The organism is Streptomyces sp. NPDC023527 (genome assembly GCF_055560115.1).
Genome location: NZ_JBVHJJ010000004.1, coordinates 170,224 through 227,246 on the forward strand (window position 1 = coordinate 170,224; position 57,023 = coordinate 227,246).

The 57,023-nt window shown below is 71.2% G+C and carries 50 protein-coding genes (2 of these 50 only partly in view); 23 read left to right on the forward strand and 27 right to left on the reverse strand.

The window, feature by feature from the left end; genetic code table 11:
• On the reverse strand, positions 1-63 hold the 5' end (the start) of the coding sequence (locus tag ACZ303_RS09955) for a hypothetical protein (protein WP_467337449.1). 129 nt of this gene lie to the left of the window's left edge; the window shows 63 of its 192 coding nt (coding positions 1-63); its start codon is at positions 61-63; the stop codon falls past the left edge of the window.
• A 529-nt stretch (positions 64-592) separates the two neighbouring features.
• Here ACZ303_RS09955 and ACZ303_RS09960 point away from each other — a divergent pair.
• The 8 genes from ACZ303_RS09960 (at position 593) to ACZ303_RS09995 (ending at position 10,705) form a co-directional block, all read left to right on the forward strand.
• Positions 593-4,123 (forward strand): sensor histidine kinase, encoded by a 3,531-nt coding sequence (locus ACZ303_RS09960; protein ID WP_467336986.1) that lies wholly within the window; start codon positions 593-595, stop codon positions 4,121-4,123.
• A 9-nt stretch (positions 4,124-4,132) separates the two neighbouring features.
• Positions 4,133-4,546, forward strand: a complete 414-nt coding sequence (locus tag ACZ303_RS09965; RefSeq protein WP_170116805.1) for a roadblock/LC7 domain-containing protein — start codon at positions 4,133-4,135, stop codon at positions 4,544-4,546.
• Positions 4,547-4,649: 103 nt separating this feature from the next.
• Complete coding sequence (locus ACZ303_RS09970) at positions 4,650-5,060, forward strand: DUF742 domain-containing protein (protein ID WP_467336988.1); 411 nt, start codon at positions 4,650-4,652, stop codon at positions 5,058-5,060.
• Positions 5,041-5,622, forward strand: a complete 582-nt coding sequence (locus ACZ303_RS09975) for a GTP-binding protein (protein ID WP_467336990.1) — start codon at positions 5,041-5,043, stop codon at positions 5,620-5,622. Before ACZ303_RS09970 ends, ACZ303_RS09975 begins: the two co-directional genes overlap by 20 nt.
• Before the next feature lie 329 nt (positions 5,623-5,951).
• Entirely contained in the window at positions 5,952-9,095 is a 3,144-nt protein-coding gene (locus ACZ303_RS09980; RefSeq protein ID WP_467336992.1) for a sensor histidine kinase, read from the forward strand.
• A 10-nt stretch (positions 9,096-9,105) separates the two neighbouring features.
• Positions 9,106-9,519 (forward strand): roadblock/LC7 domain-containing protein, encoded by a 414-nt coding sequence (locus tag ACZ303_RS09985; RefSeq protein WP_467337452.1) that lies wholly within the window; start codon positions 9,106-9,108, stop codon positions 9,517-9,519.
• 84 nt (positions 9,520-9,603) lie between these two features.
• Complete coding sequence (locus ACZ303_RS09990) at positions 9,604-10,143, forward strand: DUF742 domain-containing protein (RefSeq protein WP_467336994.1); 540 nt, start codon at positions 9,604-9,606, stop codon at positions 10,141-10,143.
• Positions 10,124-10,705 (forward strand): GTP-binding protein, encoded by a 582-nt coding sequence (locus tag ACZ303_RS09995; protein WP_467336996.1) that lies wholly within the window; start codon positions 10,124-10,126, stop codon positions 10,703-10,705. Before ACZ303_RS09990 ends, ACZ303_RS09995 begins: the two co-directional genes overlap by 20 nt.
• 164 nt (positions 10,706-10,869) lie before the next feature.
• Here ACZ303_RS09995 and ACZ303_RS10000 read toward each other — a convergent pair whose 3' ends face one another.
• The 3 genes from ACZ303_RS10000 to ACZ303_RS10010 all read right to left on the reverse strand — a co-directional run bounded on the left by ACZ303_RS10000 (position 10,870) and on the right by ACZ303_RS10010 (position 15,244).
• The gene (locus tag ACZ303_RS10000) at positions 10,870-11,067 is read right to left on the reverse strand and encodes an acyl-CoA carboxylase subunit epsilon (RefSeq protein WP_467336998.1); all 198 of its coding nucleotides are present in this window, start codon (positions 11,065-11,067) and stop codon (positions 10,870-10,872) included.
• Positions 11,068-11,078: 11 nt separating this feature from the next.
• On the reverse strand, positions 11,079-12,662 hold the full coding sequence (locus ACZ303_RS10005) for an acyl-CoA carboxylase subunit beta (RefSeq protein WP_467337000.1): 1,584 nt from the start codon (positions 12,660-12,662) through the stop codon (positions 11,079-11,081).
• A 218-nt stretch (positions 12,663-12,880) separates the two neighbouring features.
• The gene (locus ACZ303_RS10010) at positions 12,881-15,244 is read right to left on the reverse strand and encodes a polysaccharide lyase 8 family protein (RefSeq protein ID WP_467337002.1); all 2,364 of its coding nucleotides are present in this window, start codon (positions 15,242-15,244) and stop codon (positions 12,881-12,883) included.
• Between the two features lie 252 nt (positions 15,245-15,496).
• Between ACZ303_RS10010 and ACZ303_RS10015 the strand changes: the two genes are divergently transcribed.
• Positions 15,497-16,123 (forward strand): YceI family protein, encoded by a 627-nt coding sequence (locus ACZ303_RS10015; protein ID WP_467337004.1) that lies wholly within the window; start codon positions 15,497-15,499, stop codon positions 16,121-16,123.
• 66 nt (positions 16,124-16,189) lie between these two features.
• On the opposite strand, the gene ACZ303_RS10020 is transcribed toward ACZ303_RS10015, so the two are convergent.
• Positions 16,190-17,767 carry an FAD-dependent monooxygenase gene (locus ACZ303_RS10020; RefSeq protein ID WP_467337006.1) on the reverse strand — a complete coding sequence of 526 codons (1,578 nt, stop codon included), beginning with the start codon at positions 17,765-17,767 and terminating at the stop codon, positions 16,190-16,192.
• Positions 17,768-17,871: 104 nt separating this feature from the next.
• On the opposite strand from ACZ303_RS10020, the gene ACZ303_RS10025 reads away from it, so the two are divergent.
• The gene (locus tag ACZ303_RS10025; protein ID WP_467337008.1) at positions 17,872-18,507 is read left to right on the forward strand and encodes a TetR/AcrR family transcriptional regulator; all 636 of its coding nucleotides are present in this window, start codon (positions 17,872-17,874) and stop codon (positions 18,505-18,507) included.
• 12 nt (positions 18,508-18,519) lie between these two features.
• Here ACZ303_RS10025 and cimA read toward each other — a convergent pair whose 3' ends face one another.
• The 4 genes from cimA to ACZ303_RS10045 form a co-directional block, all read right to left on the reverse strand.
• Complete coding sequence (gene cimA, locus ACZ303_RS10030) at positions 18,520-20,136, reverse strand: citramalate synthase (RefSeq protein WP_467337010.1); 1,617 nt, start codon at positions 20,134-20,136, stop codon at positions 18,520-18,522.
• Positions 20,137-20,446: 310 nt separating this feature from the next.
• Positions 20,447-21,829: an MFS transporter gene (locus ACZ303_RS10035; protein WP_467337012.1), complete on the reverse strand. Its 1,383-nt coding sequence runs from the start codon at positions 21,827-21,829 to the stop codon at positions 20,447-20,449.
• Between the two features lie 176 nt (positions 21,830-22,005).
• Positions 22,006-23,109 (reverse strand): branched-chain amino acid aminotransferase, encoded by a 1,104-nt coding sequence (locus ACZ303_RS10040; RefSeq protein WP_467337014.1) that lies wholly within the window; start codon positions 23,107-23,109, stop codon positions 22,006-22,008.
• Positions 23,110-23,300: 191 nt separating this feature from the next.
• A complete protein-coding gene (locus ACZ303_RS10045) occupies positions 23,301-24,362 on the reverse strand; it encodes a 3-isopropylmalate dehydrogenase (protein WP_467337016.1) in 1,062 nt (353 codons plus the stop codon).
• Positions 24,363-24,491: 129 nt separating this feature from the next.
• Between ACZ303_RS10045 and ACZ303_RS10050 the strand changes: the two genes are divergently transcribed.
• Complete coding sequence (locus ACZ303_RS10050; protein ID WP_467337018.1) at positions 24,492-26,081, forward strand: purple acid phosphatase family protein; 1,590 nt, start codon at positions 24,492-24,494, stop codon at positions 26,079-26,081.
• A 37-nt stretch (positions 26,082-26,118) separates the two neighbouring features.
• Here the strand turns inward: ACZ303_RS10050 and ACZ303_RS10055 are convergent, their stop codons facing one another.
• Positions 26,119-26,274 (reverse strand): hypothetical protein, encoded by a 156-nt coding sequence (locus tag ACZ303_RS10055; RefSeq protein WP_467337020.1) that lies wholly within the window; start codon positions 26,272-26,274, stop codon positions 26,119-26,121.
• 351 nt (positions 26,275-26,625) lie between these two features.
• On the opposite strand from ACZ303_RS10055, the gene ACZ303_RS10060 reads away from it, so the two are divergent.
• Positions 26,626-27,471, forward strand: coding sequence for a phosphatidate cytidylyltransferase (locus tag ACZ303_RS10060; protein ID WP_467337022.1), 846 nt, complete (start codon positions 26,626-26,628; stop codon positions 27,469-27,471).
• 186 nt (positions 27,472-27,657) lie between these two features.
• Positions 27,658-28,017: an SH3 domain-containing protein gene (locus tag ACZ303_RS10065; RefSeq protein ID WP_467337024.1), complete on the forward strand. Its 360-nt coding sequence runs from the start codon at positions 27,658-27,660 to the stop codon at positions 28,015-28,017.
• A 91-nt stretch (positions 28,018-28,108) separates the two neighbouring features.
• On the opposite strand, the gene pruA is transcribed toward ACZ303_RS10065, so the two are convergent.
• Positions 28,109-29,740: an L-glutamate gamma-semialdehyde dehydrogenase gene (pruA, locus tag ACZ303_RS10070; protein ID WP_467337026.1), complete on the reverse strand. Its 1,632-nt coding sequence runs from the start codon at positions 29,738-29,740 to the stop codon at positions 28,109-28,111.
• Between the two features lie 51 nt (positions 29,741-29,791).
• Positions 29,792-30,718, reverse strand: coding sequence for a proline dehydrogenase family protein (locus ACZ303_RS10075; protein ID WP_467337028.1), 927 nt, complete (start codon positions 30,716-30,718; stop codon positions 29,792-29,794).
• Positions 30,719-30,945: 227 nt separating this feature from the next.
• Between ACZ303_RS10075 and ACZ303_RS10080 the strand changes: the two genes are divergently transcribed.
• Entirely contained in the window at positions 30,946-32,181 is a 1,236-nt protein-coding gene (locus ACZ303_RS10080) for a helix-turn-helix domain-containing protein (protein WP_467337029.1), read from the forward strand.
• A 600-nt stretch (positions 32,182-32,781) separates the two neighbouring features.
• Complete coding sequence (locus ACZ303_RS10085) at positions 32,782-33,681, forward strand: acyl-CoA thioesterase (RefSeq protein ID WP_467337031.1); 900 nt, start codon at positions 32,782-32,784, stop codon at positions 33,679-33,681.
• A gap of 66 nt (positions 33,682-33,747) precedes the next feature.
• Here the strand turns inward: ACZ303_RS10085 and fabG are convergent, their stop codons facing one another.
• The 4 genes from fabG to ACZ303_RS10105 form a co-directional block, all read right to left on the reverse strand.
• A complete protein-coding gene (gene fabG / locus ACZ303_RS10090; protein WP_467337033.1) occupies positions 33,748-34,509 on the reverse strand; it encodes a 3-oxoacyl-ACP reductase FabG in 762 nt (253 codons plus the stop codon).
• On the reverse strand, positions 34,499-35,953 hold the full coding sequence (locus ACZ303_RS10095) for a coproporphyrinogen-III oxidase family protein (protein WP_467337035.1): 1,455 nt from the start codon (positions 35,951-35,953) through the stop codon (positions 34,499-34,501). The genes fabG and ACZ303_RS10095 overlap by 11 nt, the downstream gene beginning before the upstream one ends.
• A gap of 55 nt (positions 35,954-36,008) precedes the next feature.
• Positions 36,009-39,956: a type I polyketide synthase gene (locus ACZ303_RS10100; protein ID WP_467337037.1), complete on the reverse strand. Its 3,948-nt coding sequence runs from the start codon at positions 39,954-39,956 to the stop codon at positions 36,009-36,011.
• Between the two features lie 480 nt (positions 39,957-40,436).
• The gene (locus ACZ303_RS10105; protein ID WP_467337039.1) at positions 40,437-41,684 is read right to left on the reverse strand and encodes an outer membrane protein assembly factor BamB family protein; all 1,248 of its coding nucleotides are present in this window, start codon (positions 41,682-41,684) and stop codon (positions 40,437-40,439) included.
• A 101-nt stretch (positions 41,685-41,785) separates the two neighbouring features.
• Between ACZ303_RS10105 and ACZ303_RS10110 the strand changes: the two genes are divergently transcribed.
• Positions 41,786-42,190, forward strand: coding sequence for a hypothetical protein (locus ACZ303_RS10110; protein ID WP_467337041.1), 405 nt, complete (start codon positions 41,786-41,788; stop codon positions 42,188-42,190).
• On the opposite strand, the gene ACZ303_RS10115 is transcribed toward ACZ303_RS10110, so the two are convergent.
• The 3 genes from ACZ303_RS10115 to ACZ303_RS10125 all read right to left on the reverse strand — a co-directional run bounded on the left by ACZ303_RS10115 (position 42,171) and on the right by ACZ303_RS10125 (position 44,431).
• On the reverse strand, positions 42,171-42,365 hold the full coding sequence (locus ACZ303_RS10115; RefSeq protein ID WP_467337454.1) for a ferredoxin: 195 nt from the start codon (positions 42,363-42,365) through the stop codon (positions 42,171-42,173). The two genes, ACZ303_RS10110 and ACZ303_RS10115, sit on opposite strands and share 20 nt — an antisense overlap.
• Positions 42,366-42,403: 38 nt before the next feature.
• On the reverse strand, positions 42,404-43,627 hold the full coding sequence (locus ACZ303_RS10120) for a cytochrome P450 (protein ID WP_467337043.1): 1,224 nt from the start codon (positions 43,625-43,627) through the stop codon (positions 42,404-42,406).
• A 198-nt stretch (positions 43,628-43,825) separates the two neighbouring features.
• Positions 43,826-44,431, reverse strand: a complete 606-nt coding sequence (locus ACZ303_RS10125; RefSeq protein ID WP_467337045.1) for a TetR/AcrR family transcriptional regulator — start codon at positions 44,429-44,431, stop codon at positions 43,826-43,828.
• 160 nt (positions 44,432-44,591) lie between these two features.
• On the opposite strand from ACZ303_RS10125, the gene ACZ303_RS10130 reads away from it, so the two are divergent.
• Entirely contained in the window at positions 44,592-46,166 is a 1,575-nt protein-coding gene (locus ACZ303_RS10130; protein ID WP_467337047.1) for an MFS transporter, read from the forward strand.
• Between the two features lie 56 nt (positions 46,167-46,222).
• Here the strand turns inward: ACZ303_RS10130 and ACZ303_RS10135 are convergent, their stop codons facing one another.
• From ACZ303_RS10135 to ACZ303_RS10155, 5 genes are all read right to left on the reverse strand, one after another.
• Positions 46,223-47,167 carry a TetR/AcrR family transcriptional regulator C-terminal domain-containing protein gene (locus ACZ303_RS10135; protein WP_467337049.1) on the reverse strand — a complete coding sequence of 315 codons (945 nt, stop codon included), beginning with the start codon at positions 47,165-47,167 and terminating at the stop codon, positions 46,223-46,225.
• A 108-nt stretch (positions 47,168-47,275) separates the two neighbouring features.
• Entirely contained in the window at positions 47,276-47,677 is a 402-nt protein-coding gene (locus tag ACZ303_RS10140) for a VOC family protein (protein WP_467337050.1), read from the reverse strand.
• Between the two features lie 250 nt (positions 47,678-47,927).
• Positions 47,928-48,815 (reverse strand): WbqC family protein, encoded by an 888-nt coding sequence (locus tag ACZ303_RS10145; protein ID WP_467337052.1) that lies wholly within the window; start codon positions 48,813-48,815, stop codon positions 47,928-47,930.
• Positions 48,757-49,428, reverse strand: a complete 672-nt coding sequence (locus ACZ303_RS10150) for a YdcF family protein (protein WP_467337054.1) — start codon at positions 49,426-49,428, stop codon at positions 48,757-48,759. Before ACZ303_RS10150 ends, ACZ303_RS10145 begins: the two co-directional genes overlap by 59 nt.
• 16 nt (positions 49,429-49,444) lie before the next feature.
• Positions 49,445-50,539: a helix-turn-helix domain-containing protein gene (locus ACZ303_RS10155; protein ID WP_467337055.1), complete on the reverse strand. Its 1,095-nt coding sequence runs from the start codon at positions 50,537-50,539 to the stop codon at positions 49,445-49,447.
• 193 nt (positions 50,540-50,732) lie between these two features.
• On the opposite strand from ACZ303_RS10155, the gene ACZ303_RS10160 reads away from it, so the two are divergent.
• The 5 genes from ACZ303_RS10160 to ACZ303_RS10180 all read left to right on the forward strand — a co-directional run bounded on the left by ACZ303_RS10160 (position 50,733) and on the right by ACZ303_RS10180 (position 53,323).
• Positions 50,733-51,167 carry a hypothetical protein gene (locus tag ACZ303_RS10160; RefSeq protein ID WP_467337057.1) on the forward strand — a complete coding sequence of 145 codons (435 nt, stop codon included), beginning with the start codon at positions 50,733-50,735 and terminating at the stop codon, positions 51,165-51,167.
• Complete coding sequence (locus ACZ303_RS10165; RefSeq protein ID WP_467337059.1) at positions 51,164-51,355, forward strand: hypothetical protein; 192 nt, start codon at positions 51,164-51,166, stop codon at positions 51,353-51,355. The genes ACZ303_RS10160 and ACZ303_RS10165 overlap by 4 nt, the downstream gene beginning before the upstream one ends.
• Positions 51,356-51,404: 49 nt before the next feature.
• Positions 51,405-52,526, forward strand: coding sequence for an adenosylhomocysteinase (locus tag ACZ303_RS10170; RefSeq protein WP_467337061.1), 1,122 nt, complete (start codon positions 51,405-51,407; stop codon positions 52,524-52,526).
• A 5-nt stretch (positions 52,527-52,531) separates the two neighbouring features.
• The gene (locus ACZ303_RS10175; RefSeq protein ID WP_467337063.1) at positions 52,532-53,074 is read left to right on the forward strand and encodes an NUDIX hydrolase; all 543 of its coding nucleotides are present in this window, start codon (positions 52,532-52,534) and stop codon (positions 53,072-53,074) included.
• 96 nt (positions 53,075-53,170) lie between these two features.
• On the forward strand, positions 53,171-53,323 hold the full coding sequence (locus ACZ303_RS10180; protein WP_467337065.1) for a hypothetical protein: 153 nt from the start codon (positions 53,171-53,173) through the stop codon (positions 53,321-53,323).
• Between the two features lie 33 nt (positions 53,324-53,356).
• Here ACZ303_RS10180 and ACZ303_RS10185 read toward each other — a convergent pair whose 3' ends face one another.
• Positions 53,357-54,688 carry an MFS transporter gene (locus ACZ303_RS10185; protein WP_467337067.1) on the reverse strand — a complete coding sequence of 444 codons (1,332 nt, stop codon included), beginning with the start codon at positions 54,686-54,688 and terminating at the stop codon, positions 53,357-53,359.
• 170 nt (positions 54,689-54,858) lie between these two features.
• Between ACZ303_RS10185 and ACZ303_RS10190 the strand changes: the two genes are divergently transcribed.
• Positions 54,859-55,218: a hypothetical protein gene (locus ACZ303_RS10190; protein ID WP_467337069.1), complete on the forward strand. Its 360-nt coding sequence runs from the start codon at positions 54,859-54,861 to the stop codon at positions 55,216-55,218.
• Here the strand turns inward: ACZ303_RS10190 and ACZ303_RS10195 are convergent.
• A complete protein-coding gene (locus ACZ303_RS10195) occupies positions 55,211-56,449 on the reverse strand; it encodes a GDSL-type esterase/lipase family protein (RefSeq protein ID WP_467337071.1) in 1,239 nt (412 codons plus the stop codon). The two genes, ACZ303_RS10190 and ACZ303_RS10195, sit on opposite strands and share 8 nt — an antisense overlap.
• Before the next feature lie 178 nt (positions 56,450-56,627).
• On the reverse strand, positions 56,628-57,023 hold the end of the coding sequence (serA, locus tag ACZ303_RS10200; RefSeq protein WP_467337073.1) for a phosphoglycerate dehydrogenase. 1,209 nt of this gene lie beyond the right edge of the window; the window shows 396 of its 1,605 coding nt (coding positions 1,210-1,605); the start codon falls outside the window, past its right edge — the gene reads right to left on this strand; its stop codon occupies positions 56,628-56,630.

Below are 57,023 nucleotides of genomic sequence, written 5' to 3' on the forward strand. Positions count from 1 at the left end.
CGTCTCGGCGTCCTCGAGGTGCGCGAGCGTCGTGCGGCGCGGGTTGGCGGTCTTGCGGACCACCTTGGCCTTGGGCTTCGCCGTCTTCGTCGTCTTCGTCGTCTGCACTTGCTGCCTCGCGGTGTCGTGGTGCGCGGTGTCGTTCTCGCGTCCTGTGTAAAGGACCAGGCTAGGCGCGCCTATCCCCAGCCGTCCGCGAGAGAAGTCATCAGTCGCTTGTGAGTTTGCTCACGAGTGGTGCGAAAAAAGCCGCATAGCGGACGGGTGTCGCGCCGCCGCGAAACGGACATCGCAGGACTGAAGCAGACGTTCCGCTCCTGATCATGGCGACTGGGACACGGGCCGGGTGCGGGGGACCCCGGGGCAACTCGTACGCTGATGCCCCAAATAAAGGCTCTGGTCCTCTACGCCCCGTGACCGTTTCCGGCACTGAGCGTCACCCCGTCCCCAGGGGTGTGCACCGGCCTTGTTGGAGATCCGGCACTGTGCTGGAATTCCACGGACCGCCAGGGGGCAACCGCGGTCCCCCCACGACTCGACACCGTCCCGCCGCTCAACCGGAGGGACGCCTGGTCCAGAGGTTGCGACGCTAGTGCAGGGACGTTTCAAGAGGGATGGCAGCGCTGCGGCGGAGCCGGAGCCGCGCGGTGCGACCGACCGCGGCACGTCCGCCGACGCGCCGACCGGCGGCGAGCCCGCCGAACGGTCGAAGTCCAAGTCCAAGGCGAAGACAAAGGGGCCGAACGGGCCGGGCTCACGAATAGCCCTGCGCAACTGGCGCATCTCCACCCGACTCGTCTCCCTGCTGGCTCTGCCCGTCGTCGCCGCGACGTCCCTCGGTGGTCTGCGTATCGCCAGCTCGCTCGAGAACGTCGATCAGCTCGACCACATGAAGCTGCTCACGGAGATGACGAGCAAGGCCACCCTGCTCGCGAGCGCGCTCCAGGAGGAGCGCGACAAGACCGCGGGGCCGCTGTCCGCCCAGAACAAGTCCGACGACCGGATCGTCTCCACCCAGCAGCGGTCCGACCGTGCCATCAAGGACTTCACCGAGGCCACCAAGGACGTCAAGCCGACCGACCAGACGATGGTCGGTGTGCAGACCACCCTGGTCGACATCACCCGGCAGCTGCGGAAGATCCAGGACGTCCGCAAGAGCGCGTACACCGACGCCGACTACATCGCGCGGACCGTCAACAACTACGACGGCCTCATCAACTCCCTGCTGTCGCTCTCGCAGGACATGGCCCAGGCCACCAGCAACAGCGAGATGATCACCAGCACCCGCGCGCTGGCCACGTTCTCCTCCGCCAAGGAGTACGCGTCCATCCAGCGCGCCGTGATCACCGCGGCGCTGGCCGCCAAGGGCGGCAGCCACCTGTCGGTCAACGACCAGCAGTACGGCAAGGAGGCGCTGGACGCGGAGAAGGAGGCGCTCAAGCGCTTCACCGCGATCCGGGCCGCCGACTCCGAGCAGCTGCTGCTGTCCCTCAACGGCGGCATCACCGACATCGCCTCGGCGGACACCTTCGCCGACCGCGTCTTCACCAAGCCCGACGGGCTCAAGAGCGGCGAGACGCTGACCTGGCTGGACTGGTCCGACCAGGCCACGCTCAAGATCAACGAGATGTCGAAGATCGAGCAGACGCTGCTCACCCAGATGGACCAGAAGGCGCTGGAGCTGCGCGACGACGCGCAGCAGGAGGCCATCCTCAACGGTGTCCTGATCATCCTGGTCCTCGGCATCTCGCTCGTCGGCGCCTTCGTCGTGGCCCGCTCCATGGTCCGCTCGCTGCGCCGGCTGCAGGACACCGCGCAGAGGGTCGCCCAGGAGCGCCTGCCCGAGCTCGTCAAGCAGCTCTCCGAGACCGACCCGCAGGACGTCGACACGTCCGTGGAGTCCGTCGGCGTGCACAGCACGGACGAGATCGGCAAGGTGGCCGCGGCCTTCGACGACGTGCACCGCGAGGCCGTCCGCCTCGCCGCCGAGCAGGCGTTGCTGCGAGGCAACGTCAACGCGATGTTCACCAACCTCTCGCGCCGCAGCCAGGGCCTCATCCAGCGTCAGCTCTCGCTCATCTCCGAGCTGGAGAGCCGCGAGGCCGACCCGGACCAGCTGTCCTCGCTGTTCAAGCTGGACCACCTCGCGACCCGTATGCGCCGTAACGGTGAGAACCTCCTCGTCCTCGCGGGTGAGGAGCCCGGCCGCCGGTGGACCCGGCCCGTGCCGCTCGTCGACGTGCTGCGTGCCGCCGCGTCCGAGGTGGAGCAGTACGAGCGCATCGAGCTCAGCGGTGTGCCGCCGACCGAGGTCGCCGGCCGCGTGGTCAACGACCTCGTGCACCTCCTCGCCGAGCTGCTGGAGAACGCGACGTCGTTCTCCTCGCCCCAGACCAAGGTCAAGGTCACCGGTCACGCGCTGCCCGACGGGCGCGTGCTGGTCGAGATCCACGACACGGGTATCGGCCTGTCGCCCGAGGACCTCGCGGCGATCAACGAACGTCTCGCGAGCCCGCCGACCGTGGACGTCTCGGTCTCGCGCCGCATGGGTCTGTTCGTGGTCGGCCGCCTGTCCCTGCGACACGGCATCCGCATCCAGCTCCGGCCGTCCGACTCGGGCGGTACGACCGCGCTCGTCATGCTGCCGGTCGACGTCGCCCAGGGCGGCAAGCGGCCGATGCCCGGTGCCACGGGTGCGCCCGCGATGGGTGCCGGCATGCCGCAGGGCGGCGCTCCCGCCGCCCCCGGTGGCAACGGCGGCCTCACTGGCGCCGCGCCGCGCCGCCAGGTGCCCGGCCCCGGTCCGCGCCCCGCGCTGCCGGGCCGTCCCGGCACGACGGACAGCGGTCTGCCGACGCGCCCGGCCCCGGCCCCCCGGTCCGGCCCGGGTGCGCCCTCGCCGTCCGGCAGCCTCTTCGACGCGTCCCCGCGCGGCGGTACGGGCTCCGACGGCCGTCCCGCGCTGCCCGCCCGCGGCAACGGCGGTCCCGCCGTCCCGCCGCCGGCGAACGAGGGCGGCGTGCGCCGCCCGAAGATGCCCAAGCGCCGTGGCAGCGCCCCCGACTCCGCCGCTCCCTCCGCCTCCCCCGCCGAGCTGCCGGGCCGCCCCGCGCCGAGCTGGGGCAACCAGCAGCCTCCGGCGGCCCCGAAGGCCCCGGCCGACGACTGGCCGATGCCCGGCAACGGCGGGCGCGCCGCGCAGGACACCCCGCGCGGCCACGAGGACTCCGAGAACACCGGCCGCTTCGCGCGCCCGTCCGCCCCGCAGGGCGGCGCCGGCGACACGTCCGAGTTCCCGGCCCTCCCGTCGCCGGAGCCGCGGAACAGCACGTCGGGTGAGTACGCCCGCCCCGACGGCCCCGGTCACACGGGCCAGTTCGAGCGTCCCGGCAGCACCTCCGGCGAGTACGCCCGCCCCGACGGCCCGGGTAACACCGGCCAGTTCGAGCGCCCGGGCAGCACGTCGGGTGAGTACGCCCGCCCCGACGGCCCCGGTCACACCGGCCAGTTCGAGCGTCCCGGCAGCACCTCCGGCGAGTACGCCCGCCCCGACGGCCCCGGCAACACCGGCCAGTTCGAGCTGCCCGCCGGTGCGGACGCCGGGGGCCAGCTGCCGCCGGCCGGTGCCGGTGACGGGCGGACGCCGCTCTTCGAGGAGCTGGAGTCCAACTGGTTCCGGGGTCCGGCCGAGGACCAGCCCGGGGCGCCGGAGCAGCCGGGCGCCTTCCCCCAGCGACTGCCGCGGCGCGAGTCGCGCGAGTCGCTCCAGGACTCTCAGGGCCCGCTGAACCCGCAGGCCGCCCCGGCCTCGCGGGCCACGCAGGACAACTGGCGGGACTCCCCCAACGACGAGCGCTGGCGCAAGGCCGAGCAGGTCCGCGAGCCGGCCGCGGGCGGCAAGACCGCCTCGGGTCTGCCGCGGCGCGTGCCGCGTGCGAACCTCGTCGAGGGCACCGCCGAGCAGCAGAACAACCTGACCGGTCCGGCGGTCTCGCGTGCGCCCGATGACGTACGCGGCCGACTGACCAACCTTCGCCGGGGTATCCAGCAGGGACGTCAGGCGGGCAACGCCTCGACCACCGGCAACCATGACCTTGGCCCCACTTACCAGCAGGAGCGTTAGTTGAGTCCGATGAGCCAGGCGGCGCAGAATCTGAACTGGTTGATCACCAACTTCGTGGCGAACACCCCGGGGGTGTCCCACACCGTGGTGGTCTCCGCCGACGGACTCCTTCTGGCGATGTCCGAAGGCTTTCCGCGCGACCGTGCCGACCAGCTGGCGGCGGTCGCCTCCGGCCTGACCTCCCTGACGGCGGGTGCTTCCCGGATCTTCGAGGGCGGCGCCGTCAACCAGACCGTGGTGGAGATGGAGCGCGGCTTCCTCTTCATCATGTCCGTCTCCGACGGATCCTCGCTGGCCGTGCTGGCGCACCCCGAGTGCGACATCGGCCTCGTGGGCTACGAGATGGCCCTCCTGGTCGACCGCGCGGGCACCGTACTGACCCCTGATCTCCGCGCGGAACTCCAGGGCAGCCTGCTGAACTGACCTACGCACACCGCAAATACCGTCCGACCGTACGGCCGAAAACCCCCCACCGGCCACCGCTCGACGGCATTATTGCCATCCTGCTGTCCCGTCCGGAGGATTCATGACCCCGCCCGCCTCGCCCGGCCCGTACGGCGCTTCTCATCACGCGTCGTACGGGAGTGAAGGCGCCGACCAGCCGCTGGTCCGCCCCTACGCCATGACGGGTGGCCGCACCCGGCCGCGCTACCAGCTCGCCATCGAGGCGCTGGTGAGCTCCACGGCCGACCCGGCGCACCTCCAGGGGCTGCTTCCCGAGCACCAGCGCATCTGCCACCTGTGCCGGGAGGTCAAGTCGGTCGCTGAGGTCTCGGCGCTGCTCAACATGCCCCTGGGCGTGGCGCGCATCCTCGTCGCGGACCTGGCGGAGGCCGGCATGGTGGCGATCCACCAGCCGGGCGGCAGCGGCGAGTCCGGCGGGACGCCGGATGTGACACTGCTCGAAAGGGTGCTCAGTGGACTTCGGAAGCTCTAGCGGAGGCGGTGGCCGTTCCACCACGTCCGCGAAGATCGTGGTGGCCGGCGGGTTCGGCGTGGGCAAGACCACGTTCGTCGGCGCGGTCTCGGAGATCAGTCCGCTGCGCACCGAAGCCGTGATGACGTCCGCGTCGGCCGGGATCGACGATCTGAGCCACGTTCAGGACAAGACCACGACGACCGTGGCGATGGATTTCGGCCGCATCACGCTCGATGACGATCTGATCCTGTACCTCTTCGGTACGCCGGGTCAGGACCGCTTCTGGTTCATGTGGGACGACCTGGTCCGCGGCGCCATCGGCGCCATCGTCCTGGTCGACACCCGTCGGCTCGCGGACTGCTTCCCGGCCGTCGACTACTTCGAGAACAGCGGCCTGCCGTTCGTCATCGCGCTCAACGGCTTCAACGGACAGCAGCCCTACGGGCCGGAAGAGGTCCGTGAGGCGCTGCAGATCGGCCCCGACACGCCGATCATCACGACGGACGCCCGGCACCGGGGCGAAACCAAGAGCGCGCTGATCACGCTGGTGGAGCACGCTCTGATGGCGCGCCTCAAATAACGTCTCGCTCTTACGCCAGTCGTTACAAATGGTTGTGGCATTGAACACGGCGCAGCGCGGAGTTCATAACGTTTCGACAAGAGAATCGACCGGACGCGACCACCCCTTGCGTTCGGTCGACTTCGCTGTGCGCACATTCCGCCCGCCATTTGCCGCCGCTCGCTCTTAATGCCCGTTTTATGTCGGGCAAATCGCTTCACTCGTCGGCCGTGCGCACTGTTTGGATTGCGCACGCATGACGTGCTGGAATTCCAGGAACTGAGCAGTAACGGCCCAGTTCGAAAAACGGCACACAACGCAGGTGCCGACGCCGAGAGGTTGTTGGTCGAGTGACGCGCAGAAAGACGGGCGCCGCACAGCAGGCGCGGGACGAGCGGGGAAACTTCACCCCGCCGTCGCGCACAGCGGTGCCGCCTTCCGACGTGCCCGAAACGCCCGCCCCGCCCGCCGGCCGCGGCGGACGGTTCTCGCCGCGCAACTGGCGGGTGCCCGTCAGACTGAACGCGATCCTGATGATCCCGGTGCTCGTGGCCCTGGTCTTCGGCGGTCTGGACGTCAAGGGCTCCGTCGACACCTGGACCGAGGCGAAGGACGCCGCGAACACGGCGCGGCTGGTCCGCGCCGCGGCCACCTACGCCCACGCCGTGATCGACGAGCGCGACCTCAGCGCCGAGCCGATGCTGAACGGCAACCGCGAGGACCCGGTCGTCAAGAAGGCCCAGGACACGACGGACGCCGCTCGCGACGCCTTCGACAAGGCCGTCAAGAGCGCCCCCGACACCGCGAGCCTGCGCCGCCGCCTGCAGCTCTTCCGCGAGGCGGAGCAGACGCTGCCGAAGCTGCGCAAGGCCGCCTACACGCCCGCTCTGGACACGGTGAAGACCGAGGACGGCTACGGCGCCATCCAGCGTCCGCTGATGGCCTTCGCCAACGAGCTGGGCCTGGGCACCGGCAGCAACTCCTACGGCCGCATGGTCTACGCGATCCAGCTGGCCAAGGCCGCCGAGTCCCTGCAGCGCGCCATCGGCACCCACCTGCTGGTGAAGCCCGCCACGAGCCCCAAGGAGCGCGAGGCGCAGGTCACCGCGTTCTCCTCGTACAACTTCCTGGAGTACATCGCCCGCGGTGAGTACGACGCGGCCGGCGGCGAGGACGACATCAGCCGTCTGAACGACGTCATGGCCACGAAGGCGAAGATCTCCGAGCAGGACAAGATCTTCGCGGCCATCGCGAGCGGCAGGACGCCCAAGCAGCTGGAGGCCGCGGGCATCACGTCGTCGGCGTGGTTCACCGCCGCCACGGCGAAGTTCGACGCCTACCGCGACGTCGAGAAGGAACTCACCGACAAGGCCGTGAGCGAGGCCGAGGCGATCTCGTCCGACGCCCAGCAGACCGCCTTCGTCAACTCCGGCATCATGATCTTCGCCCTCCTCGTCGCGTTCTTCGTGGCCGGGATGATGGCGCGCTCGATGAGCCGCAACATGCGTCACCTGCGGCGCGCCGCCTTCGACGTCGCCGAGCAGCGGCTGCCGGCCCTGGTCGACCAGCTCTCGCGCACCGACCCCGGTCGCGTCGACACCCGTATCCAGCCGATCCCGATCACCACCCGGGACGAGATCGGTGAGGTCGCCCGCGCCTTCGACCAGGTGCACCGGGAGGCCGTCCGGCTCGCCGCCGAGCAGGCGCTGCTGCGGGGCAACGTCAACGCGATCTTCACCAACCTCTCGCGCCGCAACCAGTCCCTGATCGAGGGCCAGCTGACCCTGATCACGGAGCTGGAGGAGAACGAGGCCGACCCGGACCAGCTGGAGAACCTCTTCCGCCTGGACCACCTGGCCACCCGTATGCGCCGCAACGGCGAGAACCTCCTGGTCCTCGCCGGCGAGGAGCCCGGCCGCCGCTGGGACCAGCCGGTCCCGCTGGTGGACGTGTTGCGCGCCGCCTCCTCCGAGGTGGAGGCGTACGAGCGCATCGAGCTGTCCGGCGTCCCGGACGCCGAGATCCACGGCCTGGCCGTGACCGACCTCGTGCACCTCCTCGCGGAGCTGCTGGAGAACGCCACCACGTTCTCCTCCCCGCACACCAAGGTCCGCGTCACCGCGACCCGGCTGCCCGACGGCCGCGTCATGGTCGAGATCCACGACAAGGGCATCGGCCTGACGGCCGAGGACTTCGCGGACATCAACCACCGCCTGGCCAACCCGCCGAGCGTGGACGTGGCGATCGCCCAGCGCATGGGCCTGTTCGTGGTCGGCCGGCTGGCGACCCGGCACGGTATCCGGGTCCAGCTCCGCCCGTCGGGCGAGCAGGCCGGCACCACCTCGCTGGTCATGCTGCCGGACGCGATCACGCACGGTGGCGGCGGCGAGGACGAGCAGTCCCCCGACGACTTCACGGTCTCGCGGATGGTGCCCGAGCAGCAGGCCGCCCCGATACCCCGGCTGCGCACGGCCGCCGAGCTCGGTTTCGACGACTCCCGCTACGAGGCCCGCCAGGAGAACTCCGGCGTGCCCTCGCTGGACCCGGTCGGCCGTTCGCGACTGCGTGAGGAGCGGCGTGCCGCTCTGGAGGCGCAGCAGGGCGCCGACAACCGTCCGCTGTTCCGCGACGAGGTACCCCAGCAGCAGCCCTACGAGCAGCAGCAGTACGACCAGCAGCCGTACGAGCACCGGCCCGACCAGGACACCGGCCAGCACGCCGGACCGCATGCGGGTCAGCACACCGGCCAGCACGCCGTCCCCCAGCAGGAGCAGGGGTCGTACGAGCCGCAGCAGTCGCACACCCATGCGGACGCGAGCTATCCGCAGCAGGGCTATGCGGAATCGGGCTATCCGGAACAGCGCCAGTCGTTCGACGGATTCAACGGCCCGGCCCAGCAGGGTGGCTGGCAGGATTCCGGTCCGTACCGGAACGCCGACCAGCAGGGTTACGGAGCGGAATCGGAATCCCGGCCGTCCGCTGACACGGCACAGCCGGACCGCGTAGAGTTCGACCGTCCGGGCCCCTCTTCGAGCGGCTCCCACTCGCTGACCGGGTCCGGTCTGCCGCGCCGCGCGACGCAGTGGCAGCAGTCCGAGTCAGTCGAGGAGGCCGCGGGGGCCGGCGAACCGGAGCAGCCCCAGCAGGACGTCACCCAGCAGCCGCAGGAGGGCGAACAGCCCGACTGGCGATCGGCGAACGACGAGCGCTGGCACCGCGCCGAGCAGCTCCGTGAGCCGAAAGCCGGCGGAGTGACCCCCTCCGGTCTACCGCGCCGAGTGCCCAAGGCCAATCTGATCGAGGGCACGGCAGCGCAGACCCCCCAGGGCGGCCCCCAGATCTCCCGCGCACCGGAAGACGTCCGCGGCAGGCTGAGCAACCTCCGCCGCGGCGTCCAGCAGGGGCGCAGCGCGGGCGGCGACACCGCCGCGCAAGAGCACGACCAGCACGACCAGGGCTTCGGCCCCGGCGGTACCTACGATCAGGAGCGTTAGTGTGAGCCCGATGAGCCAGGCGGCGCAGAACCTGAACTGGTTGATCACCAGTTTCGTGGACAACACCCCAGGGGTGTCCCACACCGTCGTGGTCTCCGCCGACGGACTCCTTCTGGCGATGTCCGAAGGGTTCCCGAGGGACCGCGCCGACCAGCTGGCGGCGGTCGCCTCCGGCCTGACCTCCCTGACGGCGGGTGCTTCCCGGATCTTCGAGGGCGGCGCCGTCAACCAGACCGTGGTGGAGATGGAGCGCGGCTTCCTCTTCATCATGTCCGTCTCCGACGGATCCTCGCTGGCCGTGCTGGCGCACCCCGAGTGCGACATCGGCCTCGTGGGCTACGAGATGGCTCTCCTGGTCGATCGGGCGGGCACCGTATTGACCCCCGATCTGCGCGCGGAACTGCAGGGGAGCCTTCTCAACTAGCAAAGAGGCAGTGCGTTTCGCGCCATCGCGCCATAGGGTGCGGTGGCGCGACCAGCAGCAGACAGGCAAGTTGGAGGAGGAGACGTGGCAACGCCCCCAGGCGGTTACCCGTACGGAAATGATCAGCAGGCGCAACCGCCGTTGAACCGCTTCAACTTCCCCTCCGCGCCAAGCCACCGGGCACCCGCGGAGCCACCGCGGCAGCCGCACGTCCCGGCGCAGCCGCCCCAGCAGCATCGGCGCGCGCAGGGTTCGCCCTCCGGGGGCCGGTCCGGGGGCAAGCACAATCCGCTGGTCCGCCCCTACGCGATGACCGGTGGCCGTACCCGGCCGCGGTACCAGCTCGCCATCGAGGCACTGGTGCACACCACGGCCCAGCCGTCCCAGCTCCAAGGGCAGTTGCCGGAACACCAGCGCATCTGCCATCTGTGCCGTGAGATCAAGTCGGTCGCCGAGATCTCGGCACTTCTCTCCATCCCCCTCGGCGTCGCCCGAATCCTCGTCGCCGATTTGGCGGAGGCCGGGCTCGTCGCCATCCATCAGCCCGGCGGCGACGAGTCCGCCGGCGGCCAGCCTGACGTGACACTGCTCGAAAGGGTGCTCAGTGGACTTCGGAACCTCTAGCGGCGAGGCAGTCCGCTCCACCACCTCCGCGAAGATCGTGGTGGCGGGTGGATTCGGCGTGGGCAAGACCACGTTCGTCGGTGCGGTCTCGGAGATCAACCCGCTGCGCACCGAAGCCGTGATGACTTCCGCGTCGGCCGGGATCGACGATCTCACGCACGCGCCGGACAAGACCACGACGACCGTGGCCATGGACTTCGGCCGTATCACCCTGGACCAGGACCTGATCCTGTACCTCTTCGGTACGCCGGGTCAGGACCGCTTCTGGTTCATGTGGGACGACCTGGTCCGCGGTGCCATCGGCGCCGTCGTCCTGGTGGACACGCGCCGCCTCGCCGACTGCTTCCCGGCGGTCGACTACTTCGAGAACAGCGGTCTGCCGTTCGTCATCGCCCTCAACGGCTTCGACGGGCACCAGCCGTACACCCCGGAGGAGGTCCGCGAGGCGCTCCAGATCGGCCCGGACGCCCCGATCATCATCACGGACGCACGCCATCGCGGTGAGGCCAAGAGCGCTCTGATCACGCTGGTCGAACATGCCCTCATGGCGCGCCTTCGGTGAGCCGTCGGCCGAGCCGACGCAAAAAGGTCCCCACACTCACGAGGAGTGCGGGGACCTTCTGCGTGGTGCGGCGGGCCCGATGAGCCGGCGTCAGCCCTGCCGGCTGTGCGGGCTCGACAGCGCTGGCCCGGGGGGCGACCCCCGGACCCTCGGCCGGAGGCGCGTCAGCCCTGCCAGCTGTGCGGGGCTCGGAAGCCGGGCGTGCGCTCCAGGCGACGCCAGCCGGCCGCGGTGCGGCGCGGGCGGGTCGGCGCCGGGTGGTTGCCGACGGCGGCGGCACGGGCGAGCAGGACCGCGGTGACGGCGGCGACCTCCTCCGCGTCGGCGGTGCCCTTCTCGACGCGTACGAGCGTGTTCTCCATGCGTGACTCCCTTACTGGGGCGGGTTGCCGTGCTTGCGGGAGGGCAGATCGGCATGCTTGGTGGCGAGCATGGCCAGCGACTTGATCAGCACCGACCGGGTCTCGACCGGGTCGATCACGTCGTCCACCAGTCCGCGCTCGGCGGCGTAGTACGGGTGCATCAGCTCGGCCTTGTACTCCTTGACCATCCGCGCCCGCATCGCCTCGGGGTCGTCCGCCTCGGCGATCTGCTTGCGGAAGATCACGTTGGCGGCGCCCTCGGCGCCCATCACCGCGATCTCGTTGGTCGGCCAGGCGTAGGTGAGGTCCGCGCCGATGGACTGCGAGTCCATGACGATGTACGCGCCGCCGTACGCCTTGCGCAGGATCACCGAGATCCGCGGCACGGTGGCGTTGCAGTAGGCGTAGAGCAGCTTCGCGCCGTGGCGGATGATCCCACCGTGCTCCTGGTCGACGCCGGGAAGGAAGCCGGGTACGTCCAGAAGGGTGATGATCGGGATGTTGAAGGCATCGCACATCTGGATGAAACGGGCGGCCTTCTCGCTCGCCTCGATGTCCAGCACCCCGGCGAGGGACTGCGGCTGGTTGGCGACGATGCCGACGACCTGGCCATCGAGCCGGGACAGCGCACAGATGATGTTGGTGGCCCAGCGCTCGTGGACCTCCAGGTAGTCGCCGTCGTCGACGAGCTCCTCGATGACCTTGCGCATGTCGTACGGGCGGTTGCCGTCGGCCGGCACCAGGTCCAGGAGCGCCTCGCCGACGCGGTCGGCCGGGTCCTCGCTCGCCACGCGGGGCGGGTTCTCGCGGTTGTTCTGCGGGAGGAGCGAGAGGAGGTAGCGGACCTCTTCGAGGCAGGTCTCCTCGTCGTCGTACGCGAAGTGCGCGACGCCCGAGGTCTCGGCGTGCACGTCCGCGCCACCGAGGCCGTTCTGGGTGATCTCCTCACCGGTGACGGCGCGGACGACGTCGGGGCCGGTGATGAACATCTGCGAGGTCTCGCGGACCATGAAGACGAAGTCGGTCAGCGCGGGGCTGTAGGCGGCGCCGCCGGCGCAGGGGCCGAGCATCACGGAGATCTGCGGGATGACGCCGGACGCCTTGGTGTTGCGCTGGAAGATGCCGCCGTAACCGGCGAGCGCGGAGACGCCCTCCTGGATACGGGCACCGGCACCGTCGTTGAGGGACACCAGCGGCGCCCCCGCCGAGATGGCCATGTCCATGATCTTGTGGATCTTGGTGGCGTGGGCCTCGCCCAGCGCGCCGCCGAAGATCCGGAAGTCGTGGGCGTAGACGAAGACCGTACGGCCGTGGACGGTGCCCCAGCCGGTGATCACACCATCGGTGTAGGGCTTCTTGCTCTCCAGGCCGAATCCGGTGGCACGGTGCCGCCGCAGCGGCTCCACCTCGGAGAACGACCCTTCGTCGAGGAGCAGGTCGATTCGTTCCCGGGCTGTCAGCTTCCCCTTGGCCTTCTGGGCCTGGGTCGCCCGCTCGCTCGGACCACGCCGAACCTGCTCGCGGATGGCGTGCAGCTCGGCGACGCGCCCACGGACGTCACTCGCCTCTACGGGCGCACCTTCGAGATTGCTCATGCATAGACGGTACGTGGCGAGGGGGCCCGAACCTCATGTCGGTTCCATACAACGTCATGTGCGATTTGGTGGGCAGGCGACACAGAAGCGCACAGTCGGCTCCGACCCGGTCACCCCCGATCGGGGGTGACCGCTGTGAATACCCCACAAAAGTCTTCGCCACGAGCCGTAGGCTGGGGAGCTTGACGGCGCCAGAGGTACGGCGACGTCACCGCTGGTCACCACAGGGTGACCCTACAGTGATGTGCAGTGCCCGCCGTTCCCGGTGCGATGCGCAGCCGCAGGGCGTCGCCTGTGGAGAGCACCCGCACCGAGGAGTCTTGTGCGGTTACCCGGCGTACTGGACGGGACCACGTGAGGTCCAGGGGTACGCCGGTGCGCGAGGGCTCGGAGAGGTGGAGGGTCGCGGTGCGACCGCGCACCCGGATGAGCACGGCGGAGGGTGCCGTGACGGCGAGCGCCCCCACTGCGCCGGGCGCCCAGAACGCGGCCGCGGTGAGGCCGAGCGTGGGCAGGCAAATGGCTTGGGCGTCGCGGGAGTTGGCGAGAAGCGTGAGCCAATGCGGGTCCGCGGCGCGGGCGGCGAGGGCGCGCGGGCCGGCGCCGGGCATCAGGAGGTGGGCGTAGGAGGCGTTCGTCGGGTCGGTGCCGTGGGGGTGGCAGAGGGTCAGATAGCGACGGGTGAGGCGATCGGGGCTGCCGCCGGTGTTGATGTCCCGCCAGGAGCCGGTGCGGGCCTCGCGCAGGGCGGTCAGTGGGGCGCCGCCGGGCAGGACATAGCCGCCGTGCCCTTCGAGGTGGACCCAGTGGACGCGCTCGTACGCACGTGACCAGCCGGTGTCGCGCGGCTGCTGCTCGCCGTCGACGGTGAGCAGCGGTGTGCCGCGCTCACCGAGATTGCGGGTGTCGACGACGGTTTCGACGGGGGTGCCGTCGCGGGCGGTGATGCCCGCGCCGAGGCAGACGACCGTATCGGCCGCGCAGAACCAGGACTTGCGCGCCTCCAGGGTGGAGCCGAGCCCCTTGAGGTGCTGTCCGATGACCGCGAACTCCCCGTCGGTGACGCCGCCGACCCAGCGCACGGCGGGTCTGGGCTCGCCCCAGCCACCGCCCTCGTTGTCGGCGAGCCGCTTGGCGGAGACGGTGGTTCCGGGCAGCCGGTAGGGGTCGGCGGTGGGCCAGAAGCCGTCCGTGTACTGGTCCTGGCCGGTCGGCCCGGCCCACCAGGAGAGCATGCCGGCTCCGGTGTGCCAGCCGCGCGGGTTCTCGCCGTTGCCGTTCTCATAGTGGGTGATGCGGTCGGAGGCCATGGCGATGTTGGCGACCCAGCCGGGGCGGCGGTGCACGGCGCGGTCCATGGCGGCGAAGAGCCGGTGGCCCACGGGCGCGGGGGCGGCGGGGCCGCGGGTGTCGAGGACGGCGGCGAGGCGGGCGAGTTCGGCGACGCCGAACTGCGGATCGGTGCGCAGCGGGGCACCGGTGTCCCGCTCGGCCCACCCTTTGATCAGCGCGTGCCAGCGGGCCCGTTCGGCGGCGCTCGCGCTCTCACCGAGCAGGGCGATGGCGGCGATGACCGCGTGCCCGCGCTGGTGGTCGCTCTGCGGCAGCCGCCGGGGGTCGGCGCTCTGCACACCGCGGCTGATGGCCCGGCCGGAGACGCTGTCCATCATCAGGCCGTTGTGGATGAGCGGCGCGTAGGCGTTCTCGACGCTGTCGTGGATGATCTGTCGCGCGGGGTCGGTGACCTCCCAGTCCGAGCCGCGCAGCAGGGCGAAGAGCCGGCCGAGTCCGTCGAGCAGCACCTGGCCGTACGTACCGGAGTAGGCGACCCAGGTGTGCTGGACGAACGAGCCGTCGGCGTAGAGGCCGTCACCCCGGGTGACATGGGGGAAGACCGGCGAGAGGGCGTCGCGGGCCAGGGCCGCTCTCGCCGGGTCGGCGCCGAGGACGGCGCGCAGGGCGACGACGCGGCAGAGGTCGACGCGGTTGGCGCCGGTGCTGGTGCCGGTGTAGTCGCGAAGGACGGTGTCGGGGACGAAGTGGCCGACGGCGTCGAGGTTCGCGGCCCGGCGCGCGGGGCCGGTGTCGTCGTGGAGCAGGGTGAGGGTGTCGAGGAGCAGCCGGGGGCTGCCGATCTGCCACTCCCACCAGTTGCCGTAGCGGGTGGTGCCGGGGTGGTAGACGCGCTCGTGGAGGTGGTCGAGCCCGGCGAGGATGTCGGCGGCGAGCCTGGTGTCGCCGGTGAGGCCGGTGCCGGGCTGGGCGTGGGCCTGGGCCATGGTGTGCAGGCGGGCGTAGCTCCGGGTGATGCCGGCGGGCGGGTCGAAGGGCGCGTCGGGCCACAGCGACATGGGGGCGGGCCGCATGGCGGCGCGGTGCGTGCGGGCGAGCTCGCCGGTCCGGCGCAGCACCGAGGCGTAGGGCTCGGCGGACGCGTCGAAGCCGGTCCCGAGCATGAGCTCCCGCCAGCGCCGGCGGAGCGGGAGGAAGGGGCCCGCCTCCCGGGCCGGACGGAAGGCGACGGCGCCCGCGGCGGAGATGGCGAGGAAGCCACGGCGGGTCCAGTCGGAGGCAGAGGGCACGGCGGTTCCTTCCCGGGCGGACGGGTCCGCGAGCACGGCGGGGCGCGGGAGGCACGGTCGCACCGTCCCACAGAAGGCGCAATGGCCATGACGCGACCGCTTCCGGGCCCCGCTGTCCCATCCGCCCCCCAGCCCTCAGTCCATCGCGGAATTCCCCCACCTCTAGATGTTGAAAGTTGAACCAGATCGCGCTACCGTCATTCTCGTTGAACCTTCAACTTCAACGCCACCCCCTCTCACGCAGGAGCAGTCATGGGCCTCTTCACCCGCAAGCACAGCAGCACCCCGACCACCACGGCCACCACCGCCACGCCGGTTGTGGACCCGGCACTGGCCGCCCTGACCGGCGCCTACACCGTCGACCCCGCCCACAGCAGCATCGGCTTCACCGTGCGCCACGCCATGGTGACCAACGTGCGCGGCTCCTTCGCCGACCACGAGGGCACCCTCCACCTCGACGGCGCCGACCCCTCCCGCTCCACCGCCTCCCTCGACGTCCGGATCGCCGGCGTGGACACCGGCATGAAGGACCGCGACGCCCACCTGCGCGGCGAGGATTTCTTCGACGCCGAGCGGTTCCCGCTGATGACCTTCCGCTCCACCACCGCCGAACAGCTCGGCGGCGACCGCTACCGCATCACCGGTGACCTCACCATCAAGGACGTCACCCGCCCCCTCTCCATCGACCTGGAGTTCAACGGCTCGGCCACCGACGTCTACGGCAACGAGCGCGTCGGCTTCGAGGGCGGCGCCGAGATCCTGCGCTCCGACTGGGGCCTGACCTGGAACGCGGCCCTGGAGGCCGGTGGTGTGATGGTCAGCGACAAGGTGAAGCTGACCTTCGACATCTCCGCCGTCAAGTCCCCGGCCCAGTCCTGACCCCCTCTCGAACGCCTCACGGATGCCGCCCGGAAGCCCGCCGATCCCCCTGTGGCAGTGCCCTGATCAGCGACCGAGCCCCCGCAGACGGTCGAGGACGTCCCGCGCCCGCCCCTCGTCCACGGTCAGCGCGACATGGTTGTCCGGCCGTACGAGCACCAGCGCGCCGTCCTCGACCCCGTAGGCCGCACGGGCATGGCCCTGGGGGTCGGACAGGCCCTCGCCACCGCCGTCGACGAGGCACGTCCGGACGAGGTCTCCGCACCCGGCCGCCACCTCGGCCAGCCCCGCCGCGCTGCCGGCACCGAAGCCCAGCAGGGTGAAGTGCGGCCCGGCGAAGACCTCGAAGAGGCGGACCGCCCGGCCCGTCAGCACGTCCCGGCACGGAGCGTCGGGAGCCCGGTCCCCCGCCCGCAGACCGCCCCCGAGTCCGCTCACCCCCTCGCCCTCGCGCCCGTCCGCGTCCCCGCCCCCGTCGGCGCGACCGCCCCAGGACAGTGACGACCAGCGATAGCCGACGCCGAGCGTGGTGATGTCGTCGGTGACGACCGCCTCCGTGCCCACACCCGCCTTCGCCACCGCCTCGCGCACCACCCGCAGCCGCTCGCCGGTCAGCTTCAGCGTCCAGGCCGCGACGGGCAGCCGCTCCTCCTCATAGGTGGCCAGCAGCGCCGGACCCGCCGCTCCGCGCGCGACGAGCGCGAGCTTCCACCCGAGGTTGAAGGCGTCCTGGATGCCGGTGTTCATGCCGAGCCCGCCGGCTATCGAGTGCACGTGCGCCGCGTCGCCCGCGAGGAAGACCCGGCCGACCTGGAAGCGGTCGGCCATCCGGACATTGATGCGGTAGCTCGATATCCAGGCCGGGTCGGCCGGCCGCAGCCCCGGTATACGGATGTGCCGGTCGAAGAGCCGCTGGAAGGACTCCACCGAGGGCTCGACCGGCCGGCCGTCGGCGTCCCGCTCGGGCGCGCCCTGCAACTGCCAGTGCCGGCTGCCGCGGAACGGACAGAGCATGATCGCACCGTCCTCGTCGAACCACTGGTGCCAGTAACCGGGGTCGAGGCCGTCGACCTCGACATCCCCGATCACCATGCACTCCTCGGCCTCGGTCGCCCCTTCGAAGCCGACGCCGAGCGCCTTGCGCACGGGGCTGTGCCCTCCGTCGCAGCCGACGAGATATCCGGCCCGGACCGATCGGCCGTCGGCGAGCGTCGCGGTCACCCCGTTCCCGTCCTGCGTGAAACCGGTGAGCTCACAGTCCAGTTCGACCTCGACACCGTATGCGGCGAGCTTGCCGCGCAGGATCTCCTCGGTGCGCCACTGCGGAATGATCAGCCCGCTCGCGTACGGGGTGTCGGGCGTGGGGACGCGGTCCCCGAACGTCACGTCATCGGCGAGCGCCACGCCGTCGCGGTACTTCCGCAGCACGATGTGCTCGATGCCCGACTCCGCGGCCTCCTCCCCCACCCCCAGGTCGTCGAACAGCTCCCGGCTGCGCTGGTTGAGCCCCTTGCCCCGGGACGCGCGGTGGAACGCGGCCGACTTGTCGATGATCCGCACGGGCACTCCGGCCCGGGCGAGCGTGATGGCGAGCGTCAGGCCGGTCGGCCCCGCGCCCACGACGAGCACATCGGTGGTGGTCATGGTCGTTCCCTCCGTCATCGGTAGAGCCATCAAAGCTCCCGGCGACAGAAAACGCAACCGAGTAACGAAAGTATCCGAGTAACACCACCTGATAGAGTGATCCCGTGAACGAGGAGACCGGACTGCGGGAACGCAAGAAGCAGCGCACACGGGAGACCCTGTCCAGGACCGCCATCGAGCTCTTCCTGGAACGCGGCTTCGACCAGGTGTCGGTCGCGGAGGTGGCCGCGGTCGCGGAGGTGTCGAAGCCGACGCTCTTCCGCTACTTCCCGGCCAAGGAGGACCTGGTCCTGCACGGCATCGCCGACCATCAGGGCGAGGCGGCACGCGTGGTGCGCGGCCGCGCCGCCGACCGGACCCCCCTGGCCGCGCTGCGCGCCCACTTCCACGCGCGGCTCGACGCCGGGGACCCGATCACGGGCCTGTGCGACAACCCCGCGGTCCTGGCCTACCGCGACCTGCTCTACTCCACCCCCAGCCTCCAGGCCCGCCTCACGCGCTTCGCCCACCAGGACGAACGGGACCTCGCCCAGGCCCTGTTGGAGACCGGTGCGACCGACGAGGTGACGGCGGGCCTGGCGGCCGCGCAGATCATCGCGGTCCACCAGGTCCTCGCCCGCGACAACTGGCGGCGCCTGGCCACCGGCCGCTCCGCCGACGCCGCCCTCCCCGACGCCCACGCCGACGCCGACCGCGCCTACGACCTCCTCGGCACGGGCCTGGCGGCCCAGAGCCTCTGAGGCCGCCCCGCTCTACTCCTGCGGCTCGACCCCCGCACGCCGCAGGCCGTAGGCGTAGGCGTCGTCCAGGGCCTGCCAGGACGCGGCGATGACGTTCTCCGCGACGCCGACCGTGGACCACTCGCCGCGCTCGTCGCTGGAGGAGACCAGGACCCGGGTGATGGATCCGGTGCCCAGGTCGCCCTCCAGGATGCGGACCTTGTAGTCGGTCAGCTTCAGCCCGGCCAGCTGCGGATAGATGCGTTCCAGTGCCACCCGCAGCGCCCGGTCCAGGGCGTTGACCGGGCCGTTGCCCTCGGCGGTGGCGACGATGCGCTCGCCCTTGGCCCACAGCTTCACGGTCGCCTCGTTGGCGTGCGTGCCGTCGGGGCGGTCCTCGACGATCGCGCGCCAGGACTCCACCCGGTAGTAGCGGCGGGCCCGCCCCTCGATCTCCTGGCGCAGCAGCAGTTCGAAGGAGGCGTCGGCGGCCTCGTACGTATAGCCCGCCAGCTCGCGCTCCTTGACGCGCTCGACGACGCGGCCGACCAGCTCCCGGTCGTCACCGAGTTCGACGCCCAGTTCCTTGCCCTTGAGCTCGATGGAGGCGCGGCCGGCCATGTCGGAGACGAGCATCCGCATGGTGTTGCCGACGCGCTCGGGGTCGATGTGCTGGTAGAGGTCCGGGTCGACCTTGATCGCGGAGGCGTGCAGTCCGGCCTTGTGGGCGAAGGCGGAGACTCCCACGTACGGCTGATGCGTGGAGGGCGTGAGGTTGACGACCTCGGCGATGGCGTGCGAGATCCGGGTCATCTCGGCGAGCGCGCCCTCAGGCAGCACCCGGCGGTCGTACTTCAGCTCCAGGGCGGCGACGACCGGGAAGAGGTTGGAGTTGCCGACGCGCTCGCCGTAGCCGTTGGCGGTGCACTGCACGTGGGTGGCGCCGGCGTCCACGGCCGCGAGGGTGTTGGCGACCGCGCAGCCGGTGTCGTCCTGGGCGTGGATGCCCAGCCGCGCGCCCGTCGCGGCGAGCACGGCGCGGACCACGGCGTCGACCCGGGCGGGGAGCATGCCGCCGTTGGTGTCGCAGAGGACGACCACGTCGGCGCCGGCCTCGTGCGCGGTGCGGACGACCTGGAGGGCGTAGTCGGGGTCGGCCTCGTAGCCGTCGAAGAAGTGCTCGCAGTCGACGAAGACCCGGCGTCCCCGGCCGCGCAGGTACGAGACGGTGTCGCGGATCATCGCGAGGTTCTCGTCCAGCGTGGTGCGCAGGGCGAGCTCGACGTGCCGGTCGTGGGACTTGGCGACCAGGGTGACGACGGGGGCGCCCGAGTCGAGCAGGGCGGCGACCTGCGGGTCCTCCTCGGCCCGTACGCCCGGCTTGCGGGTCGCGCCGAACGCGACGAGCAGCGCGTGCTTGAAGTCGATCTCCTTGCGGGCGCGCTGGAAGAACTCGGTGTCCCGGGGGTTGGCGCCGGGCCAGCCGCCTTCGATGAAGCCGACGCCGAAGTCGTCCAGGTGCCGGGCGATGGTCAGCTTGTCCGCGACGGTGAGGTTGATGCCTTCGCGCTGCGCGCCGTCGCGCAGCGTGGTGTCGAAGACGTGGAAGCTGTCGTCGAGGGGAAGGCGATCGTCGGTTGCGTCGGTCATGCTGCTCTGACTCCTGTCGGGATCTCGGTCTACCGGAATAACCGGTTCCACCGTCCCCTCATGGTCCCGCGCGGTGCCTTCGGCGGGGTGGGCCGGGGCACCAAAGGAAACGAAAAGACCTCTCGCGGATGCGAGAGGTCTGCGCGCGGGTCTGGGACGAGGGTGGCCGCGCCGTACGGGTGGTACGGGGCGGTCACTGCGGACCGGCGCGCCTGCGGCCAATAATCGTGGCGAGCGTAAGCACGGGGCCATCCTGGCATGGGTGTCCATGGGTGTGCCTGGTGGTCTCACTATGCGGTCACTGTTGCCCTCAAGCGCCGGGCGGGCTGGTTTTTGCGGGGTCCGTTGTCCCGTTCAGGTCACTGATGCCCTCAAACGCCAGGCGGGCTTGGCTTGTGGCCGGGCGGGTTTGATGGGTGTCCTGGCCGGCCGCCTTGGTCAGGTCGATGTCCCTCGTCTCCCGCATCGTCAGGTAGACGATCAGCGAGACCGCCGCGCAGCCCGCCACGTACCAGTAGAAACCGGACTCCACGCCTGCCTTCTTGAACCACAGGGCCACGTATTCCGCCGTCCCCCCGAAGAGGGCGTTGGCGATGGCGTACGGGAGGGCGACGCCCAGCGAGCGTACGGAGGTGGGGAACAGCTCCGCCTTCACGCACGCGTTGATCGATGTGTAGCCCGTGATGACGACCAGCGCGAGCAAGGACAGGCCCAGGGCCGGCCAGAAGGAGCCCGCGCGCTTGAGCAAAGTCATGATCGGCACGGTCAGGAAGGTGGAACCGACCGCGAAGGTGATCAGCAGGGGGCGGCGCCCGATGCGGTCCGACAGGGCGCCTGCCAGCGGCTGGAGGCACGCGAAGATCAGCAGCGCGCAGAAGCTGACGAGCGTCGCCGTCTGCTTGGGCAGGCCCGCGCTGTTGGAGAGGTACTTCGTCAGATAGGTGGTGTACGTGTAGTACGCGACCGTGCCGCCCATGGTCAGCGCGATCACCAGGAACGCCTCGCGCTTGTGGCGCAGCAGTGCGCGGATCGTGCCCCGCTCCTCCCGCGGGGTCTCGTCGGCGGCGTCGTACACCTCCGTCTCCAGCATGTTGCGCCGCAGGTAGAAGATGACGGCCGCGCCCAGGGCGCCCACGATGAACGGGATGCGCCAGCCCCAGCTGTGCAGTTCGTCGCTGGTGAGCGTGCGCTGGAGGATGATCTGGAGGCCCAGGCCGAGGATCTGGCCCGCGGTCATCGAGACGTACTGGAAGCTGGAGGCGAAGCCGCGCCGGCCGGGGGCGGACGCCTCGGTGAGGTAGGTCGCGCTGGCCGCGTACTCGCCGCCGACCGACAGGCCTTGGAGCAGCCGGGCGACGAGCAGGACGGCCGCGCCGCCGTAGCCCGCGACCGCGTAGGTCGGCGCGATGGCGATCAGTACGGCGGAGGCCGACATCAGCGTGACCGTCATGGTGAGCGCCGCCTTGCGGCCGCGCCGGTCGCCCACCCGGCCGAGCAGCCAGCCGCCGAGGGGGCGCATGAAGAATCCGACGGCGAAGAGGCCGGCGGTGTTCATGAGCTTCGCGGTGTCGTCGCCCGAGGGGAAGAAGGCACCCGCGAAGTACGTGGCGAAGCTCGCGTACACGAACCAGTCGAACCATTCGACCATGTTGCCGGCGGAGCCGACCCAGATCTTCTTCCAATGCTGTCCCATGGGTGATCACGGTGGCCCAGAGGCATCGCGGCGACAAGGGTTCCGGCGGCAACGATCACGCGTACTTGCGTGCGTTGTGTTCACGGGCACCCGTGTCCAGCGGTCCCGTCCGCGCCCGGATACGACGGAAGGCCGCCCCCGAGGTTCCGGGGGAGGCCTTCCGTGGGCGGCGGGCGTCAGCCGAGCTGGTGCATCCAGCCGTGGGTGTCGGCGGCGGCACCCGTCTGGATGTCCAGGAGCGCCTTGCGGAGCTCCATGGTGACCTCGCCGGGCCGGCCGTCGGCCACCGACCAGTCGGCACGGGCCGACTTCACGGAGCCGACCGGGGTGATCACGGCGGCGGTGCCGCAGGCGAAGACCTCGGTGAGGGAGCCGTCGGCGTTGCCGTTCTTCCAGTCCTCGACGGAGATGCGGCCCTCGCTGACCTCGTAGCCGAGGTCCTCGGCGATCTTGAGCAGCGAGGCGCGGGTGATGCCGGGGAGGAGCGAGCCGGTGAGCTCCGGGGTGACGATCCGCTTCTTCCCGTCGGCGCTGCCCCCGTACACGAAGTACAGGTTCATGCCGCCCATCTCCTCGATCCAGCGGCGCTCCACGGCGTCCAGCCAGACCACCTGGTCGCAGCCCTTCTCGGCGGCCTGGGCCTGGGCGACGAGGGAGGCGGCGTAGTTGCCGCCCGCCTTCGCGGCGCCCGTGCCGCCGGGGGCGGCGCGCACGTACTCCTCCGAGAGCCAGACGGACACCGGCTGCACGCCGCCGGGGAAGTAGGCGCCGGCGGGCGAGGCGATGATGACGAAGAGGTATTCGTTCGCCGGGCGGACACCGAGCCCGACCTCGGTCGCGAAGAGGAAGGGCCGCAGGTAGAGGGAGGCCTCGCCGGAGCCGGGCACCCACGCCTTGTCCTGGCGGACGAGCGCGTCGCACGCCTCGATGAAGGTCTCGACCGGCAGTTCGGGCATGGCCAGGCGGCGCGCGGACGCCTGGAAGCGCTTGGCGTTCTCCTCCGGGCGGAAGGTGGCGACCGTGCCGTCGGGCTGGCGGTACGCCTTGAGACCTTCGAAGATCGTCTGCGCGTAGTGCAGCGTCATGTTCGCCGGGTCGATCGACAGCGGCGCGTACGGAACGAGCTGGGCGTCGTGCCAGCCGCGGCCTTCTGTCCACTTGATGGTGACCATGTGGTCGGTGAAGTGGCGGCCGAAGCCGGGGTTCGCGAGGATGCGCTCGCGCTCGGCGTCGGACAGCGGGTGCGCGGAGGGCTTGAGCTCGATCGTGGGCGTCGTCATGGATGCGTGTCCTTCACATTTGTGTGTGGCGGACCGCGCTCGCTCCGTCCCGGTGGCTTCAGGACGTCCGAGCTTTCTCTCATGCCGCGGCCCCACGTTCGATTATCGCTCGCGTGGGGCCGGGGACGGAAACGTGTGCGCGGCCTGGGTCGATGGTCGCACCCAACCGCGTGGTAGCACAGCGGTGGGGCTTACCTGCTGACGTCGGATACGTCGGCTACGAGCGCCGATACGAGCGCGTCGCCGATCTCGTCCGTCGTACGGGACGAGCCGTCCCGCGCCGCGAGATCCGCCTCGACGGCGGCCTCGACGCGGGCCGCTTCCGCCGTCAGTCCGAGGTGGCGCAGCAGCAGCGCCACGGACAGGACGGTGGCCGTCGGGTCGGCCTTGCCGGTGCCCGCGATGTCCGGGGCGGAGCCGTGGACCGGCTCGAACATCGAGGGGAAGGCGCCGCTGGGGTTGATGTTGCCCGAGGCGGCGAGCCCGATGCCGCCGGTGACGGCGGCGGCGAGGTCGGTGAGGATGTCGCCGAAGAGGTTGTCGGTGACGATGACGTCGAACCGCTCGGGCTGGGTGACGAAGAAGATCGTCGCGGCGTCGACGTGCAGATAGTCGGTGGTGACCTCGGGGTACTCACGGCCGACGCGGTCGAAGATGTTCTTCCACAGGTGGCCGGCGTGGACGAGGACGTTGTTCTTGTGGACCAGGGTCAGCTTCTTGCGCGGGCGGGACCGGGCGCGCTCGTAGGCGTCGCGCACCACGCGCTCCACACCGTAGGCGGTGTTGAGGCTGACCTCGGTGGCGACCTCGGCGGGGGTGCCGGTGCGCAGGCTGCCGCCGTTGCCGACGTACGGGCCCTCGGTGCCCTCGCGGACGACGACGAAGTCGATCTCGGGGCGGCCGGCCAGCGGGGAGGCCGTGCCGGGGAAGAGCCGGGAGGGGCGCAGGTTCACATAGTGGTCGAAGGCGAACCGCAGTTTGAGCAGCAGCCCGCGCTCCAGGACGCCGGACGGCACGGAGGGGTCGCCGACCGCGCCGAGGAGGATCGCGTCGTGGTCCTTGAGGGATTCCAGTTCGGCGTCCGGGAGGGTCTCGCCGGTGGCGTGCCAGCGCCGGGCACCGAGGTCGTATTCCCTGGTCTCCAGCTTGGCGTCCGAAGGGAGGACTGCCGCGAGGACCTTGAGGCCCTGGGCCACGACCTCCGGGCCGATACCGTCACCGGGAATCACTGCGAGGCGAATGCTGCGAGACATAACGGGGACCGTACTCCCCGTCCCGCTGGATGACACGCGCCGTCCATCATGCGGACACATTGCGAGCCGGCAAGGTCACGTTCACTCAAAATCCGTGTCGGAGTCGTCGATTCCTGGCACGTTCGCGGCATGGACACACCACGGGTAGGTATTCCTGAGCACCTCGCCGACCGTATGACGATGCCCGAGCAGTACGAATATCTGCGGACGAAGCTGACCCGCCGCGGCATGCTCCGGGCGGGCGCCGCCACCGCGGGCGCCGTCACGGGAGCGGGCCTGCTGAGCGGCGGCACGGGCGCGTACGCCCAGCCCCTCTCCCCCACCCTGCTCACCCCGGCCGCCACGACGAGAGTGGACGGCGGGCTCGTCGCGCCCTTCGGCCGTCACCTCGCCTTCGGCGCCGACCCGAAGACGCAGATGCGGATCTCCTGGCAGGTGCCGTTCGCGGTCAGGCGGCCGTTCGTGCGGGTGGGCCTGAAGCCCTGGGACCTGAGCCAGAAGATCGAGGCCGAGGTGCGGGACCTGCACACCCCCGCGCTGCCCAAGAAGCTCCCGGCCGTCGACCAGGTCTATCTGCACGCCGCCCTGGACAACCTCCGCCCCGGCCGTACGTACTACTACGGCGTCGGACACGACGGCTACGACCCGGCCGACCCGCGCCACTTCTCCACCATAGGGACCTTCCGCACCGCCCCGGCGCGCGCGGAGAAGTTCGTCTTCACCGCCTTCGGCGACCAGGGCGTCAGCTACGACGCGCTCGCCAACGACCAGCTGATCCTGGGCCAGAATCCGGTCTTCCACCTGCACGCGGGCGACATCTGCTACGCCGACGACAGCGGCGCGGGCAAGCCGACCGACGTCTACGACGCACGGGTGTGGGACCAGTTCCTCGCCCAGACCGAGTCGGTCGCCAAGTCCGTGCCGTGGATGGTGACCACCGGCAACCACGACATGGAGGCGTGGTACTCCCCCAACGGCTACGGCGGCCAGAGCGCCCGCTGGACGCTGCCGCGCAACGGCGTCGACCCGAAGCACGCGCCGGGCGTCTACTCCTTCGTCTACGGCAACGTCGGCGTCGTCGCGCTCGACGCCAACGACATCTCGTACGAGATCGCCGCCAACGCCGGGTACACCGGCGGCAGGCAGACCGCCTGGCTCGACCGGCGCCTGCGCGAGCTGCGCGGCCGGCGCGACATCGACTTCCTCGTGGTCTTCTTCCACCACTGCGCCTTCTCCACGACGAGCGACCACGCCTCCGACGGCGGGGTGCGCGACGCCTGGCTGCCGCTCTTCGAGAAGCACAAGGTCGACCTCGTCATCAACGGCCACAACCACGTCTACGAGCGGACGGACGCGATCCGGGGCACGCACGTCGCCAAGAAGGTCCCGATCGGCGCGAGCGTCGACTCCACGCGCGACGGCATCGTGTATGTCACCGCCGGCGGGGCCGGGAAGTCGCTGTACGACTTCCCGGTGCCGGACAGCTACGAGGGCCACGTCAAGGACCTGGACGCCGTGGACACCTTCCACTGGGGCAAGGGCAAGGTGAAGCACCGGGAGACGGTGGAGTGGTCGCGCGTGCGCTACACCGGCTTCTCCTTCCTCGCCGTCGAGGTCGAGCCGGCGGCGCCGGGCGGCCGACCGCGGCTGCGGGTGACCGCGCTGGCGGAGAGCGGGCGGCGGATCGACCACTTCGACATCACCCGCCCGCGGCGGTAGGCGGCGCGGGGCTCGCGGGTTCGGCCGAACGGGTCGGTCAGTGGCCGGTGACGCCGCCGTTGTCGCGACGGTCCAGCGCCCGCTGGAGCGCGGCGGCGGCGTTCACCCGGTCGGTCTCGCGGTCGATCGCACGGTCGGCGCTGTCGGTCCTGCGGGCGGTGCGGCGGATCCTGCGGACGGCGGTTTCGGCCATGAGAGTCACGTCTCCTCCTGCGTGAGCTGATGCGCGTCGTGTACTGACCCCGGGGAACGTCGGAACGGGAGCCGGAAGAACCTCGAACGGGAGCCGGAAGAGGGGCGGGGGCCGGGGTGCCGCAGGGATCACCTGCGTGACGGCACCGGGCCGCGACCGCCGATCGCTCGATGGAGCGCGACGTTCGGCTTCTTCCACGCTAGGACAGCCGCGCGGTGCTGTCTGCCCAATTACTCGGTCTTCCTACTATCTGAGACGGCCCGCACCCGACGCCGGTCCGGAGCCGCCCCGCGCATGGGCGAAAGTGGTGCCCATGAACGGCCCGTACGCACGGAAGTCCTGGTAGGCGCGATGAGCATGCTGATCGGCGCGGAAGAGGCACTCACCCGCTCCATACCCGTCGTCGCCGGCGCCCTGGGCGTCGGCGGCGTCGCCGCCGCGGCCGTCCCCGCGCGCTTCCCGATCCGCGGCGCGCTGCGCCGCCGCTGGCTCACCTGGGCGGTGGCGGCGCCGCTCTTCCTCGGCGGGCTGGGCTGCGGCCCGGTCGGCGGGTGGGCGCTGGCGGCGGTGCTGGGACTGCCCGCGGCCGTCGAGTACGCGCGCCGGGCCCGGCTGGGGCGGGGCGAGCGGGCGGTGCTGGGCGCGGCCGTGCTGACGCTGCCGCCGCTGGCGTTCCTGGGACCGCACGTCTTCGGACTGCGGCTGCTCGCGCTGCTGCTCGTCGCGGGCGTGCTGCCCGCGGTGCTGTCCGGCGACACCGCCCGGGGCGGTGAGCGGGCGGCGCGCACGGTCTTCGCGCTGCTGTGGATCCCGGTGGCCCTGACCGGGCTCGTGGTGCTGGACAACGCCGCGGTCGCCGTCGGCGTGGCCGTGGCCTTCGGTGACGTGGCCGCCCGGTGCTGCGGCGGACCCCTGGCCCGGCTGGGCGGCACCCTGGCCCGTCCGCTGTCGCCCCACTTCCCCGACAGGACCTGGGCGGGCGTCCTCGTCGCGGGCATCGGCGTCGCGCTGGGCCTGGAGGCGGCCGGCGGCTTCACGCTCACCCTGTGGGCCGCGGTGCTGACCGGCTCCGTGCTGGGCGATCCGCTCGTACGCACGCTCGGCGACGGGCTCCGCGACGGGGGCGGCCGGTCCGTGCTCGACGGGATCGGACCCCTGCTGACGGCGCTGGCGTTCGCGATGGTGGTGACGCTGTGACGACGCCGCGCCAGGAGGCCGGCCGACCCGCCCGGTCGTGACAGGGGCGTGACAGAACCGCCGTGCGGGCGTCGCCGGAGGACACCTAGGGTGATGATCACCGCGGCAGTTGCCGTGATCCTGTTCGACCGCGCCCCGCGTGTGTCGTGCAGACGTCATCACGCCGAACCACCGGAGGACATTTCCGTGCGTCGTATATCCCTCGCGCTCACCACGGCCGCGCTGATCGGCGGCGCCGCCCTGGCCGCCCCGGCCCAGGCCGCCACCCCCACCGCCGCGCCGCAGCGCGTGGCGGCCGCCGCCAAGCCGTGCAACGCCGACAACGCGGCCATCTACACCGACGGCACCCGGCTGCGCACCAAGCCGAGCGCGTCCGGCTCCGTCAAGGGACAGCTCTACTTCAAGGACCCGATCCGCATCCTCGGCAAGTCGGGCAAGTGGGACTACGTCCAGCTGAAGGCCAAGAGCAGGGGCGGCCTGCCCAAGGGCACCCGCGGCTACGTGGCCCACGCCAACATCATCCCGCCGTACTGCGGCGGCCTGTAGGACCCGCTCCCGCGGCCGGCCACGGCCCGATAGAAGACACCGCCCCCCGGCCGGCTCGGGGCCGGTCGGGGGGCGGGGGTCAGGGGGCGGATCAGCCCATGTGCGGGTAGCGGTAGTCGGTCGGCGGGACCAGGGTCTCCTTGATGGAGCGGGCCGAGGTCCAGCGCATCAGGTTGGACGCGGCACCGGCCTTGTCGTTCGTACCCGAGGCACGGCCGCCGCCGAAGGGCTGCTGGCCGACGACGGCGCCGGTCGACTTGTCGTTGATGTAGAAGTTGCCCGCGGCGAAGCGGAGCTTCTCCATCGCGTCGGCCGCCGCGTAGCGGTCCTGGGCGATGACGGCACCGGTCAGCGCGTACGCCGAGACGGACTCCATCTGGGCCAGCATCGCGTCGAAGTCGGCGTCCTCGTAGACGTGGACGGCGAGGATCGGGCCGAAGTACTCGGTCGTGAAGACCTCGTTGGCCGGGTCGGTGCACTCGATGACGGTCGGGCGGACGAAGTAGCCGACCGAGTCGTCGTACGAGCCGCCCGCGACGATCGTGCACGTCGGGTCGGCCTTGGCGCGGTCGATGGCCGCCTTGTTCTTGGCGAACGAGCGGTCGTCGATGACGGCGCCGATGAAGTTCGACAGGTCGGTGACGTCACCCATGGTGATGCCGTCGACCTCGGCCGCGAACTCCTCCTTGAAGCCGTCCTCCCAGATGGAGCGCGGGACGTAGGCACGGGAGGAGGCCGAACACTTCTGGCCCTGGAACTCGAAGGAGCCGCGGGTCAGGGCGGTCTTCAGGATGGCGCGGTCGGCGCTCGGGTGGGCGACGACGAAGTCCTTGCCGCCGGTCTCGCCGACCAGACGCGGGTAGGACTTGTACTTCTCGATGTTGTTGCCGACCGTCTTCCACAGGTACTGGAAGGTCTTGGTCGAGCCGGTGAAGTGGATGCCGGCCAGCTCGGGGTGGTTCAGGGCCACCTCGGAGACGGCGATGCCGTCACCGGTCACCAGGTTGATGACGCCCTTGGGCAGGCCCGCCTCCTCCAGCAGCTGCATCAGCAGCACCGCGGCGTGGGTCTGGGTCGGGGACGGCTTCCAGACGACCACGTTGCCCATGAGGGCCGGGGCGGTCGGGAGGTTGCCGGCGATGGCGGTGAAGTTGAAGGGCGTGATCGCGTAGACGAAGCCCTCCAGCGGCCGGTGGTCGCTGCGGTTCCACACACCGGTGGAGTTGGCGACCGGCTGCTCGGCGAGGATCTGGCGCGCGAAGTGCACGTTGAAGCGCCAGAAGTCGACGAGCTCGCACGGGGTGTCGATCTCGGCCTGCTGAGCGGTCTTGGACTGGCCCAGCATGGTGGAGGCGGCCAGCGTCTCGCGCCAGGGGCCGGCCAGCAGCTCGGCGGCGCGCAGGATGATCGCGGCGCGGTCGTCGAAGGACATCGCGCGCCACGCCGGGGCGGCGGCCAGGGCGGCGTCGATCGCGTCCTGGGCGTCCTGGGTGGTGGCGTGGTGGAACGTGCCGAGGACGGCCGCGTGGTTGTGCGGCTGCACGACCTGGAACGGCTCGCCGCCGCCCATCCGCTTCTCACCGTTGATGGTCATCGGCAGGTCGATGGGGTTCGCGGCCAGCTCCTTGAGCTTGGCCTCGAGGCGGGCGCGCTCCGGGGTGCCGGGGGCGTAGGTGTGCACCGGCTCGTTGACCGGGGCGGGGACCTGGGTCACAGCGTCCATGGCCGTGTCTCCTTCGATCGGGGGGTCTCGGGGGGACGGAGTCGGGTGTGCTCAGCCCGTGGTGAGGATGGAACGGGCGAAGAACAGCAGGTTCGCGGGCTTCTCGGCCAGGCGGCGCATGAAGTAGCCGTACCAGTCGGTGCCGTACGCGGTGTACACGCGCATCCGGTGGCCGTCGGCGGCCAGCCGGAGGTGCTCGTCGCTGCGGATGCCGTAGAGCATCTGGAACTCGTACTCATCCAGTTTGCGCCCGGCCTGCCGCGCCAGTTCCTGCGAGATGGCGATCAGGCGCGGGTCGTGCGACCCGATCATCGGGTAGCCGTCGCCCGCCATCAGGATCTTGACGATGCGGACGAACGCCTTGTCGATCTCCGCCTTGTCCTGGAACGCGACGGAGGCGGGCTCCTTGTACGCACCCTTCACGATACGCACCCGGCTGCCGGCCGCGGCCAGGCGGTGGGCGTCGTCCTCGGTGCGGAAGAGGTACGCCTGGATGACGCAGCCCGTCTTCGGGAAGTCCTTCCGCAGCTCCTCGTGGATGGCGAACATCGAGTCGAGGGTGGTGTGGTCCTCGGCGTCCAGGGTCACCGTGGTGCCGATGGCGGCGGCGGCCTCGACGACCGGGCGGACGTTGGCGAGGGCCAGCTCGTGGCCGCCCTCCAGCGCCTGGCCGAACATGGAGAGCTTGACCGACATCTCGGCCTTCTCGCCGAGGCCGAGCTCCTTGAGGCGCTCGACCAGCTCCAGGTAGGCGTCGCGCGCGGCGTACGACTGCTCGACCGTGGTGATGTCCTCGCCGACGACGTCGAGGGTGACCTCGAGGCCCTTGGCCGCGGCGTCCCGCACGATCGGGATCACGTGGTCGACCGTCTCACCGGCGATGAAGCGGTCGACGACCTGCTTGGTGCCCGGGGCGGCCGACACGAAGCGGCGCATTTTGTCGCTGCGCGACGCAGCGAGGATCACGGGACCCAGCATGGGGCACCTCCACGATGACGGCTGTCCCCACGGCGGGGGACGGCATAAGTAACTCATCGTGAAACCTAGAGATCGCCTCGATCCTCTGCCATCGACAGCTGTCACGCATCCGTGGCCGGGATCTCAGACAGATGTATGACAATGGGTTTCCGTTGGTAGGCGTGCGTTCACGAGGTCGGCCGGCACGGGGTCGGCGAGGGATCGGAGAAGGAAGGGGTGCGCCCGGCATGCGAGGCGATTATCAGCAGCTCGTGGACGAGATCTCGGCGGCGCTCGGCGCGCCCGCGACCCTGGAGGACCGGGATTTCGGGCTGATCGCCTTCGGCGCCCACGGCGGTGACGACGATCTCGAACTGACGATGGACCCCGTACGGACCCGGTCGATCCTCCAGCGGCGGTCGACGGCGGCCGTACGGGCGTGGTTCGAGGCGTTCGGCATCGCCCGGGCGCAGGCGCCGCTGCGGATTCCCCCGGATCCGGCGGCGGGGGTGTTCAAGGGCCGCATCTGTCTGCCCGTACGCCATCGAGGTGTGGTCCACGGCTATGTGTGGCTGCTGGACGACGAGCATCTGGCGGGGCTGGACCTGAGCGTGCCGTTCGCGGATCCCCGGCTGGCCCAGGCGATGGAGACGGCCGCCCGGATCGGCGCGCTGCTGGCCGCCGAGGCCCGGGCGGGCGCCGAGCTGGGCGAGCTGCTGCGGGAGCTGCTGACGGCCCGGCCGGGCGGGCGGGACGCGGCGCGGGCCGCGCTGCGCGAGTCGCTGGGGTCCTCGGCGGACGGGCCGCTGGCGGTGGTCGCGGTGGCGCCGTGGCAGGTGGTGGGCGAATCCGACGGCCCGGCGGGCGAGGCCGATCAGCCCCCGGCGGACGGTCCTGGCTCGACGCTGGCCGCGCAGTCGGGCGTGGCCGCGCTCTGCGCGGTGCCGGACGCCCTGCCGGACGGTTCGGCGGCGCTCGCGGCGCTGATCCGGCTGCGGGCCACGACGTCGGCGGCGCCGGCGCTGACGGCCGCCGACCGCTTGCTGCGCTCGCCGCGCGCGGGCGGCCGGTCCGCCGCCGCGGCCGGGCTCGGCGCTCCGCGCCGGGGCCTGACGGAACTGCCGGCGGCGTGGGGCGAGGCCCTCGCGGCGGCGCGCGCGGCGGCCGCGGAGCCCCGCCTGGGCCCGGTGGCGGAGTGGTCGGGCATCGGCCCCTACCGGGTGCTGGCCGTGCTGCCGCCGGAGTCGGCGGCGGACATGTCCGTACGGCCCCTGCTGGCCCCGGCCCACGCCGAACTGGCCCGCACGGCCGAGACGTTCCTCGACCACGCCGGCCAGGCCGGCCGCACGGCCGCCGCCCTCGGCATCCACCGCCAGACCCTCTACTACCGCCTGTCCCGCGTCGAACAGCTCACGGGCCTCGACCTGGACAACGGCGAGGACCGGCTGCTGCTGCACATGGCGTTGAAGGCGGCGCGGCTGTAGGCGCTTCGCTGACCATGAAGGCGTTTCGTCGACAACGGACCGGCAAATCCGTGATGTCGCACCGCTCACCCCCGGCGTGGCCGCCCGCACGCCCGGGGCCTGCGCGGCGCGCCGGGTCAGCGCGGCGCCCAGGGAGGCCACCGCCGGTGAGTCGACAGGGCCGGCCCCGCTCAGCAGCAGCACCAGGTCGTCACCGGCGGAGGGGAAGTGCTCGGACACCAGGCGCCCGGCGCGGGAGGACTGCGCGTGGGGGTCGGAGAACCCGCCGTGGACCAGCCGGTTCTCCACGCCCAGACCGCCGATCGCGGTCAGGGCGAGGACGAGCGCGCTCACCCACAGCACGGCGGCACGCCGCCGGTACAGCGCCGCGCCGAAGCGATCGGACATAGGCGGGCCTCCCCGGTCGAGCGCGGACCCGAGGTCGTACGGAGCCGTCGGGTTCACGGCGGTTGTTCACCACGCGTGACTCCGAGGTACCGCACCGGCCCGCGTCCAGTCGGCAGTGCAACCCGGCCGCGCCTTCGGGCGGTTCGGTTGAGGGCCGGGTCCGCGGTGGAGATACTGGCTCCCGTGCGGTGACGCCGAGGTGAAGTGGGGTCCATGGATCAGGAACGTGCGCTGCCGGACCTGCTCGGCCTGCTCGATCTCGCCCCCGCTCCGGAAGGGGGCGACGGGGACCACTTCGTCGGGCGCCCGCCCCTGGAGCGGTCCTCCCCGGTGTACGGAGGGCATCTGGCCGCCCAGGCGTTGGCCGCGGCCGGCCGCACGGTATCCACTGGGCTGCCCGTGCACTCGGTGCACTGTTTCTTCCTGCGGCCCGCCCTGCCGACCGCGCCCTTCGACTACCGGATCGAGCGGGTGAAGGACAGCGCCTCCTTCGCCACCCGACGGGTTCACGCGACCCAGCGCGGCCGGGAGATGTTCGCCCTGACCGCCTCCTTCCACCGCCCCGAGCCGGGCCTCGGCCACCAGGACCCCATGCCGCCCGTCCCGGCTCCGGAGAGCCTGCCGACCTACGAGGAGCGGCTGACCACGGCGTTCGGCCAGGTGATGCAACCCCTTGGGAAGCCGTACGAGCTGCGCTTCGTCGGCCCGCTGGGCTTCGACGCGGAGAAGGACCCGTCGCTGGTGTCCTCCCGGACTCAGGTATGGGTACGAGCCAAGGGCGAACTGCCGTCCGGGGCGACCGCCGGCCGCGAACGCCTGCTCCACGCCTGCCTGCTGGTGTACATCTGCGACGTCACCATGCTGGAGACGGTCCTGGTCCGGCACGGCATCTCGTGGTTCCATGCCAGCGGCCGGAGCATCGACTACACCGTGTGGATCCACCGCCCCGTCCGCGCGGACGAGTGGCTGCTCTGCGCCCTTGAGAGCCCGGTGGCCTGCGGAGGGCGGGGACTGGTCCTGGGGCGGGTCTTCACCCGCGACGGGACGCTGGTGGCCACCCTGGCGCAGGAGGGCCTGATCCGGGTGAGCGGCGGCCATGGGGCCCTCGGCTGAGGGCCCCATGCCGCAGTCGGAAGTCGGGTGGCCCGGAGGCGTGGTTCCTCCGGGCCGCCCGGCTTCTCAGACGACCAGGCCGCCGGATACCTCGATGGCCTGCCCGGTGATGTAGCGGGCGTGGTCGGACGCGAGGAAGCACACCAGGTGTGCCACGTCCTCGGGGAAGCCGAACGCCTGCCCGGGAATCATGGACTTCAGGAACTCGGCCTTGTCCTCCGGCATCGCCGCCGTCATGTCCGTCTCGATGAGCCCGGGGGCGACGGCGTTGACGGTGACGCCCCGGGCGCCGATCTCTTTGGCCAGGGCCTTGGTGAAGCCGATGACGCCGGCCTTGGCCGCCGAGTAGGCCGTCTGGCCGGGGACGCCGTGCAGCCCGGACGAGGAGGCGATGTTGACGATGGCGCCGCTGCGCTGCTTCACCAGGGGCATCAGCAGCGGCTTGGTGACGGTGTACATGCTGTCGAGGTTGGTGGCGATGACCTCGTGCCACTGCTGCGGGACCATGCGGGCAAACAGGGTGTCACGGGTGACGCCGGCGTTGTTGACGAGGACGTCGAACCGGTCCAGATGGTTCAGGGCCGCAGTGGTGAAGCGTTCGGCCTCCTCGGCGTCGGCGACCTGGGCGTACAGCGGGACGCAGCGCCGCCCGGGGTGGGCGGCGCGCAGTTCCTCGGCCAGGGCGCGGGCCCGTTCCTCTCCGCTGTGGTACCCGAAGACGACGTCGGCGCCCTGTGCCAGCGCCAGCCGCACCACCGCGGCGCCGATGCCCCGCGATCCGCCGGTGACAACGCAGCCGCGCCCCGCCAGGGGGAGGTCATCCGCCACTGCCCGCCCCGGGCACCGGCAGCGTCACGCCCGTCGCGGCGGCGGGCCGGCGCGACTCCTTCTTGCGCTGTGCGGCCTCCTCGCGCAGCTCGCGGTAGCGCTCCTCGGCGAGGAGGCCGGAGATCATGGGGGCGTAGAACGCGCCGTCGCCGACCAGGTGGATCCGCTCCGGGGTGATCTCCGCGTAGCCCCGCTCGGCCAGGGCGTCCCAGACGGTGGCGAACTTCTCGTAGACGTCGAGGCCGAAGGCGGCGCGGTACTGGGTCCGGTCGATCTCCGTGCTGATGAGGCTGCGGAAAAGCAGCATCATCAGCCAGTCGTCGGGGGTGTGCCTAAAGCCCCGCTCGACCGGGAACCGGCCGTGGTCGATCGCCGCCTTGTACTGGGGCAGGCTGCGGTGGTTGATGAACGACCAGGAGCGGTCCGGCGGTAGCGCGGGGTTGCCGAAGAAGGTGATCGCCGCGTAGCCGAGCCCGAGGGTGTCCAGGTGGTCGAAGCGGGTGGTGTAGCCCTCGCGGAAGTCCCGGGCCGTGGGATCGCCGGGGCGGCGGAAGTTGTAGGTCGACAGCTGCTGGTAGCCGTGGTCGAGCAGGAAGTCCCGCCCCGCCCGGTACATCTCCAGGTTGGCCAGGGTGCTGGGCAGCTCGTGGTAACGGTTGAGCGCGAAGTCGGTCGGGCCGCCGACGTTCAGCTCGTAATGCGTGATGTCGTGGACGTCCCAGGAGACCAGGGTCTCCAGATCTTCCAACAGGGTGTCCACGGTCTGCTGGGGCCAGCCGAAGATGAGGTCCACGTTGGCGGACAGACCGAGTTCGCGGGCCCACTCCAGGCTCTGGATGACGTGCTTGGTCGTCTGTTTGCGCCCGCTGAGGCTGTTGAGCCGTTCGTTGACCTGCTGGACGCCCATGCTGATCCGGTTCATCCCGGAGTCGCTGATCGCCTGCATCTTCTCCCGTGTGAAGAGCTGGGGAATGCCCTCCAGGGTGAGGTCCGCCTGTTCCGGGATCTCGGGGAAGAGACGGCGCACCATGTCCATGATCCGGTGGTAGACGGGGGCCCTGTAGAGGTTCGAGGTGCCCCCGCCGAAGTAGGCCCCGGCGAGGACGGTGCCCTCCATCTGCTCCCGGTACATCTCGGCTTCGCGTTCCACGTAGCCGTAGTAGTTCTCCAGTGCGGCGTTGCCCTGGAACTCCTCGACGGGGAACAGGCAGTACCCGCACTTGCCGGGGTCGGTCTTGATGCAGTAGGGCACGCCGATGTACAGGAACACCGGGGACTTGCCGTGCGCTTCGCGCAGTCGGCGGCGGTCCTCCCTGATCTCTTCGAGTGGCACGGACAGGTCGTTCCAGAAGCGCGGCGACGGGAAGCCGTGCTGGATCTTGTTGACTTGGCGCTCGCCGAGGTGGCTGTCGAGGTAGCTGTTGACGAAGTCGGGGCTCAACACGGTTGCTGGCACTTCCCCTCTGGTGGGATCTGCCGGGTGCGGTGGGAGGACAGGTTCAGGAGTCCATCGGGGCGGTGGCCGTGCCGGCCGCCTCCGCCAGGATCACCCGTTGGAGCAGGTACTCCGCCAGTTCCTCGATGCTCTGGTATTCGAGTGCCTCCATCGCCTTGAAGCGGAAGTCGAGCTTCTCCTGGATGCGCCGCTGGAGTTCGGTGATGCTCAGGGAATCCAGGCCGATCTCCAGCAGGGCCAGGGAGGGGTCGAGATGATGGATGTCGACCTCCAGCTCGGCCGACATCCGCCCGAGGGTGTCGACGATCTCGTCGGTGAGCCAGCCGATGACCGCCTGCCGCCGCTCTTCGGCCGGGAGGGGCTCGACGCGTTCCCGCAGCTTCTGCCGCGAGTCGCTGCCGTCCCGGGAGTGGCTGTCGGCCGGTGCGGCCGGGACCGCCGAGGTGTCGGTGAGCGAGGCGATGCGCCGGAACTCGACGTCCTCCAGGTCCGCGAGGACGTTCCCGGTGTCGTCCAGGACGCGCAGCCGGGCCGTGAACGCGGTCCCGGTGTCGTTGGGCCGCAGCCGGATGTGGCCCCAGACCTGGTCGGGGAGGGGGCCGCGCAGCATCATGCGGCCGATGCCGACCGGGATGTAGGTGCCCCTGGCCGCGCCGTCGCGCGCCGCCGCGGCGGTCAGGTGCAAGCAGCCGTCGAGCATGGTGGCGAACCGGTGCTCGTGGCCCACGTGCGACGCCCCGTCGGGAGCGGCCGTGATCCGGCCCAACGCCTGGCCGCCCGCCTTGTCGAGCCACAGCTCGCGGACGGTGGAGAAGCTCGCGCCGTACTCCATGCCGTCCTCCCGCAGCTGCCCGTAGAGCCGCCCGGGCGCGAGCTCCGCGGACATTGCCGCGCGCAGTTCCCCGGGACGGGTCCCGGAGGAGCTCTGCTGCGGGGCCGGCCCGGCCTTCCCCTGGCAGTACCGGGGCGTGCCGTCCCCTCCGGCCACGGTGAACCGGAAGCGGCCGTCCGTCGCGGGCCCTTCGCCCTCCAGGTCGACCTGGACGCTGCTGGTCCTGGCGGGGGCCAGGAGGAGTGGCCGGACGAAGCCGACGTCGGTCAGCTCGACCGGCGCGGAGCCGTGGCCGTTGACCGAGGCGTAGGCGTTCACGGCCAGGTCCAGGTAGCCGGTGGCCGGGAAGACGGTCGAGCCGAGGATGCGGTGGTCCGCCCACGGCGTTCCCGGCCGCACCTCGTGCCGGTGGACGGTCCGGGTGGCGGGACGCGGCTCGGCCGGAGCCGCCGGGACCGTGGACTGCCGGCGCGGGGCCGGTTCCGCCGACTCGCCGCGGCCGGCGTCCGGCGCGGGCGTCAGCCAGTAGCGGTCCTTGCGGAACGGGTACTGCGGGGCGGACGAGGTACGGCGGTGGCGCGGGCCGCGGTAGAGCGCGGGCAGGTCGATCGCGGCCCCCGCGGTGAACAGGGCGCCCGCGGCGGTGAGGAGGTTGCGCACGTCCCGCCGGTCGCGCAGCAGGGTGGGGATCACCGTGACGCCGGTGGCGCCGAACGCTTCCGGAATGTGCGCCCGCAGGGCGGGGTGCGGACCGATCTCGACGACCACGGTGCAGCCCAGGGCCGCCACCGCGCGCATGCTGTCGTGGAACCGGACCGGCCGGCGGACCTGCTGGCTCCAGTACTCCGGCCCTTCGGCCCCGGTCAGGGCCTCGCCCGTCACGTTGGAGAACACCGGCACCGCCGGTGCGGCCGGGCGCAGCCCGGCGGCCGCCTTGCCCAAGTCGGGCAGAACCGGGTCCATCAGCGGCGAGTGGAAGGCGTGGGACGTGCGCAGCCGGGCGGTCCGGCTGCCCTTCGCCTCGGCGCGGCGCGCCACCTCCTCCACGGCCTCCGCCCGGCCCGAGACGACCACGGAGCGCGGGCCGTTGACCGCGGCGATCGAGACGTCGGCCTCCCGCCCGGACACCCAGCCCCGCACGGTCTCCGGGTCCGCGTCCACGGCCAGCATCACCCCGTCGCGCGGCAGCTCGCCCATGAGCCGGCCACGCAGCACGCTGAAGCGGGCGGCGTCCTCCAGGGAGAACATGCCGGCGACGCACGCGGCGGCGATCTCGCCGACGCTGTGCCCGACCACCGCGTCCGGGACGACTCCCCAGGAGCGCAGCTGGGCGGCGAGCGCGTACTCGACGGCGAACAGCGCCGGCTGGGCCAGGCGCGTGTCGTCGAGCGCCTCCGGGGACTGCTCCTCGAAGAGGAGCTGCCGCAGCGGCACGGGCAGTTCGCCGTCGAGCACCTCGGCGCACCGGTCGACGGCGGCGGCGAAGCCCGGTTCGGTGCCGTACAGTTCGCGGGCCATACCGGGGTACTGCACGCCCTGGCCGGTGAAGACGAAGGCGGTCCGGGCGGGCTTGGCAGGATGGCCGCTGCTGACCGACGGAGGCGTCCGGTGGGTCCGCCACAGCCGGAGGTCGTTGGCGATCCCGACGGTTCCCTGCCCGGTCACCGCGAGGCGGTGGCGGTGCGTGGCGCGTCCGGCGGCGGCGGTGAACACGGCCTCCGGCAGGGTCTCCTGGTCGCTTCGCGACAGATACTCCGCCCAGCGGCCGGCCAGCCTGTCCAGGCTCTCCGGGGACTTGGCCGACAGGACCAGCAGCTCGGCGGGGCGTGGCTCCGCCTCGCCGTCACGGGGCCGTGGCCGCGGTGCTTCGCGCAGGATCGCATGGGCGTTGGTGCCGCTGTAGCCGAAAGAGTTGACTCCGGCCAGGCGCGGGACGTCCCCCCGGGGCCAGGGCACGGGTTCCCCGGGAACCTCCACCGCGGCGCCGTTCAGGTCGATCTTGGGGTTCAGCCGGTCGAGGTGAATGCTGGGGTAGATGGTCTCGCGGTGCAGGGAGAGGGCGGCCTTGACGACGCCGAGGAGACCGGCGGCGGCCTCGGTGTGACCGAAGTTGCTCTTCACCGACCCGACGTAGAGCGGCCGGTCCGCGGTGTGGGCGTGGCCGTAGGCACCGGCGATGGCGTTCATCTCGATGGGGTCCCCGACCGGGGTCCCGGTGCCGTGCGCCTCGACGTAGCCGACCTGGGCGGGATCGACGCCGGTACGGGAGAGCACCGAGCGGATGACGTACTCCTGGGTCCGGCCGCTGGGCGCGGTCAGCGCGGGGGTACGCCCGTCATGGTTGATCGCGGTGCCGATGACGCTGGCCAGGATGGGATCGCCGCGCTCCTCTGCGAGCGACTGACGGCGCACCAGCGCGGCCACGCAGCCCTCACTGCGGACGTAGCCGTCCGCCTTCGCGTCGAACGCCCGGCACTGCCCGCTGCGGGAGAACAGACCCAGCTTGCAGAAGGAGATGTGCACCCCGGGCGCGAGGATCAGATTGACCCCGGCGACGATGGCCGAGTCGCACTCGCCGGTGAGGATGGACTGCCGGGCCAGGTGCAACGCGGTCAGCGACCCCGAGCAGGCGGTGTCGACCGTGAGGCACGGCCCCTTCAGGTCGAGGAAGTGGGCGATACGGCCGGCACTGATGCTGATCTCGTCGGCCACCGAGTCGTAGGCCGTGATGCCGGTGAGGCCCTCCACGTCGTGCTTGAGGACTGAGTAGTTGTTGCTGTTCATCATCGCCAGGAAGACGCCGGTGCTACTGCCCCTGAGGTCGAGGGGGTCCTGCCCGGCATGCTCCAGGGCGTGCCACACGGTCTGCAGGAGCAGGCGCTGCTGCGGATCCATGCGGACCGCCTCGGCGTCCGAGATCCCGAAGAACGCCGCGTCGAAACGGTCGACGTCGTCGACGAATCCGCCGTGGCGGACATAGGTCTTGCCCAGGGCCAGGGGATCGGGGTCGTAGAGCGCGTCCACGTCCCACCGGCTGGACGGGATCTCCTCGACGCAGTCCCGCCCTTCCCGCAGAACGGTGTGCATGTCGTCCAGCCCGTGCACTTTGCCGGGGAGCGTGCACCCGATCCCTACCAAGGCAATGGGCTCAGCATCCATGCCGACTTCTCCTTCTGCGGGCGAGGGGCGGCGCTGTCGTGCGGCCCGACACGGGGTCACGGCCCGGGACAGCCGTCAGTTGCGGAGCGTCACGCGAATTCGGTGCTGAGATCTCGAGCCTCGAACGAATTGCGGCTCTATGCATAGGTGCTGACCGAATTGTTCTTCGGCGCACCCGAGCAAGGCTAGGTGCGGGCCGGGGAGGGGGCAAGGAGCCGCAGGGGGCGGGACAACGGCTCCTGGAGGGCGTCGGCGGCGCCGTCTTGTGGCGGGCATGCGCCTCTCACGGCGTGCGCGGCGCGCGGGGCGGGGCAAGGCGTTCGGCAAGCGGTCGGAGGTGCGCCGGCGCGAACGCCCGTCGCCCGGCCGGCGACCTGCGGATGCGGCTGAGCCCTGCACAGCCGGTGAACCCCGGTTGGCGAAACCGGCGATCACCAAGACTTTCGCGCGTTTCCGCAGGAACCGCTGCCCGGTAGGCGCTCAGCCGGAGTCGGATGCGGCGCCGGCCCGGTAGACGTCGACCGACCGGGCCGAGGGGTCGTAGACCAGGCCGTAGCCGTCGTTGACCAGGTCGGGGGAGATCGGACCGATGTCCGTGCGGAGGTCTCTGCCGGTGCGGGCGTCGAGCGTCATGGCCTGCTCGGCCCGGGCGTAGACCGTCCCGTGCCACGCCGAGGTGATCTCGGGCGCGATACGGTTCGCCGGTCCGTCGGGCAGGCGCCACAGGACGCGCGCGGTGCGCACGTCCACGGCCCAGACGGTCGCGTCGCCGGAACCGTCGGCTCCGGCGCAGATCGTGGTGTTCCAGCCGTCGTAGTGGCACTCGTCGAGCGAGGTGTCGCCCGAGTCCAGGCGGGTCGCGCCGGTCGTGGGGTCGATCAGCAGGGTGCCGCCCGCCTCGGTTCCGTCGGCCCAGGTCAGTCCGGGTCCGGGGTCCGATGTCAGCGCCTCGCCGAGTCGGAGGTCCCGCTTCCACAGCCGGGAGCCGTCGGAGGTGGACCTGCCCGCGAAATCGCCGTCGCGGCGCACGCCGACCGCCACCGACCGTTCCAGATCCACCCCCTTGAAGTCGGTGTCGATCCAGAGGACCCGGCCGGTGCGCGTGTCGAGCAGGGCGGACAGGGGTGGCGTCTCCGCGTAGCCCTCCTCGTACGAGGCGACGAGTACGTGCTCGGCGTCGGCGCCGACCACATGGGGAACGGCCGCGGCGCTGTCTCCAGGGATCTCGCGCGTCCACAAGGTCCTGCCGGTGCCGGCGTCCAGGGCGATGACCGTGATGCCGTGCCGGTCGGGGTGGGTCCCCTCGCCCTGTTCGGTGGTGGCGAAGGCACCGATCACCTCGTCGCCCATGAGGCGGGGCACCTGGGCGACGCTGCCGCCGCCCGGGACGGCCGTGTGCCAGGCGATGTCACCGGAGTCCAGCCGGTAGGCGGTGACACCGACGTCGTCCCGGTCATAGGCGTAGGCAAGGCTCGCGCCCAGCGTCACCACGTCGGCGGGATCGGTCTCGCCGAGCGGGGTGGGCCACGCGCCCTGGAACCTGGCGGTGGGGGTTTCCGGGAAGGCCGTCGACGCGGCCTTCGGCTCGGCTGCCCGACCGCCCACGGACGGGTGCCCACCGCCGCACGCGGCCACGGAACACAGGACGCCGACGACGGCGAAGGCGACGGCGGTACGCGGTCGACGCCGCGCGGCGCCGCACCGGTTCGCGGAATCCATGGAGTTCATGGACACCAGAGGGTGGCAGAAGGATGATCAGGGCGAGGCCGTCTCCGCGAAATTCCGGAGCACGGGGCGGGCCGACCCGCCCACTCGGCGATCATGGTCCGATGACGGACGACACCCTCGACGACACCACCCCCACCATCGACCTCGACCTGGCCGCCGCCGAGATCACCCGCCGCCTGCCCGGCTGGCAGGCGCGTGGGCTGATGGCCGGGGCCGTGACCTGGGTCGACGCGGACGCGTCGTGGCCGCAGCCGCTGGAGACCGACCGGGCGCGGGTGACCGTGCCGTACTCGGTCGGGATCCAGGTCGACGGGCCCGAGGACTCGGGGCTGACGGTGGTGCTGTTCCGTGACGGGCGGGCCGATGTGGACTTCCTGGCCGTCGGCGCGGACGACGTACGGGCGGAGGCGCCCGAAGCCGCCGCACCGGGCGACTTCGGGGCCGTGCTGGACGATTGCGTCGCGCGCGCCTTCGGGTCGCCCGGTGCTACCCCTCCTCGATCGTGATCGCCTGAACCGGACAGGCCCGCGCCGCCTCCTTTACGAACGGGTCGCCGGCGCCGTCCTCGCGGCCGGGCAGGACGGTGCCGAAGCCGTCGTCGTCCTGGGTGAAGACGTTCGACGCGGTGAGGGCGCACTGGCCCGAACCGATGCACATGTCACTGTCGATACTGATGCGGATGTTGCTCATCGTGCGCTTCCGATCTCTCAATTGCCGGGTTACCAGGTGACGGGCAGAGCGAAGAGTCCTTGCAGCGTGTCGCCGGGCTTGACCGGCACCTCCTCGGGTGCGACGGCCAGGCGCAGCGTGGGTATCCGCCGCACGAGGGTGGTGAGGGCGATCTCCATTTCCGCGCGGGCCAGGTTCTGGCCCAGACACTGGTGGATGCCGTAGCCGAAGGCGACGTGGTGCCGGGCCGAGCGGTGGATGTCGAGGGTCTCGGGGGCGTCGTAGGCGGCGGCGTCGCGGTTGACGACCGATGTACCGATCATGATCCCGTCGCCGGTGCGCAGGGTCCGCCCCGCGATCTCGATGTCCTCGGTGGCGACGCGTACGAGCCCGTCGGCGATGGACAGGAAGCGCAGCAGCTCCTCCACCGCCCCGGGCATCAGCGTGGGATCGGCGCGCAGGGCCGCCAGTTCCGCGGGGTGTTCGAGGAGGGTGTACGTGCCGAGGGAGATCATGTTGGAGGTGGTCTCGTGGCCGGCCACGAGCAGCAGCAGCGTCATCATGACGAGCTCGTCGCGGTCGAGCTGTCCCTCGGCGAGCCGCTCGGCGATGAGTTCGTCCAGGAGTCCCTCGCCCGGGTGGGTCTCCTTGCGGTCGACGAGCCGGTGGAGGTAGTCGCGGAGTTCGTCGCGGGCGGCGGTCGACTCGCGGTCCGTACGCGCGGCGAGCAGGTCCCGGGACCGGGTCTCGAAGAAGTCGTGGTCCTCGTAGGGGATGCCGAGCAGCGAGCAGATGACCATCGAGGGCAGCGGCAGGGCGTACGCGGAGACGAGCTCCGCGCCGGGCCCCTTGGCGAGCATGGTGTCGATGAGGCTGTCGACGACGGCCTGGATCTGGGGGCGCATGGCGTTGACGCGCTTGAGGCCGAAACGGGAGATCAGCATGCGGCGCTGCCGGGCGTGTTCGGGGTCGTCGACGCCGAGCAGCGGGAGGACGACGGTGTGCTGCGACTCGGCGCGCGGCGCGACCACGGGAAAGGCCGGATTCTGTCGGTCGGTGGAGACTCTCGGGTCGGTGAGCAGCGTCCGGGCCTCGGCGTGGCCGGTCACCAGCCACACCACCCGCCCGTCGTACAACGTGACGCGGGTGAGCGGCCCGTTCGCCGTCAGCGCGCCGTAGCTCTCCGGTGGCTGGTACGGGCAGGTGCGGTCGCGGGGGAAAGCGGGAGCTGAGGGGGCCGGCGAGGCTGTGGAGCGGGTCCCGATGTCGGTCATGGCTCACCTTCCAGGCGTACGGACTGTTGCCCTCTACATCCAGTACGTCCAGTCCAAGCTCCACCGCCCCTTCGCGCCATGCCTAGTTCGGCCATATCCCGTACAACGCCGGAATATGTCTCAGGGGAGAGCGTTTTGGACAGATGTCACCCCCCGGCACGGCCGCGACGGCGTGGGTGCGCCGCGGCCGACGTGAGGTCACTTCCCGTCGATGGCGGGGGCGTCCAGGACCGTGCCGGCCAGCGCCCGCCGCATGCCCTCGACGAGCTCGGCACCGGTCGGCGCGGTCTTCGCGTCGACGATCCACTGCACCCACGTCCCGATGAAGAGCGCGTGGTAGAACGCGCCGGCGGTGCGCGTCGCCTCCTCGCTCACCTCGGTGTCCGGAACCCCCTCGAAGATCGCCACCATGCCCTCCCGGCCGCTGGGCTGGACCTCGGCGAACCACTTCTTCAGCTCGGGGTTGCCCCCCATCTGCCCGATCACCTCCAGCTGGACCCCCCAGAACCGGCGATCCCTCTCGAACCCCCCGATCAGCGCGTCCAGCGCGCCCGCGAGGTATTCGCCGCGCGAGACGCCCTCGCCGGCGCCGGCCGCGAGCGTCCGGCTCACCTCGTCACCCCACTCCTCCGTCAGCTTGAGGAAGGCCGCCATCATCAGCGCGTCCTTGGAGCCGTAGTGGTAACCGATGGAGGCCAGGTTGGCGCCCGAGGCGGCGACGATGTCGCGCGCGGTGGTCCGCACCCAGCCCTTGTCGAGCAGGCACGCCTTGGCGCCTTCGAGCAGATCTTCACGATGTCCCATGTCAGCAGCCTAACCGCGGCCATACGCGTGTACCAGACACCCGTACAAGACAACCGTCTCAGACGTCCGTACATGATCCGCGCGCATGCCGTAGGTGCATGACGGCCGTCTTATACAAGCGTCATAGACAAGCGTTTAAGACGTCCGTATAGTCACCGGCATGACGAACTCCGGCGTACGTGCCGGGCGCAAGGAATGGACGGCGTTCGTCGTCCTCCTGCTGCCCCTCCTCCTGGTCTCGATGGACGTCTCCGTCCTCTTCTTCGCCATCCCCGCCATCAGCAACGAGCTGGAGCCGACGGGCACCCAGCAGCTGTGGATCTTCGACAGCTACGCCTTCGCCCTCGCCGGGCTGCTGATCACCATGGGGTCGCTCGGCGACCGGATAGGCCGCCGCAAGCTGCTGCTCTTCGGCGCCACCGCCTTCGGCGCCGCCTCGGTGGCCGCCGCGTACGCCCGGAACCCCGAGATGCTCATCGCGGCGCGGGCCGTCCTCGGCATCGGGGGCGCGACGCTGATGCCGAGCACCATGGCCCTGGTGCGCAACCTGTTCCGGGACGACAAGCAGCGCTCGAAGGCGATCGGGATCTGGAGCGGGGCCATGGCCGGCGGCATCGCGCTCGGCTCGGTGCTGGGCGGGCTGATGCTCGATCACTTCTGGTGGGGCTCGGTCTTCCTGATCAACGTGCCCGCGATGGTGCTGCTGCTGGTCCTGGTGCCGCTGCTCGTACCGGAGTTCAAGGACCCCGCCCCGGGCCGGTTCGACCTGCCGAGCGTGCCGCTGTCGATGGGCGCCGTGCTGCCGGTGATCTACGGGATCAAGGAGATCGCCGCCCACGGCTTCTCCCTTCCCATGGCGGCGTGCGTCGCCGCCGGGCTGGCCGTCGCCGCCGTCTTCGTCCACCGTCAGCGCACCCGCCGCGACGCGATGATCAGCCGGGCGCTGTTCCGGCACCAGGCGTTCGGCGTCGGCATCGGGCTCAACACCCTCGCCACCTTCGGAATGATGGGCTCCGCGTACTTCACCACGCAGTACCTCCAGTCGGTGCTCGGCAAGGGCCCGCTGGAGGCGGCGCTGTGGGGCACCGTCCCCTCGCTCGCGGTGGGGATCACCGCTCCGGTGGCCGCCACCCTCGGCCAGCGGCTTCCCAAGGCGTACGTCATGGCCGCCGGTTTCGTCATCGGCGCCGCCGGTTACGCGCTGCTCGCCCTCTGCGGTCCCCGGTCGCTGGCGCTCGTGCTGGTCGGCGCGGCCGTCGTCAGCTGCGGCATCGTCATCGTGATGGCCCTGGTCTCCGACATGGCGCTCGCCACCGCCCCGCCCGAGAAGGCGGGCACCGCGGCCTCGCTGCTGGAGACCGGCCAGGAGTTCGGCGGCGCCATGGGCATGGCCCTCTTCGGCACGGCCGGCGTGGCCGTCTACCGCCGCGACGTGACCGACGCGCTGTCCGCCGAGCTGCCGCACGGCGCGCTGGAGGCGGCGCGCGAGACGCTCGGCGGCGCGGCGGCCGTCGCGGCGCGACTGCCGGGCACGGCGGGCGAGAGCGTCCTGACCGCGGCCCGCGAGGCGTTCACGCACGGCATGAACGTCGCGGCCCTCGGCGGCACGGCGCTCTTCCTCGTAGCCGCCGCCCTCACGGTGGCCGCGCTGCGGGGCGTACCGACGGACATCGGTACGGAGCCGCCGGCCGCCGGGGAGGCGGAGCGGACCCCGGAGGCCGCCGCCCGGCACTGAGAATCGGCCCGGCTCGGGTTACGAGCACGCGTACGCCACGTCGGCGCCCCTGTCCCTCACGGACCGGGGCGCCGCTCCGCGATGTACGCGCCCATCCCGTCCAGCAGCCGCAGCAACCCGAACTCGAACATCGAGTCCAAGGACAGGTCGACGCCCTGGTCTCGCAGGCCGCGCCCGTACCTCGCGTACCGGCCCGACTCGACGTTCTCGACCATCGCCGGGAACCGCGACTGGGTGTCCCGCTCGGCCTCGTCCTCCAGGTTCACGGCGACGCCGCGCACGAAACCCGCGACGGTGACGGTGATGTGGAGCACCGCCCGCGGGTCGAGGCCCAGCCGCACGACGGGGGCCATGGCCCACTCCATATGGGCCAGGGCGTTCGGCGGGAGCGGGGGGCGGATGAAGGACATCGCCTTCGCGAGCCACGGGTGGCGGCGGTAGAGCGCCCACTGCCGGCGCGCGGCCGCCTCCAGGCGCTCCCGCCAGCCCTCGGGCGCGTCGGCCGGTGGCTCGTCCTCGCCGAAGACGGCGTCCGCCATCATGACGACCAGCTCGCCCTTGCCCCGCACATGGCGGTACAACGCCATGGTGGAGACGCCGAGTTCGGCCGCGATGGCGCGCATGGACAGGGCCGCCGCGCCCTCCGCGTCGGCGATGCCGATCGCGGTCCGCACGATGCGCTCCCGGGTGAGCGCGGACTCGCCCTCGCGCGCTCCATTGCGCCGGGGCGCGCGCGCCGGAGGTCCCGCCGCCCGGCCGCCGGGCGACTCCACGACCGTACCCACGCCCGGCACGGCCCGTACGAGCCCTTCCTGGCGCAGCACCGCCAGGACCTTGGTGGCGGTCGCCATCGCGACGCCCCACTCCTGGGTGATCTGCCGGGTGGAGGGGACCTTGTCGCCCGCGCGCAGTTCGCCGGAGGCGATGCGGGCGCGGAGTTCCGCGGCGATCCGGCGGTAAGGGGCGGGGGTCGGAGCGGCCGACCGTTCCAGTGCACCCATGCGGGAAGGCTAGAGGGGGTGCCGCCGTCCGCGTACCGGGTACGCGACAACGCGTACGGCATACGCGTGGGGCGGGCGCCCGGCGGTGGTACGCCGGGCGCTCTCGGCTCACGCGGGCAGGCCGGCCGCCGTGCGTTCCGCCGCGCTGGCCTCTACGCAGAATTCGTTGCCGGCCGGATCCGCGAAGACGACCCAGCCCCTGCCGTTGGGCTTGCGCCGGTCGTCGACGACGGTCGCGCCGAGCGCCGCCACCCGCTCCACTTCCTCGTCGCGCGGCCGGTCCGGCTGCAGGTCGAGGTGGATCCGGTTCTTGAGTGTCTTCTTCTCGGACACCCGCACGAACAGCAGGCCGGTCCGACCGGCGGGCACGCGCAGGGCGACTTCGTCGTCACCCGGTTCGTCCCGCGGATCGACCGGGTGACCGAGCACCCGGCTCCAGAACTCGGCCAGCTCGTAGGGCTCGTGCGGCTCGGCGCAGTCGAAGGTGATGTGCCGGATGAGGGAAGTCACGTGGTCTCCTCGCGTACGCGGGTTCTGCTGCCTCGCCGGACTGTACGGGCGCGACGCGGGCGGCGGCACGGTCTTCGCCCACTGGCGTCGGAAACCCTCGCCACGTGCGCGCGGCCGGTCCGTCCCGCATCGATCAGGCACCCGGGCGACCGCCAGCAGATGCGAGCCGGCCGCGAGGAGTCCGGGTACGGTTCCGCGGCACGGGCGGCGGCGAGGGCCGCGCGGAACTGAGCGGACGTCGAGGGCCTGGTCAGGGTGGTCCACCAGCTGACGGCGGAGAACCGACAGCTGCGGACGGAGCTGACCGCCCCTGATTCGCGGGTGCGGGTTCTGCCCACCTGGCCTCACCCCGTCGGACGCTGAGGCCACGGCTCTGGCCGGCGATGGCCCGCAGGTTGTCGGCCAGAGCCCGGGGCCCGAAGCGCATCAGGGCCCGCAGGGCACTGATATCGCGGCCGGCCTCCCAGAAGTCGTCGGTCGGGACGATGAACCGCGTAATGGCGATGCCTTGGGCGGTGAAGGGGTGCGGCTGGAGGTACTGCATGCCGCCCGTTCCGCACAGATACGTGCGGGCGCCGACGGCGGCAGCCAGGTCAGCGAGCCGCTGCGAGCGTCCCGGCCGGGCAGGAAGGTCGCTGCTGCGGAGAAGGCGGCCTCGCCAGCCGAGGAGGTCCAGCAAGGCCCGGGCGGATGCCTCGGCGACGGCCGCCGTCCGGTCGCCGGCGAAGGCGTCGAGAACCGGGGCCAGGCCCTGTTCGAAGTCGGGCCAGTGAGGGCTGGCCCCATACTGCTGCCTGAGCACGCGGGCAGTCCGCTGCTGGGACCGTCCGGGCTCGGCCATCACCGCGTCCCTGATCAGCGTCTGGCGACCGAGGGGGAGATGGGTGGGAATGGACAGCCACCGCCGGTCAGCCGGGTTGTCCAGGGCGGCGAGGCGGGTCCGGTGCTGGTAGTCGCGGCGGGTGAACTGGACGTCGTCCAGGACGATCCAGCAGTCCGCCGCGAACAGCTTGGCCAGCGTCGCAAGCCGGGGGAAGAAGTTGGGCTGGTGGATGGCACACCGACCGCCCGGCGGTGGTTCAGGTGTTGAGCAGGCGGCTGTCGAAGCCGTCCTTGAGGAGAGATTCGTATGCGGCATGCACGTCCTCCGGAACGTCCTGCTCGATGGCGAAGCCGAGCTTCGGATACTCGATCACCCGCTGCAGATCACCGACGAGCTGATCGACGACAAGCTTCTCGTCGCCGATCGTCTTCAAGTAGTCGTCGAACTCCAGTGACGCCGAGGCACAGACCACCTCCACCCCGGGCCAGACCTTGCGGGCAGTGGCGAACGCGCGTCGCTCCATATAAGGCATGGAGACCAGCAGCACGGTCTTCATGGCGATCCCGGCGGCAGCCAGGACATCGCGGGAGAAGGTGATGTTCTGGCCGGTGTTGCGCGCGTTGGGCTCAAGCAGAACCGCTTCGTCGGGGACGCCGAGGTCGAGCGCGTGCTCGCGGAAGTGGACGGCCTCGCCCCGGGGGAAGCGTCCTGGGTGGGTGGGGTTGGGGCCGCCGGAGAAGACGAGGGTGGGGAAGAGCCCGGATCGATACAGCTCGGCACAGAAGGCGGGGACGCCCAGGTCGTGGCTGCCTAGGCCGATCGCGGCATCCGCGAGCCGGAGCTCGTGGCCCATCTGGTGGTAGTCCCAGATCAGCTTGGCTTGCTGACGCTGGCCGTCGGTGATGGCCCGCTGGATGTCCGTCGTCACTGGCGTCTCTCCCTGGTCACCGCCGCCGGGGGCCGTCCGCCCCCGCGGTCTTCCGGATGCTCTCGATGCTGGCCAGCTGGTGGCTCATGCCGTATTGGGCCGCCAGCTTCGCAGCCCGATCGAGGGCTGTCAGGCCATCATCCAGGGTGGCAGGGTCGGACAGCAGGATGTGTCCGTGGGCGGTGTCCAGCCGCACCCGCTGCATCGGAGAGTCGATCACTCCGGTGCTGCGGGCGATGCCGATGAAGTGCAGGGCTTTGCTCAGGACGCCGGCGCCCCGGTGGGCGAGGGCGAGTTTCTGGTGGGCGACGGACCAGTCGTCCGGCTCGCCGAGTTCTTCGAAGTCGCGGGTCGCGGCGAGCATGACGCGCCCCGCATGGTCGTGCTCGCCTTCCTTGCTCAGTGCGGTCCCCACCCACAGGCGGGCCCTTGCGCGGTCGCGGCGGGCGAGCCGGTCATCGACGGCGAGGTGTTCGTAGTGGCGGGCGGCGGTCTCCAGGCGGCCGGACATCTCGGCGACGACGGCCAGGGAGAGGTCGAGCTGGGCGACGCGGCGGGGGATGTCGAGCTGGGTGAAGATCGAGCGGGCTCCGGTATACGCGTGCTGGGCCGAGAGCGGCCCGACCACCGTCCCCTGGTCGCGCTTGAGGTCGCCCATGAGGGCGGTCGAGCGGGCTAGGAGATACAGGCCCTTGTCGTCCAGCTCTGGCGGCCGGAAGCGGTTCAGCCACCGGCCCAGCAGGTTGTCGGCGAACGCGAAGTTCTGGCGGCTCAAAGCGACGACGACCCGGTCCAGATCGTCGGTCCACGATTCGTACTCCCAGGCCCGGGGGCCGGCCGAAGTGACGCGGAGGGTGGTCGCGGGCGGCCCTCCGGCCTCGGAGAGGAACGTCTCGAACCGCAGATGCACCGCCGCGTCCGCTCGGGCGAGTGCGGTGTCCAAGATTGCCTGAGTGTCCGGGCGGGGCTCGGTCGTGGCCAGTAATTTCTCCCATTTGGAGACGGTCCTCACCGCGACGCCGAGGTGCTGGGCGAACGCTCGGACGCTCATCCGCAGGGCGAGACGCAGGGCCCTGGCTTCCAGGCCGGTCCAGTGGTGCACGGTCGCCACGCGTCGCTCCCTTCCGAGAACTCATGCAAGCACGGCGCACGCATGCGGGGGACGGAAGTGCCACGCAAGTGCAACGCCGCGTCATTTCGTCGCCGCCCGTCAGGGAGGACGCTTCCAGTCCCAGGTCACAGCCCCTTTATTGCCCGGGGCGGCCTTCCTGTTTCGTCTCCTTGATCTCTTGGACGGTCACCTCATGGAACCTCTTACCGAGCACCGCCGCGTCAGCGGCCCGGTCGTCCATGGCTTCCTGCGGCTGGTCAACGTCTCCACAGCCCGTCAGAAAGCCTTGGAGGTCTCGCTGGCCGAGTACTGCCGCCAGCACGAGCTGACGTTGTCCGGACTGTTCACCGAGCGCGTCACCACAGTGAACTCGGCGGCGTTCACCGGGCTGATGGACGCGCTGGAAGTGCCCGGCACCTACGGAGTCGTGCTGCCCTCCGCCTCCCACCTGGGCCCCAGGGCCATAGCCACAGCGCGGGGCAATCGCATCGCGGCGACCGGAGCCCGGCTGCTGCTCGTCCGCGAAGAAACCCCTAGCCCGCCCCGTCGCAGGCACCCCGGACAGAGCGGCTCTCGGGCCTGGCAGTGGAGGCACGGGCCCGCACCGGCGCTGGAGGCCGAGTCATGAGCGCCTGGACGTGGTCGGGCACCGGCCCCGACGGACAGGACATCGCGCACATCCTGCTTGCCCACCCGCCCGGACACACCAGCCACGACACTCCTGCCGCAGTCCGCGGCCGCCACTCTCCTGGTGCCTATCTCGACGCCGCTCTCGCGGCCGACCGGCTCCTCTTCGGCCTGGCCTGCACCCTCTGACCCACCAGCCGCCCATGCACGACCCCACACTCACCGAAAGGGAACTGCCATGGAACCCTTCGATCGCGCCCGGCTGGACGCCTACTTCTCCAAGATCTCCACCCAGTTCACCCCCACCGATCAGGCCACCTCGTTCCTGATCACCCACCTGCTCACCGAACGTCCCGGCTTCGTCCGCGCGGTCGCCGCGATGACCCGGCTGCGGGCCGTGCTGCCCAAACCGAAGTCCATCCACCCCTCCGCCCGGCGCGAGGTCGAACAGACCATCCCCTGTGACACGCTCTCCCGCGAGCTGTTCACCGACCCCGACACCGCCCTGGACTACCTGGAGGTCCGGGCGGCCGGCGAGCCCGTGGTCCTGCTGGACGTCGGCGGCTACTTCGCCCCCACCCTGGCCGAGCTGCACAGCCGCTTCACCGGCCAGGTTCTCGGCGTCATCGAGGACACCGAGAACGGCCACCGCCGCTACTTGGAGCTCGACAAACTGCCCTGCCCCGTCATCTCGGTCGCCCGCTCGCCGCTGAAGGACCCCGAAGACTTCCTTGTCGGCCAGTCCATCGTCTTCTCCACCGAGGCCGTCATGCGCGACCGAGGCGACATCCTCCACGGTCGCCCCGCCCTGGTCATCGGTTTCGGCAAACTCGGCTCCTCCATCGCCCGGCTCCTGCACGCCAAAGGCGTCCAGGTCACCGTCTGCGACATCGACCCCGTCCGCCGCACCCAGGCCCTCTCCCAGGGCTTCGTCGTCGCCCGCGACCGAGAGGCCACACTGGCCACCGCCGGCCTGGTGCTCTGCGCGACCGGCGCCCGGTCCCTCAAGGGTGAGGACTTCTCCCACCTGCGCAACGGCGCCTACGTCGCCACCGTTACCTCGAAGGAGGACGAACTCGAACTGGACGCACTGCCCGACGTCTACACCCGCACCATGGTCGGCGAGCACGTCACCCGCTACCAGACCACCGGCCACTACTTCTACCTCGTCAACGGCGGCAACGCCGTCAACTTCTTGCACGGCGCGAGCGTCGGACCCTTCATCTTCCTGGTCCAGGCCGAGATCCTGGCCGCGATCAGGATGCTCACCCGCGCTGACCTGGCCCCCGGCCTCCACGAGGTCAGCGCGGACGACCGAGCCGCGATCGCGGCGACCTGGCTCTCCTACTTCAACAGGTGATCGACTTGGCCATCACGGCAGACCACATCCGCACCACCATCCACGCCTACCTCGACGAACACCTCGACGAGAAGCCCACCCTGGCCCCCCTCCTCGGCCTTCTGGACGACGGCGCCGACCTGGCCAGCCGCAAGGAATTTCGTGGCCACGCCACCGCCGGAGCCATCCTCACCCGGCCGGACGGGCGCATCCTGCATATCCATCACCTGGCCCTGGACAAGTGGCTGTTGCCTGGCGGCCACCTCGAAGCCCAGGACGGCACCCTCCTCGAAGCGGCACTGCGGGAGCTCACCGAAGAGACCGGCATCCCCGCCGAATCCGTCACAGCAGCAGCGGACCGGCCCGTTCACATCGACGTCCATCCGATCCCGGCCAACGAGGCCAAGGGCGAGCCTGACCACCAGCACATCGACTTCAGGTTCCTCTTCCGCACCACCACCGACGTCCACCGGCTCCAGACCGAAGAGGTCAGCGACGCCGCCTGGCGCACGGCCGAAACGATCAGCGATCGATACTTGCGGAACCGAGTAGCCGCCGCCGTCCGCTAATCGCAGCGTCTGTGCTCAGAAAAGCAGAAGTGCATCAGGTGGTCACACCCTCTGGAGTGACCACCTGATCTGCGCCCTGACCAAATTAATCAGGTCATGGGACGCGACGGATCCCGACTCCAGCTGCGTCCGCCCGCCGGAGGGCGGGAATGGGACGCCGACCCGAGCCGGACCCGCCCCGCCACCGACGCCGAGCTGCTCAGCACCAAGGTGCAGGCCGTGAACTCCGGTAGCCGGTGGGGAAAGTGAGCGCCCGCGCGCAACGGTTCCGGCGGGCGACGCTCACTCCGTAAGGTCCGCGACCGCTTCGGCGGCCGGTCGGGGCGTCATGTCGCGGCCGGCCTCGGCGCAGCCGGCCGGCAGGTCGCGCCGCCCCCGCATCGGACCCAGCGCCAGGATCAGCCAGCACAGTGACAGCAGCCCCGTCATGACCCACATCGTCGGCCGAAGGCCGATGACCTCGCCGAGGAACCCCGCCAGCAGCGAGCCGAGCGGAATCGTGCTGTGGTTGATGACCATCGTCGTCGCGACGACCCGGCCCAGCAGGTGCGGCGGGCAGTAGCTCTGCCGGAAGCCGCCCAGGACGACGTTGCACGCGACGATCCCCGCCCCTACGACGAACGCGCCGGCCCCGAAGAACAGCAGCCCGGCGCCGGGCGTGGTCAGCGGCAGCAGGAGTGCGAAGGGGCCGGTGAGCAGCTGCAGGAGGAGCATTCCGCGGGCCGTGCCGAAGCGGCGGCCGACGGGGGCCGCGAGCAGTCCGCCGAGGACGCCGCCCAGGCTGCCGACCATGATCAGGACGCCGACCGTCGCGGGCGTGACCCCCACCTCGCGCACCAGGAAGACGATCTGGACCCCCTGGTACCCCATCAGCGCGAGGTTGACCACCGCCCCGTACGTCACCATCGGCCGCAGGTAGCGGTCGCGGGTGACGAACCTCAGGCCCTCACCGATCTGTTGGCGCAGCGTGGGCGCCGATTCCGACACCGCCGGGGCCGGTTCGCGGACCCGGATCATCGTCAGGCACACCGTCGAGATCACGAACGTCACGGCGTCGATGAGCAGCCCGAACACCGCGCCGAACGCCTGGGCGATCAGGCCCGCGACTCCCCTGCCGAGCACCCGCGTGGCGGCCTCGCCGCCCTGGAGCCTCGCGTTTCCCTCCAGCAGGTGGGGGCCGTCGAGCACGGCGGGTACGTACGCGTGGTAGGCGGTGTTGAAGACCACCGCCGACATTCCGCACACCACCGCCACCGCGAGCAGGTGGCCGAAGGTGAGCGCGTCCAGCCACGCGGCGAGCGGTACGCTCGCGTACATGACCGCCGATACGAGGTTGCAGGCGATCATGAGGGGCCGTCGGCGGAGTCGGTCCACCCAGGCGCCCGCCGGCAGTCCGATGACGAGCCAGGGCAGCCAGACCGCCGCCGCCAGCAGGCCGACGGCGAAGGAGTCGACTCGGAGAACGGCCACCGCGATCAGGGGTAGGGCCACGGTGGTGATGCTGGCGCCCAGTCCGCTGCTGGTCTCGCCGATCCAGAGCAGGCGGAAGTCTCGTTGCCGGAGCACCCCGAAGGGGCGGCGTCCGACGGCCGTGGGCTCATCCGTCGTGTCCATGATCAGAATCATCGCCCGTGCCCGCGCGGGACGCCCGGGAATTTCCCCCGGGCCCCGATCGGCCCCGACCGGCCCCCGGGTCCGACCGGCCGGAGTTTGAGCCCGGCTACTCAGCCGAAATGAGTACGCTCCCCCGTCCCCCACCTCTCCCCGCCGCGTTGAATGGAGCCATGGCACCTTCCGAAACAGCCCCCGGCACCGACGCACCCCGGACGGAGCCGTCCACGGGCAACGGCCGCGGGGCGCGCGTCGGCGCGATCGCCGGACTGATCGCGCTCGTCCCCATGGCTGTCGTCGCTTTCATCCTGTACCTGACCACGGAACGGGCGGCCGCCTGCCTGATGCAGGGCGAGCAGTGCTCGGCGATGGCCGACGGCTGGATCTACGGAGGGTTCGTCACAGCGGCGGTCCTCGGCGTGCTGGCCGTCAACTGGCCCAAGCGGTGGGCGGCGTTCGGCGAGGCGCGTACGCTGACGGTCCATGGCCAGTGGGGCGCTCAGTTGATCATGGCGGTGGCCATCCTCAGCTAGGCGTGGCGCGCGTGGGCTCCTGGCTCCCGGCGGCGAAGGGACCGCCGTCGCCGAAGGCGTGCTCGGCGAAGCGCTCGCCGATGCGGCGGTGGCCGGCGGTGTCCGGGTGGAGCTGGTCGGGCAGCGGCAGCTCGGCGAAGTCCGGTTCGCCGTACAGCGAGCGGCCGTCGAGGTAGTGCAGGTGCGGGTCGTCGGCAGCCCGCTGCTTCACGAGGCGGGCCAGTTCATCCCGGATGACGTTGAGTGTCAGCTGCCCGCCGGAGCGGTCCGATGGGTCGCCAAGGGCCCGGAAGCACACGGTGCCGCCGTCGAAATCCGGTGCGGCGGGGCCCGGGGTGTCCTCGTGGATGGGGCACAGAACGGGCGAGACGACCAGCAGCGGCGTGGTGGGGTGCCCCTCGCGGAGGGTGTCGAGGAAGCCGTGGACCGCCGGGGCGAAGCCCCGCAGGCGCATCAGGTCGTGGTTGACCAGGTTGATGCCGATCTTGAGGCTGATCAGGTCCGCGGGGGTGTCCCGCATGGCGCGCGCGGTGAACGGGTCGAGCAGGGCGTTGCCGCTCAGCCCCAGGTTGATCAGCTCCACGCCGCCGCGCGCGGCGGCCAGCGCCGGCCAGGTCGCGGTCGGGCTCTCGGCGGCGGAGCCGTGGCTGATGGAACTGCCGTGGTGCAGCCACACCCTGCGGCCGTGGTCCGGCGCGACCTCGACGGGGGCGTCCGTGCGCAGGGCGATCAGCTCGGTGACCTCTCCCTGCGGCAGCCAGATCTCGATGTCCTTCTCGCCGGCGGCCAGCTCGGCGAACCGGGCGGTGCCGGGCGGACCGGGGTGGGTGACCGCGGACCCGGTGGCCATGTCGACGACGTGGACGTTGCCGCCGGCCACACCGGCCCGGCCGGCCGGACGGCCGTCGACACGCAGGTCGTACACACCGTCCGCGGGGGCCGGGGCACCCTCGTAGGAAGTCCTCGTGGGGAGCGCGTCCAGCTCGATGACGGTGGCCCGGGTACGGAAGGCCAGCCGCACGCCGGAGGGCTGGGCCTCGACCATGGCCAGGTGTTCGTCGGGGAACTGCTTCCGGGCCCAGGCGGGCAGCCGGTGCGGCAGCACGCCGTGCGCGGTGCGTTCCACGTCGAGGGCGCCGCGCAGGAGGCCCGCCTCGATGGGCGTGGTGATCCAGGCGGTCACGTCACCATCCTCGCGGCGGTCGGGGGCACCGGTGAGCTGGGAGTTCATGGGCCCAGCCTGTCAACCGGGCAACCGGTCCGCACCCGGATTCCCCCCTTTACCGCGACCGTGGCCCATCGGCGCCCCATGTCCCGCCTACGGAACGGGCCCGGTCGCACCCCCCGTGACAGGGGTGCGACCGGGCCCGTACGAACAGCGTCGGCCGGCCGGTACCAGCCGGTCACCGTCAGTCGGTCAGGTTGACCGCGCGAGCGGACACCGCGCCGATCTCCTCCGCGATCTCCTGGAGGACCGGGAGCGGGATCGACTCGTCGACCGTGAGGGCTACCAGCGCCTCGCCGCCCTCCGTCGCACGCGACACCTGCATGCCCGCGATGTTGATGCCGGCCTCGCCGAGGATGCGGCCGACCGTGCCGACGACGCCGGGGCGGTCGCCGTAGCGCAGGAAGGCCATGTGGTCGGCGAGCGCCAGGTCCACGTCGTGCTCGCCCACGGCCACGATCTTCTGGAGGTGCTTCGGGCCCGCCAGGGTGCCGGAGATCGAGACCTCGTCGCCGCCGGAGAGCGTGCCGCGCACGGTCACCACATTGCGGTGGTCGCCCGACTCCGAGCTGGTGGTCAG

Bases quoted from the DNA above. Each gene is read 5' to 3' on its own strand.
- ACZ303_RS09965 (WP_170116805.1), top strand. From the start codon at position 4,133: ATGAGCCAGGCGGCGCAGAATCTGAACTGGTTGATCACCAACTTCGTG.
- ACZ303_RS09970 (WP_467336988.1), top strand. From the start codon at position 4,650: ATGACCCCGCCCGCCTCGCCCGGCCCGTACGGCGCTTCTCATCACGCG.
- ACZ303_RS09985 (WP_467337452.1), top strand. From the start codon at position 9,106: ATGAGCCAGGCGGCGCAGAACCTGAACTGGTTGATCACCAGTTTCGTG.
- ACZ303_RS10000 (WP_467336998.1), bottom strand. From the start codon at position 11,067: ATGGAGAACACGCTCGTACGCGTCGAGAAGGGCACCGCCGACGCGGAG.
- ACZ303_RS10005 (WP_467337000.1), bottom strand. From the start codon at position 12,662: ATGAGCAATCTCGAAGGTGCGCCCGTAGAGGCGAGTGACGTCCGTGGG.
- ACZ303_RS10015 (WP_467337004.1), top strand. From the start codon at position 15,497: ATGGGCCTCTTCACCCGCAAGCACAGCAGCACCCCGACCACCACGGCC.
- ACZ303_RS10020 (WP_467337006.1), bottom strand. From the start codon at position 17,767: ATGACCACCACCGATGTGCTCGTCGTGGGCGCGGGGCCGACCGGCCTG.
- cimA (WP_467337010.1), bottom strand. From the start codon at position 20,136: ATGACCGACGCAACCGACGATCGCCTTCCCCTCGACGACAGCTTCCAC.
- ACZ303_RS10035 (WP_467337012.1), bottom strand. From the start codon at position 21,829: ATGGGACAGCATTGGAAGAAGATCTGGGTCGGCTCCGCCGGCAACATG.
- ACZ303_RS10040 (WP_467337014.1), bottom strand. From the start codon at position 23,109: ATGACGACGCCCACGATCGAGCTCAAGCCCTCCGCGCACCCGCTGTCC.
- ACZ303_RS10045 (WP_467337016.1), bottom strand. From the start codon at position 24,362: ATGTCTCGCAGCATTCGCCTCGCAGTGATTCCCGGTGACGGTATCGGC.
- ACZ303_RS10050 (WP_467337018.1), top strand. From the start codon at position 24,492: ATGGACACACCACGGGTAGGTATTCCTGAGCACCTCGCCGACCGTATG.
- ACZ303_RS10055 (WP_467337020.1), bottom strand. From the start codon at position 26,274: ATGGCCGAAACCGCCGTCCGCAGGATCCGCCGCACCGCCCGCAGGACC.
- ACZ303_RS10060 (WP_467337022.1), top strand. From the start codon at position 26,626: ATGAGCATGCTGATCGGCGCGGAAGAGGCACTCACCCGCTCCATACCC.
- pruA (WP_467337026.1), bottom strand. From the start codon at position 29,740: ATGGACGCTGTGACCCAGGTCCCCGCCCCGGTCAACGAGCCGGTGCAC.
- ACZ303_RS10075 (WP_467337028.1), bottom strand. From the start codon at position 30,718: ATGCTGGGTCCCGTGATCCTCGCTGCGTCGCGCAGCGACAAAATGCGC.
- ACZ303_RS10080 (WP_467337029.1), top strand. From the start codon at position 30,946: ATGCGAGGCGATTATCAGCAGCTCGTGGACGAGATCTCGGCGGCGCTC.
- ACZ303_RS10085 (WP_467337031.1), top strand. From the start codon at position 32,782: ATGGATCAGGAACGTGCGCTGCCGGACCTGCTCGGCCTGCTCGATCTC.
- ACZ303_RS10100 (WP_467337037.1), bottom strand. From the start codon at position 39,956: ATGGATGCTGAGCCCATTGCCTTGGTAGGGATCGGGTGCACGCTCCCC.
- ACZ303_RS10105 (WP_467337039.1), bottom strand. From the start codon at position 41,684: ATGAACTCCATGGATTCCGCGAACCGGTGCGGCGCCGCGCGGCGTCGA.
- ACZ303_RS10110 (WP_467337041.1), top strand. From the start codon at position 41,786: ATGACGGACGACACCCTCGACGACACCACCCCCACCATCGACCTCGAC.
- ACZ303_RS10120 (WP_467337043.1), bottom strand. From the start codon at position 43,627: ATGACCGACATCGGGACCCGCTCCACAGCCTCGCCGGCCCCCTCAGCT.
- ACZ303_RS10125 (WP_467337045.1), bottom strand. From the start codon at position 44,431: ATGGGACATCGTGAAGATCTGCTCGAAGGCGCCAAGGCGTGCCTGCTC.
- ACZ303_RS10130 (WP_467337047.1), top strand. From the start codon at position 44,592: ATGACGAACTCCGGCGTACGTGCCGGGCGCAAGGAATGGACGGCGTTC.
- ACZ303_RS10135 (WP_467337049.1), bottom strand. From the start codon at position 47,167: ATGGGTGCACTGGAACGGTCGGCCGCTCCGACCCCCGCCCCTTACCGC.
- ACZ303_RS10145 (WP_467337052.1), bottom strand. From the start codon at position 48,815: ATGCCGCATACGAATCTCTCCTCAAGGACGGCTTCGACAGCCGCCTGC.
- ACZ303_RS10160 (WP_467337057.1), top strand. From the start codon at position 50,733: ATGGAACCTCTTACCGAGCACCGCCGCGTCAGCGGCCCGGTCGTCCAT.
- ACZ303_RS10165 (WP_467337059.1), top strand. From the start codon at position 51,164: ATGAGCGCCTGGACGTGGTCGGGCACCGGCCCCGACGGACAGGACATC.
- ACZ303_RS10170 (WP_467337061.1), top strand. From the start codon at position 51,405: ATGGAACCCTTCGATCGCGCCCGGCTGGACGCCTACTTCTCCAAGATC.
- ACZ303_RS10180 (WP_467337065.1), top strand. From the start codon at position 53,171: ATGGGACGCGACGGATCCCGACTCCAGCTGCGTCCGCCCGCCGGAGGG.
- ACZ303_RS10185 (WP_467337067.1), bottom strand. From the start codon at position 54,688: ATGGACACGACGGATGAGCCCACGGCCGTCGGACGCCGCCCCTTCGGG.
- ACZ303_RS10190 (WP_467337069.1), top strand. From the start codon at position 54,859: ATGGCACCTTCCGAAACAGCCCCCGGCACCGACGCACCCCGGACGGAG.
- ACZ303_RS10195 (WP_467337071.1), bottom strand. From the start codon at position 56,449: ATGAACTCCCAGCTCACCGGTGCCCCCGACCGCCGCGAGGATGGTGAC.